Below are 57,671 nucleotides of genomic sequence, written 5' to 3' on the forward strand. Positions count from 1 at the left end.
GGTTACATTCCGAACCCGGAAGCTAAGCCTTACAGCGCCGATGGTACTGCAGGGGGGACCCTGTGGGAGAGTAGGACACCGCCGAACAATTTTTGATGGAAAGGCCCACACCTTATGATGTGGGCCTTTCTGCGTTTAATGCTTCTTTTTAAGGGGGCGCCGAGCGCCCCCTTTCTTTGTTTACAGGCGTCCCGCCGCCTTCAGTGCCAGATACGCGTCTGCCAGGGCCGGCGCCAGGTCGTCGGGCGTCGCGTCGACGACGGTCACCCCGTGCCGACGGAGCTGCTCCGCCGTGCGCTGACGTTCCGTCTGGGCCTGGGCTGCGGCTGCGGCTTCGTAGATCGCCTCGGTGTTTCCACGGGCTGTGGCCATGCGGGCGATATGAGGATCCGCGACTGAGGCCAGGAGGACTGTGTGGCGTTGCGTGAGCTGAGGGAGTACGGGCAGTAGGCCCTCCTCGATCGGCGCTGCGTCGAGGCTCGTGAGCAGCACGATCAGGGAGCGGCGAGGGGCCGTACGAAGAGCTGTGGCCGTGAGGCTTCGGGCGTTTGTTTCGACGAGTTCGGGTTCGAGTGGGGCCATTGCGTTGACCAGGGAGGGGAGCAGGTCTTTTGCCGTGCGGCCTTGGACGAGGGCCCGTACTCCGCGGTCGTATGCGAGGAGGTCCACGCGGTCGCCGGCGCGGGAGGCGAGGGCGGCCAGGAGGAGGGCCGCGTCCATGGAGGCGTCGAGGCGGGGGGCGTCGCCGACGCGGCCGGCCGAAGTGCGGCCGGTGTCGAGGACCAGGAGGATGTGGCGGTCGCGTTCGGGGCGCCAGGTGCGTACGGCGACGGCGCTCTGGCGGGCTGTGGCTCGCCAGTCGATGGAGCGGGTGTCGTCGCCGGGGACGTACTCGCGCAGGCTGTCGAATTCCGTGCCTTCGCCGCGGGTGAGGACGCTGGTGCGGCCGTCGAGTTCGCGCAGGCGGGCGAGCTTGGAAGGCAGGTGCTTGCGGCTGGTGAACGGGGGCAGCACGCGGACCGTCCAGGGGACCTTGTGGGTGCCCTGGCGGGAGAAGAGCCGGAGGGGGCCGTAGGAGCGAATCGTCACGCGGTCGGCCTGGCGGTCGCCGCGGCGGGTGGGGCGTAGTCGAGTGGTGAGGCGTCGGCGTTCACCGGCGGGGACCGTGAGGTGGTGGCGGGAGGCGTCCACCTCGGTGCCGGGCTGCCAGCTGCTGGGGGGCCAGGCGTCGCGGATGTGGGCGCGGAGCGGGCGGCCTGAGGGGTTTGTGACGGTGAGGGTGACGTCGGCTGTTTCGCCCAGGCGGGCGGAGGTGTCGCCGGAGCGGGTCAGACCGAGTCGTCGTACGGGAGCGGCCAGGGCGAAGTCGCAGGCGCAGGCCACCGCCAGAGGGGCGTTGACCGCGAGGATGCCCGTCCAGCTGGGTTCCCAGATGCCGATGGGGAGGGAGCCCAGGGCTGCGACGAGGGCGGCTCGTCCGGTGAGGGCCATCAGCGGGGGACCGGGACGTGGGCGAGGATCGCGTTGATGACGGAGTCCGGGGTGACGCCTTCCATCTCGGCCTCCGGGCGCAGTTGTACGCGGTGGCGGAGGGTAGGGAGGGCCAGGGCCTTCACGTCGTCGGGGATGACGTAGTCGCGGCCGGTGAGCCACGCCCACGCGCGCGAGGTGGCCAGAAGGGCCGTGGCGCCGCGGGGGGAGACGCCCAGGGTGAGGGACGGGGACTCTCGGGTGGCGCGGCAGATGTCGACGACGTAGGCGGTGATCTCGGGGGAGACCGTGGTCTTGGCGACCGCTGCGCGTGCCGCTTCGAGGTCGGCCGGACCCGCTACGGGGCGTACGCCGGCGGCCTTGAGGTCGCGGGGGTTGAAGCCCTCGGCGTGGCGGGTGAGGACGTCGATCTCGTCCTGTCGGGAGGGGAGCGGGATCGTCAGCTTGAGGAGGAAACGGTCCAGCTGGGCTTCGGGGAGGGGGTAGGTGCCCTCGTACTCGACCGGGTTCTGGGTCGCTGCGACCAGGAAGGGGTCGGGGAGGAGGCGGGGGGTTCCGTCGACCGTGACCTGGCGCTCCTCCATGGCCTCCAAAAGGGACGACTGGGTCTTCGGCGGTGTGCGGTTGATCTCGTCGGCCAGGAGGAGGTTGGTGAAGACCGGGCCGGGCTGGAAGGAGAACTCGGCGCTGCGGGTGTCGTAGACCAGGGAGCCCGTCACATCGCTCGGCATGAGGTCGGGGGTGAACTGGACGCGCTTGGTGTCGAGTTCCAGTGCGGATGCGAGGGCGCGGACGAGCAACGTTTTGGCGACCCCAGGGACTCCTTCAAGTAGTACGTGTCCGCGGCAGAGGAGGGCGACGACGAGACCGGTCACGGCGGGGTCCTGGCCGACCACGGCTTTGGCGATCTCGGCGCGCAGGGCTTCCAGGGAGGCCCGGGCGTTGTCCGGGTTCCCGGTGGTCCCGGCGTTGTCAGTGGTCGGGTCCATCATGAACGGCGTACCTCTCTTTCGAGGGCGTCGAGTTGGTCGGCTAGGGAGATGAGGGCTGCGTCGTCACCAGGCGGCGGGCCGAAGAGCAGGGAGTGCAGGGGCTGTCCGTCGCCTTCGGTGCGGAGGTGGGCGGACAGGGCGGGGAGCAGTGCTTCGGGCGCGTGCGCCTGGGCGGCGGGGACGCCTACGAGGGGGGCGAGGCGGGTGCGGGTGGTGGAGCGAAGAGCGGTGGCCGCGCGGTCGCGGGCGCCCGCCTTGCGGTAGAGGCGGGCGCGGCCTTCGACGGTTTCGGAGGCGCGGATCGCCACGGGGAGTTTTTCGGGCACGAGGGGGCCGAGTCGGCGTGCCCTCCACAGGGCGGCGAGGGCTGCCGCGAAGAAGAGCTGCAGGGTGCCCCAGAGCCAGCCCGAGGGGAGCAGGTCGAGGAAGTCCTTCTCCTCGGCCGGGTCGGTGGCGGAGGCGTCGGAGAGCGAGGGGAGGTACCAGACCAGATGGGGGCGGGAGCCGAGGAGTTGGAGGGCGAGCGAGGCGTTGCCCTGCTTGTCGAGGGCGTCGTTGTAGAGGATGTCGGGCGCGCCGAGCACGATGGTGTCGCCGTCCCCGGAAGCCGCCGGGACGCGCACCAGGGTGGGCAGGCGGTCGCTGGGGTAGCACTCGTCGTTGCCGGGGTGGGTGACGGTGTAGCGGAAGCCGCCCGTGTCGGCGCTCCCCGCGCGCCGGGCTGCGGGGAAGGCGCAGTCGGGGGAGAGCGTCGAGTCGAGGCTGGTGGCAGGGTCGGCCACGACGCCGGGGGCCAGGCGCTGGACGGACCAGCTGGCGGGGGCGACGAGGACCGTGCGGCCGTCGGAGTCGGCGGTGGCGGAGTGCAATTGGCTCTGCTGGCGATGCGTCAGGAGGTCGGGTACGGCGATCAGGAGCGTGGTGTCCCGGCCGGCCGCGGAGCGTGCCTCGTCCAGGGTGGTGACCACGCGGGTGTCGACGCCCCGCTCCGCGAGGAGTTCGGCGACGGCCCGGCTGCCGTAGGGGTCGGCGGAGCGGGGGTCGAGGCTGCCGTGGCGCTCGGTGGAGCGGATCGCCGCGATCGCCACGGCCGCGACGAGAAGGAGCACGACAGCGAGGACGACGCCTCGCGCGCGGGTCCACACCTGGCGGGTGGTGGGCGAGGCCGAGGTGGACGGGAGCGTGGCCTCGGTGGTCATTCGGCGGCTCCCTGGCGGGCGGGGTGGTCCGCGCTGTGGCTGATGCTCGTGCCGCTCGTGCTGTTCGCGAGTACTGGCTTGGTGTTTTCCAGGTCGCGGTCGAGGTCGGCGATGCGGTGGTACGACTGCTCGGTCGCGGTGCGGCCGCCGTATGTGACGTCGTCGAAGTCCCGGGCCGCGGAGCGCAGTCGGTCGGTGTGGGAGGGCAGGGCGCGGCCCGCTTCCGCGGCTGCCTCGTCCGCGGTGCGGCCGGGGCGGACGTCGAGGAGGGTGCGTTCCTCCAGGGAGCGGACGATGGCGCGCATGCGCTCCTGGACGGCCTGGTTCCAGTGGCCCTGGGCGGCGTGGGCCGCGGCGGCCGCGCGGTGGTCGGCGGCGCTGCGGGGGCGATCGTCGAACAGGGCGGCGGAGGAGGTCGGACCGCGGCGGGGTGTGCCCAGGCGCCACCACAGGGCGCCGACGACCAGGAGAACGGCGGCGATGACGACGACCAGACCGAGCGGCCCTCCCGGGGTCGCGGACGAGGCGGCGTTGAACAGCTTGTCCACCCAGTCCCAGAAGGCATTGAGGGCGCGCTGGAACCAGCTGGGGTCGTTCTCGTGGTACATCCGCTTGGACAGCTCGCGGCGAGCCGCCTCCCGTGCGGGGTCGCGTGGGATGGTCAGCGGCGGTTCGTCGGCGGACCGTGCCGACAACAGCACGGAGGTGTCGGCGGCGCGCAGCAAGGTGAGCACTCCCCCCGGCAGGTTCACCGCAGCATCAGCTCCCGGGGGTGGGGCCGGTGGCGTAGCCCTGGACACCGGCCGCGCGGGCCAGTTCGAGGTCGAGGGCCTCGCGGCGGATGCGCTGGTCGATGTAGAGGAGCACGGTGACGCCCGCCGAGATCGGGAAGGTGATCATGGAGCCGATCACCGAGCCGATGCCGCTGACGATGAGGAAGGTCCAGCCGAGGTCGCCGCTGCCGTTGACGAAGCCGCTGACACCTTCGCCGCTCAGGGCGGCGGCGAGGAAGGTGAAGGGGATGACGACGATCGCCGCGACGATGTTCGCGATGATCGCGGCCAGCAGTTGGATGCCGAGGACCCGCCACCAGGAGCCGCGGACCAGTTTCGTGGAGCGGCTCATCGACTTCAGGATGGTCTGCTTCTCCAGCATCAGCGCGGGCGAGGCCAGGGAGAAGCGGATCATCAGCCATACGGCGACGACACCTGCGCCGAGGACGCCCAGGACGGCGAGGGCGATACCGCCGCCGTTCGAGGCCGTGGCGGCCACGAGGATGCCGGGCAGCGCACCCACGGTGAGCACACCGAAGGTGATGAGAAGCAGGAGGAAGATCAGGCCGAACAGCCTGGGCACCTGCGGGCGGGCGTCCCTCCAGGCCTCACCGGTGGTGACGGGGCGGCCGAGCACGGCCCGGCTCGTGACGGTCGTGAGCAGTGCGGTGGCGGCGATCGTGCCGATCAGCGAGATCAGGAAGACGACCGCGGTGCTGAGCAGGCTCTCGCCCAGGGCGCGGGTCACCTCGTCGGCGCTGGCGCTGGGGTCGTTGAGGGCCTCGGTGCTGGCGCTGTCGTTGAGGACGAAGCCCTGGAGCAGGATGACCAGGACCTCGGTCACGACCGCGACGGTCAGCGAGACGCCCAGGACCGTACGCCAGTAGGTGCGCATGGTGGAGACCGCGCCGTCGAGGATCTCGCCCACGCCGAGCGGGCGCAGGGGGATCACGCCGGGCTTGGCCGCGGGCGGGGGGCCGCCCCAGCCGCCGTACCCGGGGTGACCGGCGTAGCCACTCCAGCCCGGCTGAGGGCCCGGGCCGGCGGGGGGCGGGGAGCCCCAGCCTCCGGGGGCGGGAGGGGGCGGGGGAGGGGCCTGGCCGGGAGCGGCGGGACCGGTGGGCGCGGACCACTGGGCGGGTGGCGGCTGCTCCTGGGACCACTTCGAGCCGGTGTCCTGCGAGGCGTCGGCCGGCTGCTGCGTGGGCTGCGCCGCGCCGGAGGTGCTCGGCTTCGCCGCGTCGGGATCGACGGAGGGCTCGGCGGGCTGTGTCGCGTCGGAAGGGGCGGCGGCCGCGGCGGGCTTCGCGTCGGCGGGCTCGGCGGGGCCGGACGTGCCGGGCTCGTGCCCGTCGGACGGGGCGGATCCGGGCGAGGCCCAGCCCGGAGTGTCTTTCATCGTCGCTCCTTCACGGTGCCCGTCCGCGGTCGCGGCGGCAGGTTGGCAGCCATCGTGCCATGGGGTGGTGGGCGGAGGACCAGCCGCGGTAGGGGCTGCACACCTTCAATACTCCGCCGGACAAGGGGCAGACTGACGGCATGGCTGATCAGTACGCGCAAACCGGCGAGGACAGCAAGCCCACCGAGATACCGGCGATCCGCTGGGAGGAGCCACCCGAAGGCCCTGTACTGGTGCTTCTCGACCAGACGAGACTGCCGGCCGAGGAGGTCGAACTGGTCTGCACGGACGCGTCCGCGCTGGTGGAGGCTATCCGTTCGCTCGCTGTGCGCGGGGCGCCGTTGCTCGGCATCGCGGGGGCGTACGGGGTCGCGCTCGCCGCCGCGCGCGGGTTCGACGTGGACGAGGCGGCGACCGTGCTGGCCGGTGCGCGTCCCACCGCGGTGAACCTGGCGGTCGGGGTGCGCAGGGCGCAGGCCGCTTACCGGGCCGAGCTCGCCAGGAGCGGTGATCAGGAGCAGGCGGCCGGGGCGGTGCTGGTGGCGGCGCGCAGGCTGCATCAGGAGGACGCGGCGGCCAGCGCGGCGATGGCGGAGCGCGGGCTGACGCTGCTGGACGAGCTGCTGCCGGGTGGCGGGCACCGGATCCTCACGCACTGCAACACCGGTTCGCTGGTGTCGGGCGGTGAGGGGACGGCGTTCGCGGTGGCTCTCGCGGCGCACCGGGCGGGGCGGCTGCGGCGGCTGTGGGTGGACGAGACACGTCCCCTGCTTCAGGGCGCCCGGCTGACGGCGTACGAGGCGGCGCGCAGCGGGATGGCGTACACCCTGCTGACCGACAACGCGGCGGGCTCGCTGTTCGCGGCCGGGGAGGTGGACGCGGTGCTGATCGGGGCGGACCGGATCGCCGCGGACGGCTCGGTGGCGAACAAGGTGGGGAGCTATCCGCTCGCGGTGCTCGCGCGGTATCACCATGTGCCGTTCATCGTGGTGGCGCCGCTGACCACGGTGGATCCGGACACCCCGGACGGGGCGTCGATCGAGGTCGAGCAGCGGTCCGGGCATGAGGTCACCGAGATCGCAGCGCCCCAGGTGCCGGTGGTGGGAGGTGCGCTGGACGGCGGGATTCCGGTGGCGCCGCTGGGTACTCAGGCGTACAACCCGGCTTTCGATGTGACACCGCCGGAGCTGGTGACGGCGATCGTGACGGAGGAGGGCGTGGTGTCGCCGGTGACGGCTGAGGCCCTTGCTGAGCTGTGTGCCAGATCCCGGCAGGTGACGATCAGCTGATCGAACAACGGGGCCGACGCGGTCCGCCGAGGCCCGAACCGCAGACAGTAGCGACCCCATACGACTATCGTCACAGGTCAGTGACCTCCCTCACCAGCGCCCCGGTCACTGTTACGAGAATGGGATGATGTCGTTTATGAAGGGACGAGTCCTTGTCGTCGACGACGACACCGCACTTGCCGAGATGTTGGGCATCGTGCTGCGTGGTGAAGGTTTTGAGCCGTCTTTCGTAGCCGACGGTGACAAGGCGCTGGCCGCGTTCCGCGAGGCCAAGCCGGATCTGGTGCTGCTGGACCTGATGCTGCCCGGACGGGACGGTATCGAGGTGTGCCGCCTGATCAGGGCGGAGTCCGGGGTGCCGATCGTGATGCTGACGGCCAAGAGCGACACCGTCGATGTCGTCGTGGGACTGGAGTCCGGTGCCGACGACTACATCGTGAAGCCGTTCAAGCCGAAGGAGCTCGTGGCTCGGATCCGGGCGCGGCTTCGGAGGTCGGAGGAGCCGGCTCCCGAGCAGCTCGCCATCGGGGATCTGGTCATCGACGTGGCCGGGCACTCCGTGAAGCGGGACGGGCAGTCGATCGCGCTGACGCCGCTGGAGTTCGACCTGCTGGTCGCGCTCGCGCGCAAGCCGTGGCAGGTGTTCACGCGTGAGGTGCTGCTGGAGCAGGTGTGGGGCTATCGGCACGCCGCCGACACCCGGCTCGTGAATGTGCATGTACAGCGGCTGCGCTCCAAGGTCGAGAAGGACCCGGAGCGGCCGGAGATCGTGGTGACCGTCCGTGGTGTGGGTTACAAGGCAGGGCCCAGCTGACATGTCCGGAGACAGTGCCGCTTCGTCGCCCGGGCGGACCGGGCCGAGTGCGGGGCGGCCTGTCGGGCGGAAGTCGGCGGGTTCCCGCTGGGGACGTTTCCTCGAGGGCGGGCTGCTTCAGGGCGGAGTCCAGGGCAGCCCGGTCCTGAGGCTTTTCATGCGGTGGGTGCGCCGGCCGCTGCTGCCGGTGATGCGGCTGTGGCGGCGCAACATCCAGCTCAAGGTCGTCGCCACGACCCTGCTGATGTCGCTCGGTGTGGTCCTCCTGCTGGGCTTCGTCGTCATCGGTCAGGTGCGCAACGGCCTGCTCGACGCCAAGGTCAAGGCCTCGCAGAGCCAGGCCACCGGTGGGTTCGCGGTGGCCAAGCAGAAGGCGGACGAGGCGGGGGCCGGGACCGACGACGCGGGCACCCCGGCGGACGACCAGTCCGACCAGTTCGTCATCGAGTGGATGAGCAACCTCGTCTACTCGCTCTCCAGCGGCGGCCAGGGCGCCTTCGACGTCGTCACCCTGCCCGTCGGCGGCGACAGCGGCAGCGGGCGCGGACCGCGCGCCTCCGGCGACGTCGACCCGACGGCCAGTGTGCCCGAGGCCTTGCGCGCGAAGGTCGACTCCAACACGACCGCGGCCCAGAGCTACACCCGCATCAACTACGACACCGGCCAGGAGTCCCAGCCGGCCCTGGTCATCGGCAAGCAGGTCAACGACCCCAACGGGGACCCCTACCAGCTGTACTACCTCTTCCCGCTCACCCAGGAGGAGAAGTCGCTCAGCCTGGTCAAGGGCACCTTGGCGACCGCCGGGCTCTTCGTCGTCGTACTCCTCGGAGCCATCGCCTGGCTCGTGGTGCGGCAGGTCGTCACGCCGGTGCGGATGGCGGCCGGGATCGCGGAGCGGTTGTCCGCCGGGCGGCTCCAGGAGCGGATGAAGGTCACCGGTGAGGACGACATCGCGCGTCTTGGTGAGGCCTTCAACAAGATGGCGCAGAACCTCCAGCTGAAGATCCAGCAGCTGGAGGACCTGTCGCGGATGCAGCGGCGGTTCGTGTCGGACGTGTCGCACGAGCTGCGGACGCCGTTGACGACCGTACGGATGGCCGCGGACGTGATCCATGACGCGCGCGAGGACTTCGATCCGATGACCGCGCGGTCGGCGGAGCTGCTCGCGGACCAGCTGGACCGGTTCGAGACGCTGCTCGCGGACCTGCTGGAGATCAGCCGCTTCGACGCGGGCGCGGCGGCGCTGGAGGCCGAGCCGATAGACCTCAGGGAGGTCGTGCGGCGGGTGGTCGGCGGGGCCGAGCCGCTCGCCGAGCGCAAGGGCACGACGATCCGGGTGGTGGGCGATCAGCAGCCCGTCGTCGCGGAGGCCGACGCCCGGCGGGTCGAGCGGGTGCTGCGCAATCTCGTCGTCAACGCCGTCGAGCACGGCGAGGGCAAGGACGTCGTCGTCAAGCTGGCGGCGGCCGGCGGGGCGGTCGCGGTCGCGGTGCGCGACTACGGCGTCGGGCTCAAGCCCGGCGAGGCCACGCGCGTGTTCAGCCGCTTCTGGCGGGCCGACCCGGCACGCGCGCGTACCACCGGCGGTACCGGCCTCGGGCTGTCCATCGCGCTGGAGGACGCGCGGCTGCACGGCGGCTGGTTGCAGGCGTGGGGTGAGCCGGGCGGCGGTTCGCAGTTCCGGCTGACGCTGCCGAGGACGGCCGACGAGCCGCTGAGGGGCTCGCCGATACCGCTGGAGCCCAAGGACTCGCGGCGCAATCGTGGACTGGATGACGCCGGTCTGCCGCGCGGAGGTGCGGACAAGGCGGCCACCGTGCCGGTCCAGCCGACGAGCGGCTCGGTGACCTCGCGGGATCCGATAGCGCCGCGTTCGGGTGCCTCGACACCCACGGCGGATCCGACGGCGCTGCCCGGCAATGGCTCGCGCGTGGTGCCGCGGCCCGCGTCGAGTGCGCGGCGGCAGGACGGTACGTCCACCGGGGAGAGCGGTGAGGCCGTGAGCCGTTCGAACGACGGCTCGCAGGAGTCGTACGAACAGCAGGGGGAGGTCTTCCGTGGACGCTGACCGCGAAGGGAGCGGCCGGCGCACGCCGGGGCGCGCGGTGGTGTACGCCGCGTGCGGGGTCGTACTGCTGGCCGGGTGCGCCTCCATGCCGGACAGCGGCGATCTGCGCGGGGTGGATTCCACGCCGCGCCAGGACACGCCGGTGCGGGTCTTCGCGATGCCGCCGCAGGAGGACGCCGAGCCCACGGACATCGTGCAGGGCTTTCTGGAGGCGCTGACCAGCGACGATCCCAACTATGAGACGGCTCGCAGGTATCTGACCCCCGCCGCGCAGAAGAAGTGGCGGCCGGGGCTGTCCACCACGGTGCTCGACGACGGCCCCGGAGCCGACATAGTGCGGCCCGCCGACCGGGAGCAGGCCGACGGTACGTGGTTCACGCTGATCGGCACCAAGGTGGCCGTGGTGGACGCGCAGCAGTCGTACTCGCCGACCTCGGGTGAGTACCGGGAGACCGTGCACCTCGTGCAGGACAAGAAGACCAAGCAGTGGCGGATCGACCTCCCTCCGCAAGGGGTCGTCATGGGGAGGTCGGACTTCCAGCGCAACTACGTGTCCGTCAACAAGTACTACTTCGCTTCGGACGCCAAGGCGCCCACGGCTCCGCAGACCGTGGCGGTCGCCGACCCGGTGTATGTGCGTGAGCGGGTGGATCCCGTGACGCAGGTGGTGCGGTCCCTGCTCAGCGGGCCGACGAGCTGGCTCGACCCCGTTGTCAGGACGAGCTTCCCCACGGGTACCGCCCTCCAGAAGGGCGCGTCGGCCCTGACCCCCGACGACCGGGGCGCGCTGACGGTGCCGCTCAACGACAAGGCCGATCACGTCAGTTCGGACCGGTGCCAGGCCATGGCGGGGCAGCTGCTGTTCACCCTGCAGAACCTCACCCCGGCCGTGGACACGGTGGAACTGCAGTCGGGCCGCAAGTTGTTGTGCTCCGTCGGGATGAACGATGCCAACGGTGTCGCCACGCGCGGCTCGGTCGTGAAGCCGCAGTACCTGTACTTCGTGAACGGTGAGCACCGGCTGGTGCGGATGCCGGCCGTTCCGGAGGAGGGCGGTACGAAGGCCAAGCCGGTGCCGGTGCCGGGAGCGCTGGGCGACGGTGACAAGGACCTGCGGTCGGTGGCCGTCTCGCGGGACGAGCACATGGCCGCCGGAGTCGGTCTCGACGGCAAGTCGCTGTACGTCGGATCGCTGGTGTCGGGCGGCTCACTCGGGGACCCGGTGCTGGTCAGCGGCGGCAAGACGGCGGACGACCCGCTGACCACGCCGAGCTGGGACATCGAGGGCGACCTGTGGGTGGCCGACCGGAATCCCGCCGATCCGCGGCTCCTGGTGTTCAAGGAGGGCGCGGGCAAACCGCTGAAGGTGGAGACACCCGGGCTGGACGGGCGGATCAAGGATCTGCGGGTGGCCGCGGACGGGGTGCGGATCGCGCTCGTCGTGGAGAAGGGCGGCAAGCAGTCGCTGTTCGTCGGGCGGATCGAGCGGGAGGGCAGGATCGGGGACCCGCTAAGCGTCTCGGTGCGGGGACTGCGCTCCACGACGCCGGATCTGGAGGAGGTCACGACCATGTCCTGGGCCGGCGACAGCAGGCTCGTGGTGGTCGGGCGCGAGCAGGGCGGAGTGCAGCAGACGCGGTACGTCCAGGTCGACGGCTCCACGCCTGAGGGGCCGCCGCCGGCCGCGCTGACGGGCGTGAAGGAGGTCGCCGCGTCGGAGGACGACGAGATGCCGTTGGTGGCGTACTCGGAGGACGGGATCGTACGGCTGCCGTCCGGGGCGCAGTGGCAGAAGGTGGACGCGGACGGGACGGCGCCGGTGTATCCGGGGTAACGTTTGGTGTATCCGGGGTCACGTCCGGGGTGACGTGACGGGACCGCTGTTCGGGAGCGGCTGCTTTTGCCGGGGGAGTCCCCGGTGAGGGTGGCCGCTTTTTGTTGTGGGGTGGATTCGGGTACGGCGGCTCAGAATCGGCGCACTCGGCGTGCTCGGCGTTCAAGGGCTGAATGGCGGGGCTGTTTCGGGTGCCGGGTCGGTTGGTTGTTTGGTTGTATGGGGTCGGTATTGAGGTGGGAACTGCTGTTCGTATAGGGGGCGGGGTTTTCCACAGGGGGTTATCCACAGGGGTGGTCGGCCGGCGCTGGCGTTGGCACAGTGGTGGGCATGCGGGGGTGGTGGCAGGACCTCACCGATCTGGTGCTGCCGGCCGAGTGCGGAGGCTGTGGGCGGCCTCGCACGGCGCTCTGTCCGGAGTGCCGTGCCGCCCTGTACGGGGCCGCACCGCGCCGGGTGCGACCGGTGCCGGAGCCGCCCGGGCTGCCGGTCGTGCATGCGGCGGCTCGGTATGCGGATGCGGTGCGGGCGGTGCTGTTGGCACACAAGGAGCGGGGGGCGTTGGGGCTCGCGGGGGCACTCGGTTCGGCGCTTGCGGGGGCTGTGTGGGCTTGCGTGCGGGAGGTTTGCGAGACGGGGGGTGAGGGATCGGCGTCGGGGTGGTCACCTGGGTCGTGGGAGCGGGGCAGGGGTGTTCTGGTGCGGTCGGAGGCCGCCCTCGGTGGTGGGTGGCCCGGAGTGCCGGTGCTGCTCGTTCCGGTGCCGTCCGCCCGGCGGGCCGTTCGGGCCCGAGGGCATGATCCGGCCCGGCGGATCGCACTCGCGGCGGCCGGGGAGCTGCGGCGGGCGGGGATGCCGGCGCGGGTCGTGGCCGTCCTGCGGCAGCGGCGGGGTGTGGCCGACCAGTCGGGGCTCAACTCCCGGCAGCGGATGGACAACCTCGCCGGTGCGCTGACGGTGGTTCCCGGTGGCGGGCGGCTGCTCTCCGAAGGACTGGTCGTGCTGGTCGACGACCTGATGACGACGGGGGCGTCCCTGGCGGAGGCGGCGCGGGCCGTTGGGGAGGCGAGGGCGGGGGACGGTGGGGGGTACGGCGGTGCGGGGGCTGGGGCCGGGGTCGGGGTTCGTGGTGAACGGGGCGGGCTTGGTGGTGAACGGGGCGGGCTGCGCGGGGAGCAGGTGGGGCATCGCCGGGAACCGGTCGAGGCTCGCGGTGAACATGTCGAGCCTCGCGGTGAACAGATGGCGGCCCGGCGACGTGATCAACGGCAACAGGGGGTGGACGCAGGGCTTGATCGGCGGGGCGGGCGCGGTGGGCTTCGGCCGGCGGAGGTGAGTGCGCGGGCCGGGCATCGGCGACTGGAAGCGGACGCGCGGGCCGGGGGTCGGTGGCCCGAGCCGGAGGGGTGGAGTGCTGACGCGCAGGTGGCTATGGAGGGTTGGCGTGATCGAGCGCAGGCGGTGAGGGATGGGCGGGACGATCAAGGGCAGTCGGAGACGGGTGGCCAGTCTGGTCGACGTGCGGCGGTGCGGACAGCTGGGCGGCATGGCCCTCGGCGGCCGGATCCGGGCGGTCTCCGCGGTCGAGAGCTGCCGGACGCGGACGAGCCTCGTGGTGGACGGCAGCGGGAGCTGAGCGGGCCTCGCGGGGTGCGGGAAGCGGGTGGATGCGGGAGTGAGGGGATGCGCGTCGTGTACACGGCTGCAACTCGGGAAAGCATGGGGGAACGGACGGTCGCAGGGACGGAGGAGGACACGGCCCGGGAGCGCTGGCCGGCGGCTGCGGCGGGCGCCGGTGGCGTCCGTGACGTGATCTGCGCGGCGGTGGTCGCCGCCCCGCCTGATTCCTTCGAAATAAACCGGAACTGACTGCGAAGTTGCATCGTTGCAGGTTGCGAGAGGACCAATTCACCTGAACGGAGGTACCCCGCGGTAGAGGGTGACGACATCCGTCCGGGCGAGATATGTTCGGTTGTGAGAGAAAGGCGCAGGCCACACCTCGCAAATCCGAATGCCGTGTCGCGGGATTTCCACCATCACCCGCGCCGGTGGAATGGAGATCTTGCTCGCGGGGGAGGAGGTGGAAGTCACCGAGTCCGAGGTTCCGGGGCTCACCGGAGCCTGGTGCAAAAGGGAGATGCTCCGCATCGAGGCGGAGCGATCCGGGAACGGAGTTCTGCGTGGACATCGTCGTCAAGGGCCGCAAGACCGAGGTGCCCGAGCGGTTCCGCAAGCACGTGGCCGAGAAGCTGAAGCTGGAGAAGATCCAGAAGCTCGATGGCAAGGTGATCAGCCTCGACGTCGAGGTGTCCAAGGAGCCGAACCCCCGACAGTCCGACCGTTGTGACCGAGTGGAGATCACGCTCCGCTCCCGCGGTCCGGTGATCAGGGCGGAAGCGGCAGCCAGCGACCCGTACGCGGCACTCGACCTGGCGGCGGAGAAGCTGGACGCCAGGCTGCGCAAGCAGCACGACAAGCGCCACACGCGGCGCGGCGCACGACGGCTCACGGCGGCAGAGGTCGCCGACCACGTTCCGGACGCGGCGACCCTCAACGGCAATGGCCACCCCGTGCACGAGGACGAGCCGGAGGGCGTGCCCACCAAGAAGATCGGCTCGCTGGAGATCAAGGGTGAAGGCCCCCTCGTCGTCCGCGAGAAGACCCATGTCGCCTCTCCGATGACCCTCGACCAGGCGCTCTACGAGATGGAGCTGGTCGGGCACGACTTCTATCTGTTCGTCGACTCCGAGACCAAGGAACCGAGTGTCGTCTACCGGCGGCACGCCTACGACTACGGCGTCATCCACCTGAGCACGGACCCGATGGTCGCCCGGGCGCACTCTCCCGCGCCCGGCGGCACGACGGGGAGCTGACCCTCCCGGATGACAGCTGAGCCGGTGCCCCTGGAGCGCGTGTGCGCCCCCAGGGGCACCCGCGTGCGACCGTTTCGCGCCTCGCTCTGTCACATCACTGTCGTCCGGGCATGAAATCATGGCCGTACCGGCCCAACCGGTGGGCCGTTGCCTTGGGTTGGCGATGGCACAGAAACAGCCACAGCCTTCAGGGGGAGGAACGATGGCGGACAGCTTCGGACCGCTGCGCGGCGAGGACGCCGACGACGGTGTCGTCGACATGGGCACGGACGCCGGCTCACCACGCAAGGAACCCATCCGGGTTCTCGTCGTGGACGACCATGCGCTCTTCCGGCGTGGACTGGAGATCGTGCTCGCGGCCGAGGAGGACATCCAGGTCGTAGGCGAGGCGGGCGACGGCGCGGAGGCCGTCGACAAGGCCGCCGACCTGCTGCCGGACATCGTTCTGATGGACGTGCGGATGCCCAAGCGCGGCGGGATCGAGGCCTGCACCTCCATCAAGGAGGTGGCGCCCAGCGCCAAGATCATCATGCTGACGATCAGCGATGAGGAAGCCGACCTCTACGACGCGATCAAGGCCGGTGCGACCGGATACCTCCTCAAGGAGATCTCGACGGACGAGGTCGCCACCGCCATTCGCGCCGTGGCCGACGGGCAGTCCCAGATCAGCCCCTCCATGGCGTCGAAGCTGCTCACCGAGTTCAAGTCGATGATCCAGCGGACGGACGAGCGCCGCCTCGTGCCCGCGCCGCGGCTGACCGACAGGGAGCTGGAAGTCCTCAAGCTCGTCGCCACCGGGATGAACAACCGCGACATCGCCAAGGAGTTGTTCATCTCCGAGAACACCGTGAAGAACCACGTGCGCAACATCCTGGAGAAGCTCCAGCTGCACTCCAGGATGGAGGCCGTCGTCTACGCGATGCGCGAGAAGATCCTAGAGATCCGCTAGCGCCTTCACGAGGGCCTCGCGGAGTTCCGGAGCGTCCACCCGCTCCACGCGTACGTCCGTGCAGTCCACCCAGCTCGCCGCCTCGACCAGAGCCTGCGCCACCGCCGGGACCGCCTTCGGGCCGTCCAGGGTGACCTGCCTGGCCACCAGCGTGCCGCCCTCGCGGGCCGGGTCCACGCGGCCGACGAGACGGCCACCGGCCAGTACCGGCATCGCGAAGTAGCCGTGGATCCGCTTGGGCTTGGGGACGTAGGCCTCCAGGCGGTGGGTGAAGCCGAAGATCCGCTCCGTACGCGCGCGTTCCCAGATCAGGGAGTCGAACGGGGACAGCAGGGTGGTGCGGTGGCGGCCGCGCGGGACGGTCTCCAGGGCCGCGGGGTCGGCCCAGGCCGGCTTGCCCCAGCCCTCGACGGTGACCGGGACCAGCCCGGAATCGGCGATCACCGCGTCGACCTGCTCGCCCTTGAGGCGGTGGTAGTCGGCGATGTCCGCGCGGGTGCCGACGCCCAGGGACTGGCCGGCGAGACGGACCAGGCGCCGTACGCACTCGGTGTCGTCCAGCTCGTCATGGAGCAGGTCGGCGGGGACGGCGCGCTCGGCGAGGTCGTACACCCGCTTCCAGCCCCGGCGCTCCACGCAGACCACCTCGCCGTACATCAGGGCGCGTTCGACGGCGACCTTGGTGCCGGACCAGTCCCACCACTCGCTGGTCTTCTTCGCGCCGCCCAACTCCGTGGCGGTGAGGGGGCCTTCGACGCGGAGCTGCTTGACGACCTGGTCGTAGGTGCCCTCCGGGAGCTGGTGGTTCCAGTGCGGGCGGCTTCGGTAGGCGCGGCGGCGGAAGGCGAAGTGGGGCCATTCCTCGATGGGGAGGATGCAGGCCGCGTGCGACCAGTACTCGAAGGCGTGCGTGTCCGTCCAGTAGGCCTTCTCCACCGTCTTGCGGCCCACCGCGCCCAGGCGGGCGTACGGGATCAGCTCGTGGGAGCGGGCGAGGACCGAAATGGTGTCGAGCTGGACCGCGCCGAGGTGACGCAGGACGCCACGGACTCCGGCCCGCCGGTCGGGCGAGCCGAGGAAGCCCTGGGCGCGCAGCACGATACGACGGGCCTCGTCGGCCGAGAGGGCGGTGGTGGGACGCGGGGTCGTCATGGGTCCGAACGATAGAGGTCGGCACTGACAGTACGAGATGACCTGCGCTTCTACCGGGACGGGGGACTGTCGGGGCCGGGACTAGCGGGGCGTCGGCAGGTACTGCGCCGTCGACGGGAGGCCCAGGTCGGAGGGGAGCAGTGCGCCGATCCAGCAGTCCCGGCGGACGCCCTGGTGGGCGATCCCGGAGCGCATGACGCCCTCGACGACGAAACCGGCGCGCTCCGCGACCGCGCGCGAGGGTTCGTTGCCCACTTCCGCGCGCCACTCCACGCGGTCGATGGACAGCTCGGTGACGGCCCAGCGGGAGGCGGCGAGGACGGCCTCGGTGACGTAGCCGTGGCCGCGGTGCTCCTTGGTGGCCCAGTAGCCGATCTCGGCCACGGACGGCCCCCGCATGGTCAGACCCAGCATGCCCACCAGGTCCTCCCCTTCGGGGAGGAAGAGACCCCACGTGAACATCGTGTCGTTCGCCCAGCCCTGCGGGACCAGCTGCTCGATGAAGCCCTGGGCGTGCTCGGGCAGATACGGCGAGGGGATGGTCGTCCAGCGCAGGATGTCGGGGTCCTGGACGACGGCGAGCACGGTCGCGGTGTCCTGCGGGCCGGGCGTACGCAGCAGCAGGCGGTCCGTGGTGAGCGTGACGGGGTCCATCGGCCGATTCTGCGCAGGCGTTCGGGGCGGCGCCACCAATTTGCGGTGAGTGATCGGGTGATCACAATTCGCGCAATTCATGAGCGGGGCGCGGCACCATCGGCGTTCCCCGTCCGTTGTCACCTTTGAAGCAGATTTGAAGGAGCGGACGGTCGGCGTACCCGGCAGGCCTCCCGGCGTGGTGGGGTCCTCGCATACGATGGCCGTTGCTCAGTAAGTGAAATGGAAACCGACCGTCCCAGGCCCGACCGGCAAGGAGACCAACCCCCGTGTCCGTCCTCTCGAAGATCATGCGTGCAGGCGAAGGCAAGATCCTGCGCAAGCTGCACCGCATCGCGGACCAGGTCAACTCCATCGAAGAGGACTTCGTCGACCTCTCCGACGCCGAGCTGCGGGCCCTCACCGATGAGTACAAGCAGCGGTACGCCGACGGTGAGAGCCTGGACGACCTGATGCCCGAGGCCTTCGCCACCGTGCGCGAGGGTGCCAAGCGCGCCCTGGGCCAGCGTCACTACGACGTGCAGATCATGGGCGGCGCCGCCCTCCACCTCGGCTATGTGGCCGAGATGAAGACCGGTGAGGGCAAGACCCTCGTCGGCACGCTGCCCGCGTACCTGAACGCGCTGTCCGGTCAGGGCGTGCACCTGATCACGGTCAACGACTACCTGGCCGAGCGCGACTCCGAGATGATGGGCCGCGTCCACAAGTTCCTGGGCCTGAGCGTCGGTTGCATCCTCGCCAACATGACGCCCGCCCAGCGGCGCGAGCAGTACGCGTGCGACATCACCTACGGCACGAACAACGAGTTCGGCTTCGACTACCTGCGCGACAACATGGCGTGGTCCAAGGACGAACTCGTCCAGCGCGGCCACAACTTCGCCATCGTCGACGAGGTCGACTCCATCCTCGTCGACGAGGCCCGTACGCCGCTGATCATCTCCGGCCCGGCCGACCAGGCCACCAAGTGGTACGGCGACTTCGCCAAGCTGGTCCTGCGCCTGAAGAAGGGTGAGGCGGGCAACCCCCTCAAGGGCATCGAGGAGACCGGCGACTACGAGGTCGACGAGAAGAAGCGCACGGTCGCCATCCACGAGGCCGGCGTCAGCAAGGTCGAGGACTGGCTGGGCATCGACAACCTCTACGAGTCGGTGAACACCCCTCTGGTGGGCTACCTGAACAACGCCATCAAGGCGAAGGAGCTCTTCAAGAAGGACAAGGACTACGTCGTCATGGACGGCGAAGTCATGATCGTCGACGAGCACACCGGCCGTATCCTCGCCGGCCGCCGTTACAACGAGGGCATGCACCAGGCGATCGAGGCGAAGGAAGGGGTGGACATCAAGGACGAGAACCAGACCCTCGCCACGATCACCCTCCAGAACTTCTTCCGCCTCTACAAGCGCCACGACCACAGCGGCAAGGAGCTGCCCGGTCTGTCGGGCATGACCGGTACGGCGATGACCGAGGCCGCCGAGTTCCACCAGATCTACAAGCTCGGCGTGGTCCCGATCCCGACGAACCGGCCGATGATCCGCAAGGACCAGTCGGACCTGATCTACCGCACCGAGGTCGCGAAGTTCGAGGCGGTCGTCGACGACATCGTCGAGAAGCACGAGAAGGGCCAGCCGATCCTCGTCGGCACGACGTCGGTCGAGAAGTCCGAGTACCTCTCGCAGCAGCTGTCCAAGCGCGGCGTCCAGCACGAGGTGCTGAACGCGAAGCAGCACGACCGTGAGGCGACCATCGTCGCCCAGGCCGGCCGCAAGGGCGCCGTCACCGTGGCGACGAACATGGCCGGCCGTGGTACCGACATCAAGCTCGGCGGCAACCCCGAGGACCTCGCCGAGGCGGAGCTGCGTCAGCGCGGCCTCGACCCCGAGGAGCACATCGAGGAGTGGGCTCAGGCCCTGCCCGCCGCCCTGGAGAAGGCCGAGCAGGCCGTCAAGGCCGAGAAGGAAGAGGTCGAGGAGCTCGGCGGCCTCTACGTGCTCGGCACCGAGCGGCACGAGTCGCGCCGTATCGACAACCAGCTGCGCGGTCGTTCCGGCCGTCAGGGCGACCCCGGCGAGTCCCGCTTCTACCTCTCCCTCGGCGACGACCTGATGCGGCTGTTCAAGGCCCAGATGGTCGAGCGCGTGATGTCGATGGCGAACGTCCCGGACGACGTGCCGATCGAGAACAAGATGGTCACGCGCGCGATCGCGTCCGCCCAGTCGCAGGTCGAGCAGCAGAACTTCGAGACCCGTAAGAACGTCCTGAAGTACGACGAGGTCCTCAACCGGCAGCGCGAGGTCATCTACGGCGAGCGCCGCCGCGTCCTGGAGGGCGAGGACCTCCAGGAGCAGATCATCCACTTCATGGACGACACCATCGACGCGTACGTCGCCGCGGAGACCGCCGAGGGCTTCGCCGAGGACTGGGACCTCGACCGGCTGTGGGGCGCGTTCAAGCAGCTCTACCCGGTGAAGATCACCGTGGAGGAGCTGGAGGAGGCGGCGGGCGACCGCGCGGGTCTGACCGCCGAGTACATCTCCGAGTCCATCAAGGACGACATCCACGAGCAGTACGAGGCGCGTGAGGCGCAGCTCGGCTCCGAGATCATGCGTGAGCTGGAGCGCCGGGTCGTGCTGTCGGTCCTGGACCGCAAGTGGCGTGAGCACCTCTACGAGATGGACTACCTCCAGGAGGGCATCGGCCTGCGCGCGATGGCCCAGAAGGACCCGCTGGTCGAGTACCAGCGCGAGGGCTTCGACATGTTCACCGCCATGATGGAGGGCATCAAGGAGGAGTCCGTCGGCTACCTGTTCAACCTGGAGGTCCAGGTCGAGCAGCAGGTCGAGGAGGTCCCGGTCGAGGACACCGCGCCGACGCTGGACAAGAAGGACGCGGTTCCGGCGCAGGCCGGTGCGCGCCCCGAGATCCGGGCCAAGGGGCTCGACGCTCCGCAGCGCCGGGACCTGCACTTCTCCGCGCCGACCGTGGACGGCGAGGGCGGTGTCGTCGAGGGCGAGTTCGCCGACGACGACGAGCCGGTGCGGTCCGAGGCGGACGGCCTCACGCGCGCGGAGCGCAGGAAGCAGTCGCGTGGTCGGGGGCGGCGCAAGAAGTAGTTCCTACGGTGCGATGGGCGTCGTAGCGGGTTGATGCTGCGGGGCCTGGGGCGCTGTGGCTGTGAAGGGCCGGGTCACCTTGGGTGCCCGGCCCTTTGGCGTGCGGTGGGCGTGGGGGGTCGGCCTGTTAGGGCTCGTCGTGGCTCGTCGGGGGCTTTCGAGGGTCTCCCGGGGCTTCTCCGGGGCCGTCAGTCGTCGGCCGGGCGGGGAGCTCGGGGGCCGCCCAGTTCGACCGCTGTGCAGCGCCAGCGGAGGTCCTGGCCCTGTTCCAGACGGAAGGCCATGGCGCGCAGTTGGTCGCCGGCGCCGATGCGGGCGAAGGCCTCGACTGCGCCTGGGCGGGGGACGTAGTAGCCGATGTCGCGGACGACGGGGCGGGTGCCGCGGGTGCGCAGGGGGCCGCGTTCGGCGAGCCAGGCGAGTTCGTCGTAGGCGCGGCCCGCGGTGTGCCGGAGCATCGAGTGGACGGGGCGCTGGCCGCTCAGGACGGCGAGGAGGAGGTCGGCGAAGCGGTCGGTGGGGCGGGGTTGGGGGACGAGGGGGCGGCGGGGGGTCTGGGGCGGGACGAGCGAGGTGGCGTCCGGGGTGGGGTGCGCGTGCGGGGGTGTGCCGGGCTCCGTGGTGGCTGACGTTCGGGTGCGGGGGCTCGTGGTGGGAGCGTCGGTGAGCGCGGCTGTGGCCTGGGAAGCGGTGCGGCTGGTCGTGCGTGACGTGGCGCCTCGGCCGGGGCCGCTCTGTGGGCGGCTGTCCGCAGGGCCGGTGCGGGGGCGGGGGCCGTTGCCCGGGGAGCCCGGTGGGCGGCCGTCGCCCGGGGCCGTGCGGAGGGTGCTGCCGCCGGGTGTGCGGGGTGGGGTGCCGCCAGGGCGGCGGGAGTCGCGGCGGGCCGGCGGGCGGGTGCCGGAGTGGTGCTGGGCCCTGGTCATGACCTTGTTCATGGGATCCCCGTTCTGCGAGCCCGGAAAGTACCGAGCGGTAACTTCGTGCTTGGGGATCTTGTACGGGGCCGCGCACCACGACGGCAAGGAAGCCGAGGGCCGGGTCGGGCGGCCGGAATCTTCACCTATCAGGGTGATGGGAGGGGGTGGGAGCCCATGGTCTCGGGGGTGCGGCGGGTGAATTCCGGGACTGGGGTGGACGCCTCACGAAGGCTGGGCAGGGACTCGAAAGGGGACGCCCGCACGTATCCTGAAGGCCTTCGCGGAGCCCTTCCGATCACGTTCTCCGACCACGAAAGCGGCCAGCCATGCGCGTCTACGTCCCCCTGACCCTCCCCGGTCTCGCCGAGGCGTACAAGACGGGTGAGCTGGGGCCCGAGCCGTTCCTCGCCTACGCCGTCACACCTGCCCTGCGGGAGTGGTACCTCTCCGACGACATCGAGGAACTGGAGTACGCGGCGCTGAACCGGGCCGCGCTCGCCTCGCTGCGGCTGCTCGCGGCGGACGCCGGTGCCGTGCGGCGCCGGGTCGTGGTGGCCGTGGATGTGGCCGACGGGGCGGCGGTCTCCGACCCCGACCGGGCGCTGGACCCCGTGGCGCTCGGGGAGGTGCGGGTCGCCGGGACGGTGAAGCTGGCCAAGGCCGCCGCGGTCCATGTCGACTCGGACGACGCGGAAGAGGATGTCACCGCCGCCGTGGACGCGCTGGAGGCGGCGGACGGCGGGGACGACGACGCGCAGTTCGTCGTGGACGGGGCCGAGGACCACGAGCTGTTGTGGTACGCGACGCAGGAGATTCCGAACCTCGTGGGATGGGGCGGCTGAGCCCGTTCTCCGGTCGGTTCTGCCTGCTGTGAGCTGCTGGTCTCTTGATTGTCAGTGGGGGCGGGTACGTTTTTGGCATGGGGAAGCTGACAGGGGCGCACATCGTCTGGGACTGGAACGGCACGCTGTTCCACGACAACGACGCGATCATCGGGGCGACGAACGCGGCGTTCGGTGAGCTGGGGCTGGCGCCGATCACGATGGAGCAGTACCGGGCGCTGTACTGCGTGCCGGTGCCGAAGTTCTACGAGCGGCTGCTGGGGCGGCTGCCCACCGATGCCGAGTGGGAGGTCATGGATGAGACCTTCCATCGGTACTACGCCGAGCACCGGGTGGCGTGCCGGCTGACCGACGGGGCGGTGGAGCTGCTGACGGGGTGGGGAGCGGCCGGACGCAGCCAGTCGATTCTCAGCATGTATGTGCATGACGAACTGGTGCCGTTGGTGCGCGGGTTCGGCATCGAGGCGCACTTCCTGCGGGTGGACGGGCGGACCGGGCCTTCGGGGGGCAGCAAGGCGGAGCACATGGAGAGGCATCTCGCCGCGCTGGTGGGGGTGGATGCTGCTCGGACCGTGGTGATCGGGGACGCCGCGGATGACGCGGTGGCGGCGATGCGGGTGGGGGCGAGGGCCGTTCTGTACACCGGGGGATCGCACAGTCGGGCCAGCCTCGAGGGCGTCGGGGTGCCGGTAGTGGACACCCTGGCGGAGGCGGTGGCGGAGGCCGAGCGAATAGCAGCGTGACGGGTGGGTGCGGGGGCCGTGCCCGAGCTACGAGTGTCGAGTGCCGGGTGCCTGGGTTGTGCTCGGGGTGCCGTCGGTCGGGGGCGGGTTTCGCTCGCTGCCGCTGAGCGGGTGCCGGGTGGGCGGGGCGTGGGCCGGCGGCGCCGAGGGTTGGCAGGGGAATCGGGGATCGGCTGCGGATCGGCGAGGCGGACTGCGGCCCGGGGTAGGCGGCGGATCGGCAGGGTGGGGCCCGCGGGGCAGCGGTGCCCGAGGCGGGCAGGCGGATCGGTGAAGCGGACGGGGGACCGGGACCGGCAGGGAACGGGAGGGCGGGCGCGCGGGCCAGTGCCGCGGACGGTGGGCAGGTGAATCGGGCGGCGGCGGATCGGTGGGGACGAACTGGGGTGGCGCTCTCCGGACGGTCCTGCGGCCGGACGCGTGGTGCCGCCGTCGCGCAGCGCCACGTCGACCCCCGCGGACCGGCGGCGGACCGGCTGGGAATCGGTAGGGCAGGCGCGGCCCGGCGGCGCCGGCGGTGGCAGGTGGATCGGGGTCGGTGGCGGATCGGTGAGGTGGGCTGCCGGCCAGGGCAGGCAGGCGGCGTGACCCGCTGGACCCGTCGTCGGTCGAGGGTGGATCGCCGAGCCGTCGGCTGTGGCTCGGAGGTTTGCCGGGTGGGCGGGTGGCTGGACCGTGTGCGGTTCCTCGGACGGTGTGTCGTCTTACGGTGGGTTCGTCCCTTGCGCCCCTGTGCAGACTGTCAAACTTCCACCCCCGGTTTTGTACACATACGGCTCATGACGACCCCCCTGTAAGGAGCGATAGCCTTGGTGGCGTGATCAGCGCGATAGTTCGCGGGGGCGCTGTGGCTCCCGCCCTGCGCCCGGTTCGCACGGAACACCTCCGTGGCCGGGCGGCGGCCGCTGGTCCTCGCGGGCGGGACGGGGTCGTAAGGGCTCCCATGACGCCGTGTACACCCTCGTCAGCGACGCGGCAGAGAGCAGCGTCACACCTGTCGAGCGTGTCGAGAATGGCTGATATCCCCCCGCTCATCTCGCCCTGCGGCATAGCGTCGGAGCAGACCGGAGACCCCGGGCCGTGGCGTCGAGCCGCAGGAGAAGAGACCGTACTTCCTTCTACGTCACGCAACGGCGCGCGACAGGAGTCAGAGGACAATGCAGACCAAGCTGGACGAAGCAAAGGCCGAGCTGCTCGAGAGGGCCGCACGGGTAGCTGAGAACAGCCCGGTCGGGGGGCACCTACCGACTGGGACGACCGACGAGGACACCCCCCGCACCCCGGACACCCCGGACAGCGAGACCGTGCTCGCGTTCCTCCAGCGCTACTACCTGCACACCGCCCCGGAAGACCTCACGGACCGCGACCCGATCGACGTCTACGGCGCCGCGCTCTCCCACTTCCGGCTGGGCGAGACCCGCCCGCAGGGCACGGCCAATGTGCGGGTCCACACGCCGACGGTGGAGGAGAACGGGTGGACGTGCACCCACTCCGTCGTCGAGGTGGTCACCGACGACATGCCCTTCCTCGTCGACTCCGTCACCAATGAGCTGACCCGGCAGGGGCGCGGCATCCATGTCGTCATCCACCCCCAGGTCGTCGTCCGCCGTGACGTCACCGGCAAGCTGATCGAGGTCCTCACCGTCCCGCCGGCCGCCGCGGACCTCCCGCACGACGCGCACACCGAGTCCTGGATCCACGTCGAGATCGACCGTGAGACCGACCGCTCCGACCTGAAGCAGATCACCAACGACCTGCTGCGTGTCCTGTCCGACGTCCGCGAGGCCGTCGAGGACTGGGAGAAGATGCGGGACGCGGCCCTGCGGATGGCCGACGAACTGCCCGCCGAGCCCGTCGCCACCGATCTGCGGGACATGGAGATCGAGGAGGCCCGCGAGCTGCTGCGCTGGCTGGCCGACGACCACTTCACCTTCCTCGGCTACCGCGAGTACCAGCTCCGCGAGGACGACTCCCTCGCGGCCGTCCCCGGCACCGGCCTCGGCATCCTGCGCTCCGACCCGCACCACGCCGGCGAGGAGGGCCACCCGGTCAGCCCGTCCTTCGAGCGGCTGCCCGCCGACGCGCGTGCCAAGGCGCGCGAGCACAAGCTGCTGGTGCTGACCAAGGCCAACAGCAGGGCGACCGTGCACCGGCCGTCGTACCTCGACTACATCGGTGTCAAGAAGTTCGACGCGGCCGGCAATGTCATCGGTGAGCGGCGTTTCCTCGGTCTGTTCTCCTCCGCCGCGTACACCGAATCGGTGCGCCGGGTTCCGGTCATCCGGCGCAAGGTCGACGAGGTGCTGGAGAAGGCGGGCTTCTCGCCCAACAGCCACGACGGCCGTGACCTGCTCCAGATCCTGGAGACCTACCCGCGCGACGAGCTCTTCCAGACCCCCGCCGACGAGCTGGAGTCGATCGCCACCTCCGTCCTGTACCTCCAGGAGCGGCGCCGGCTGCGCCTGTACCTGCGCCAGGACGAGTACGGCCGCTACTACTCGGCCCTCGTCTACCTGCCCCGCGACCGCTACACCACCGGCGTCCGCCTGCGGATCATCGACATCCTCAAGGAGGAACTCGACGGCATCAGCGTCGACTTCACCGCCTGGAACACCGAGTCGATCCTGTCCCGGCTGCACTTCGTGGTCCGCGTCCCGCAGGGCACGGAGCTGCCGCAGCTCAGCGACAGCGACAAGGAGCGCATCGAGACCCGGCTGGTGGAGGCCGCCCGTTCCTGGGCCGACGGTTTCGCCGAGGCGCTCAACGCCGAGCTCGGCGAGGAGCGTGCCGCGGAGCTGTCGCGCCGCTACGGCAACGCCTTCCCGGAGGGCTACAAGGCCGACCACACCCCGCGCTCCGCGGTCGCCGACCTCGTCCACATCGAGAAGCTCACCGAGGCCGGGGACGGGGACCACGACTTCGCCCTGAGCCTGTACGAGCCGGTCGGCGCCGCCCCCGAGGAACGCCGCTTCAAGATCTACCGCAAGGGTGACGCGATCTCCCTGTCCGCGGTGCTGCCGGTCCTGAGCCGGCTCGGCGTCGAGGTCACGGACGAGCGGCCGTACGAACTGCGCTGCTCGGACCGCAGCGTGGCCTGGATCTACGACTTCGGCCTGCGCATGCCCAAGGCGCAGAACGGCGGCGCTTCCCTCGGCGACGACGGCCGCGAGCGCTTCCAGGAGGCCTTCGCCGCCACCTGGACCGGCAAGGCGGAGAACGACGGCTTCAACGCGCTGGTGCTGAGCGCCGGGCTCGGCTGGCGGCAGGCGATGGTGCTGCGGGCGTACGCCAAGTACCTGCGCCAGGCCGGTTCGACCTTCTCGCAGGACTACATGGAGGACACCCTCCGCCACAACGTCCACACCACCCGGCTGCTCGTCTCCCTGTTCGAGGCGCGGATGTCGCCGGACCGCCAGCGCGCCGGCCACGAACTGGTCGACGCCCTGCTGGAGGAACTCGACGCGGCGCTCGACCAGGTCGCGAGCCTGGACGAGGACCGGATCCTCAGGTCCTTCCTGACCGTCATCAAGGCGACCCTGCGCACCAACTTCTTCCAGGAGGCCGAGGGCGGCAAGCCGCACGACTACGTCTCCATGAAGTTCGACCCGCAGGCCATCCCGGACCTGCCGGCCCCGCGCCCGGCGTTCGAGATCTGGGTGTACTCGCCGCGTGTCGAGGGCGTGCACCTGCGCTTCGGCAAGGTCGCGCGCGGTGGTCTGCGCTGGTCCGACCGGCGTGAGGACTTCCGCACCGAGATCCTTGGCCTGGTCAAGGCGCAGATGGTGAAGAACACCGTCATCGTGCCGGTCGGCGCCAAGGGCGGCTTCGTCGCCAAGCAGCTGCCGGACCCGAGCGTGGACCGGGAGGCATGGCTGGCCGAGGGCATCGCCAGCTACAAGGTGTTCATCTCGGCGCTGCTCGACATCACCGACAACATGGTCGCCGGTGAGGTCGTCCCGCCCGCTGACGTCGTACGGCACGACGAGGACGACACCTACCTGGTCGTCGCCGCCGACAAGGGCACCGCCACCTTCTCCGACATCGCCAACGGGGTCGCGGAGTCGTACAACTTCTGGCTCGGTGACGCCTTCGCCTCCGGCGGCTCGGCCGGCTACGACCACAAGGGCATGGGCATCACCGCCCGCGGCGCCTGGGAGTCCGTCAAGCGGCACTTCCGTGAACTGGCCGTCGACACCCAGTCCGAGGACTTCACGGTGGTCGGCATCGGCGACATGTCCGGTGACGTGTTCGGCAACGGCATGCTGCTGAGCGAGCACATCCGTCTGGTCGCCGCCTTCGACCACCGGCACATCTTCATCGACCCGAAGCCCGACGCGGCCACCTCCTACGCCGAGCGCCGCCGCATCTTCGAGCTGCCGAGGTCCAGCTGGGCGGACTACGACACCGAGCTGATCTCGGCCGGCGGCGGCATCTTCCCCCGCACCGCCAAGTCCATCCCCGTCAACGCCCACATCCGCGAGGCCCTCGGCATCGAGGACAAGGTCACCAAGATGACCCCGGCCGACCTGATGAGGGCCATCCTCCAGGCGCCGGTGGACCTGCTGTGGAACGGCGGCATCGGCACCTATGTGAAGGCGTCCACCGAGACCCACGCGGACGTCGGCGACAAGGCCAACGACCCGATCCGCGTCGACGGCGCCGACCTGCGCGTCAAGGTCGTCGGAGAGGGCGGCAACCTGGGCCTGACCCAGCTCGGCCGGATCGAGTTCGCGCTGCACGGCGGCAAGATCAACACCGACGCCATCGACAACAGCGCCGGCGTGGACACCTCCGACCACGAGGTGAACATCAAGATCCTGCTCAACGGCCTGGTCACCGAGGGCGACATGACGGTCAAGCAGCGCAACAAGCTGCTCGCGGAGATGACGGACGAGGTCGGCCGCCTGGTCCTGCGCAACAACTACGCGCAGAACACCGCCATCGCCAACGCCCTCGCCCAGTCCAAGGACATGCTCCACGCCCAGCAGCGCTTCATGCGCCACCTGGTACGCGAGGGCCACCTCGACCGGGCCCTGGAGTTCCTGCCCACCGACCGCCAGATCCGCGAACGCCTCGCCCAGGGCCAGGGCCTGACCGGCCCGGAGACCGCGGTCCTGCTGGCGTACACGAAGATCACGGTGGCCGACGAGCTCCTGCAGACCGGTCTGCCGGACGACCCGTACCTGCGCGCCCTGCTGCACGCGTACTTCCCGACCGCGCTGCGCGAGCAGTTCCCCGAGCACATCGACAGCCACCCGCTGCACCGCGAGATCACCACGACCGTCCTGGTCAACGACACGGTCAACACCGGCGGTACGACCTATCTGCACCGCCTGCGCGAGGAGACCGGGGCCTCCCTCGAGGAGATCGTCCGGGCGCAGACCGTGGCCCGCGCGATCTTCCGGTCCGGCGTGGTGTGGGACGGCGTCGAGTCCCTCGACAACCGCGTCGAGGCCGCCGTGCAGACCCGGATCCGGCTGCACTCGCGGCGCCTGGTCGAGCGCGGCACGCGCTGGCTGCTCAACAACCGGCCGCAGCCGCTCCAGCTCGCCGAGACCGTCGAGTTCTTCGGCGACCGCGTCGAACAGGTGTGGTCGCAGCTGCCGAAGCTGCTGCGGGGCGCGGACCTGGAGTGGTACCAGAAGATCTACGACGAGCTGAGCGGCGCCGGCGTCCCGGACGAACTCGCCACGCGCGTGGCCGGTTTCTCCTCCGCCTTCCCGACGCTGGACATCGTCTCGGTGGCCGACCGCATGGGCCGGGACCCGATGGACGTCGCCGAGGTCTACTACGACCTCGCCGACCGCCTCCACATCACCCAGCTCATGGACCGCATCATCGAGCTCCCGCGCGCCGACCGCTGGCAGTCCATGGCCCGCGCCTCGATCCGCGAGGACCTGTACGCGGCCCACTCGGCCCTGACGGCCGATGTGCTCGCGGTGGGCAACGGCACCTCGACCCCCGAGCAGCGCTTCAAGGCCTGGGAGGAGAAGAACGCCGCCATCCTCGGCCGGGCCCGCGTCACCCTGGAGGAGATCCAGGGCTCGGAGGCCTTCGACCTCGCCAACCTCTCGGTGGCGATGCGCACCATGAGGACGCTGCTGCGCCAGCACTCGTAAGGCCTACGGCCCCTTCTTCGGGCCTACGACCATGAGGGCGCCCGGGACCGTGAAGTCCCGGGCGCCCTCGTCGTCGTAGCGCTGGAGCCGTGGTGTCAGGCGGCGACCTTCGGCTGCGGCTTGGCCCTGTCCTTGTCCGGGCCGCCGGTGAAGTCCTCGTAGGCCGCCAGGACCTCGTCGGTCGGGCCGTCCATGCGCAGTTCGCCGCGCTCCAGCCACAGGACGCGGTCGCAGGTGTCGCGGATGGACTTGTTGCTGTGGCTGACCAGGAACACCGTGCCCGCGTGCTTGCGCAGCTCGCGGATGCGTTCCTCGGAGCGCTTCTGGAAGGAGCGGTCGCCGGTGGCGAGGGCCTCGTCGATGAGCAGCACGTCATGGTCCTTGGCGGCCGCGATGGAGAAGCGCAGGCGGGCCGCCATGCCGGAGGAGTAGGTGCGCATCGGGAGGGTGATGAAGTCGCCCTTCTCGTTGATGCCGGAGAAGTCGACGATCTCCTGGTAGCGGTCCCTGACCTGCTCGCGGGACATGCCCATCGCGAGGCCGCCGAGGTGGACGTTGCGCTCGCCGGTGAGGTCGTTCATCAGGGCCGCGTTGACGCCGAGCAGGGAGGGCTGGCCGTCGGTGTAGATGCGGCCGTTCTCCACCGGGAGCAGGCCCGCGACCGCCTTCAGCAGGGTCGACTTGCCGGAGCCGTTGGTGCCGATCAGGCCGATCGCCTCGCCCTTGTAGGCGACGAAGGAGACGTTCTTGACCGCGTGCACCTTGCGTACGCCCGCCGCCTTCTCGGCCGCGCCCCGGCGCAGCATGCGGTTGAGGGCGGCGGTGGCGGAGCCCTTGCCGGCGCCCGTGCCGTTGACGCGGTAGACGATGTCGACGCCGTCGACGACGACGGTGGGGATCTGGTCGTTCGCGATGTCAGCCACGGCCGTACGTCTCCTCAGCCTTCCAGAAGTAGATGAAGCCGCCGACGCCCGCCAGCAGCGCCCAGCCCGCCGCGATCGCCCACACGTGGTGCGGCAGCTGGCTCGCGTGGAAGGTGTCGATCAGGGCGTAGCGCATCAGGTCGATGTAGACGGCCGCCGGGTTGGCCTGGAGGACCGGGACCACCCAGTGCGGCCAGTCGTGGTGGCCCTTGGCCAGCTTGTCGATGCTCCACATCACGCCGGAGACGTACATCCAGGTGCGCAGGATGAACGGCATCAGCTGCGCGATGTCCGGCGTCTTGGCGCCCATCCGGGCCATGATCATCGAGACGCCCGCGTTGAACGTGAACTGGAGCACCAGCGCCGGGACCGCCAGCAGCCAGGACGCCGAGACCGGCACACCGAAGCAGAGCAGGATCACGACGAGCGCGCCCATCGAGAACAGCAGCTGCTGGAGCTGCTGGAGGCAGAACGAGATCGGCAGCGCGGCCCGCGGGAAGTGCAGCGCCCGCACCAGGCCGAGGTTGCCGGAGATCGCGCGGGTGCCCGCCAGGATCGAGCTCTGCGTGAACGTCCAGATGAACACGCCCGTCACCAGGAACGGGATGTAGTCCGGCACGCCCTTCTTGGTGCCGAGCAGGACACCGAAGATGAAGAAGTAGACCGCCGCGTTCAGGAGCGGGTTCATCACCTGCCAGACCTGGCCCAGCTTCGCCTGGCTGTACTGCGCGGTGAGCTTGGCCGTGGCGAACGCGGTGATGAAGTGCCGGCGCGCCCACAACTGGCGGACGTACTCGGGCAGGGAGGGACGGGCACCGCTGACCGCGAGGCCGTGACGGGCGGCAAGGGCCGCGAGGTCGTCGTCGGCCGGGGCCGCTGTGGGGGGCGGTGTGTCGAGGACCTGGCTCACATCCGCTGCTTTCGCTCGGGGGGTGGGGTGGTGCGTGGTGCGGAGGTTCTTGGTGCGGTGGTGCGGTGGTGCGGTGGTGCGTGCGGCGGGTGGGGTCGTCACCCGATGTTTTCTTACGTGTCTCTTCACGTTTTCTTACGTCGGGACGGGACCGTATCGTCGCAACGTGAGCGTAGGACGAGTGAGCGTCGGAACGCAACCGTTTCGTCGTGACGTGGCGGTGCGCACACCCGACCGGATCGCGTCGGAACGGGACCGTTTCGTCGCTACGCCCTATGCTGGTCCGCATGACGACCAACGCCGACGCGCCGCAGACCCGTCCGCGCCGCCGTGCCCCGGCCGGAGCCGCCGTTCTCCGTGAGGACGTGACGGAAGCCATCCGGGCGGCCGTCTTCGAGGAGCTCGCGGCCGTCGGGTACGCGCGGATGTCGATCGAGGGCATCGCGCGCCGGGCGGGCGTCGGCAAGACCGCGGTCTACCGCCGCTGGCGTTCCAAGCTGCACCTGGTCCTCGACGTCGTCTCGGAGATCGCGGTGATGGGCCTGCCGGTGCCGGACACGGGCTCGCTCCAGGACGACCTGCGGATGCTGTACGAGGTGACGTCACGGGCGCTGCGGCACCCCGTGGCCTCGCAGATCCTCCCGGACCTCCAGGCCGAGGCGGCCCGCAACCCCGAGATCGCCGAGGCTCTCCAGAACGCCCTGCAGAAGGGCCAGGAGGGTGTCGCCAGCAAGATCATCGTGGCGGCGGAGCAGCGCGGTGAGATCAGGCCCGGCCTCAACGACGAACTGGCCCTCGACCTGATCTCGGGCCCCCTGTACTGGCGTTCCGTGGTGATCCGCAGCCCGAAGCTGCCGAAGGGGTACCTCGCGGCGCTGGCGCACGCGACGACGGAGGCGCTGAAGGCGCTCTGACGCGAGTCCTACGTGATCGGGAAGTCGAAGTACGTGTCCGGACACGGTTCGTCGTCCGGCAGGTGTGATGTCCGGGCGCCACGGTGGGAGACGGGGTCCATGACCGGGCCCTCCGGCGAAAACTGACCGACCGCCGGGCCCGCACGAACGCCAGATGATCGGCATCGCTGATCGGCCTGACGACCGGATTCCCGCCCGCTCACCCCCGCGCCGCCCCCGGATGCAACCGCACCCACCCCTCCCAGGCCGACGAGATCATGTCCTGGACGTCGTGCTTGGCCTTCCAGCCGAGTTCGGTGGCCGCCAGGTCGGACGAGGCGACGACCCGGGCCGGGTCGCCGGGGCGGCGGGGAGTGACCGTCGGGGGGCGGTCGTAGCCGGTGAGGGCGTTGATGTGGTCGATCATCTCGCGCACGGAGACGCCCTCGCCGCGGCCGATGTTGACGGTGAGGTCGCGGCCGGGGGAGGACTGGAGGGCGCGCGCGGCGGCCACATGGGCCTCGGCCAGGTCGGTGACGTGGATGTAGTCGCGGACGCAGGTGCCGTCGGGGGTGTCGTAGTCGTCGCCGAAGATGCGCGGGGCGGCGTTCTCGGTGAGCTTCTCGAAGACCATCGGGATCAGGTTGGAGACGCCGGTGTCGGCCAGCTCGGGGGCCGCCGCGCCCGCCACGTTGAAGTAGCGCAGGGACGCCGTGGACAGGCCCGTCGCGCGGCCCGTGGCGCGGACCAGCCACTCGCCGGCCAGCTTGGTCTCGCCGTACGGGGACATCGGCGCGCACGGGGTCCGCTCCGTGACCAGCCGGACGTCCGGCATGCCGTAGACCGCCGCCGAGGACGAGAAGACGAAGGAGGGGACCCGGGCCGTCGTCACCGCCTCCAGGAGGACGCGCAGGCCCTCGACGTTCTCCCGGTAGTAGTGCAGCGGACGGTCCACCGACTCGCCCACCTGCTTCTTCGCCGCCAGGTGGACCACTCCCGTGACCTCGTGGTCCGCGAGGGTGTGCGCGACCCGCTCGGCGTCCAGCGTGGAGCCCACCACCAGCGGCACGTCGGCCGGCACCCGCTCGGCGATGCCGGTGGACAGGTCGTCGTACACGACCGCCTGCTCGCCCGCCTCCGTCATCGCCCTCACGACGTGCGCCCCGATGTAGCCGGCGCCGCCGGTGATCAGCCAGGTCATGTACGGCCGTCCCCTCGTCGGTTGACCCGTGTTCGCGTATCAGTGAACCAGGCGGCCGGAGCCGGTGGGCGTCGCCTCGGTCACCGAGGGTGAACCGGGGAACACGCGTGGCGTCGGAGGGGGTGTCGTCGAGCGCCACACGCGTGTGCAGGACAGCACCGCCGCCGCGCCCAGCAGGCCGTTGCGTACGACCATCAGCGCGCAGCCCGTCCAGGTGGCGGCCGCGACCTCGTCGTACAGGACCGGGAACACCAGGGCGCTGACCGCGGTCGCCGCCAGGACCAGCGCCGCGACGGGGCGTTGGGTGGTGTGCCGCGAGGTCAGGCACACGGCGGCCAGGCCCAGCAGCCAGATCATGTACTGGGGGCTGATCACCCGGCTGGTGACGGTGAACAGCAGCACGGCGGCAAGGGCGGCGTCGTAGGGCGTCGCCCTTGCCCCAGCGCCGGGCCCTGGCCCGCCACAGCAGCACCAGAGCCAGTGCTACGGCGGTGAGGGCCAGGCAGACGTACGCGACCGTCGAGACGTACGGCCCCGTGTACTCCAGCGCCCCGTAGCGGTACCGCACCTTCCCGGGCCAGCCGGCGTGCCGTGCCAGGGCGAGCAGCGTGCCGCCGAAGGACTCGATCTGCACGCCCCGGCCGCCCTGTTGGCGCAGGAACGCGAAGGGGTGGTCGAAGAGGGTCACGAGGAGGGCGAGCACGGTCGTGCCGGTCACCACCGCCGCGGTCCCCGCCGACCGGGTCGCCCGGCCCTTCGGAAGGCCGGTCAGCAGCAGGACCGGCCACACCTTGACCAGGGCGCCCAGCGCCACGAGCGCTCCGCACGCGCGCGTGGAGCGCGTCGACGTCAGCAGGGCGAGGACCGCGAGGGCGGTGACCTGGACGTCGTAGCGGGCGAGCAGGGGGAGGCCACCGGTCCAGACGCCGGCGCCGAGCAGGCTGCGGCCGGGGCGGGTGCCCGCGCGGACGAGCGCCAGCGCGGTCACGGCGTCGGCGGCGAGGGTGAGGGCGACGAAGGCCTGGAAGTACGTCAGGCCCGGCAGCAGCCCGGGGGAGAGGAGGAGCGGTCCCGCGCCCGGCGGGTACTGCCAGAGCGGGTCGCGCACCGGGTAGGCGCCGTGCGCGAGGACGCCGTACCAGTGGTGGTAGAGCTGCCACACCTCGCGTCCTACGGCGTCCCACCCGCGCAGGGTGAGCAGCCAGACCATCAGGGCGCGGGTGGCGAGCCAGGCGGCGGCCAGGGCGGCACGGGGATGTCTCATCAGGGCGGATCGTAGGCGGGCATATGCCGCGCAAGCCCTAAAGCGCCCCTATTTTTCGGTAAGTGTCAGCACCCGCCGGCACTGTCCTGCGCAGAGTCACCGGCCGCCTCGCTCTGTGCCGCCCTGCGTAGGGTTACCGGCCGCCTCGGTCCGCGCCGCCCGGCGCAGGGTCACCCGCGGCCTCGGTCTGCGCCGCCGCGTCCAGCATCGAGGTGAGCTGATCCAGGCGGGAGCGCAGGTCGCGGATCTCGTCGACATCGCAGCCGGTCGCGGCGGCGATCCGGCGGGGCACCTGGAGCGCGTGCTCCCGCAGGGCCGTGCCCTCGTCGGTGAGGCGCACCTCGACCGAGCGTTCGTCGCGGGTGCTGCGCTCCCGGCGCACCAGACCGGCCGTCTCCAGCCGCTTGAGAAGGGGGGACAGGGTTCCGGAGTCGAGGCGCAGGTGTTCGCCGAGCGCCTTCACCGGCAGGTCGCCGTGCTCCCACAGGACGAGCATCACCAGGTACTGGGGATAGGTGAGCCCCAGGTCCTTGAGGATCACGCGGTAGACGCCGTTGAAGGCGCGGGAGGCGGCGTGCAGGGAGAAGCAGATCTGCTGGTCGAGCCGGAGCCAGTCGGCGGTGGGCGTGGTCATGTCCCCAGGGTAGCTCTTACTCGCCATTTAGTTGTGCACAACTGAATTGTGTGCTCTACTTGTGGCAACGACAGGACTCACCCAGAGGGACGGATTTCCATGGACGCGCTCTACACCGCAGTCGCCACCGCCACCCACGGCCGTGACGGTCGTGCCGTCTCCAACGACGGCAAGATCGACCTGAAGCTGGCCCCGCCGGTGGAGCTGGGCGGCAACGGAGAGGGCACCAACCCCGAGCAGCTGTTCGCCGCCGGTTACGCCGCCTGCTTCGGCAGCGCCCTCGGTCTCGTCGGCCGCCAGGCCAAGGTGGACGTCAGCGACGCCGCCGTCACCGCCGAGGTCGGCATAGGCAAGCAGGGCGAGGGCTTCGGCCTCAAGGTCGCGCTGCGCGTCGAGCTGCCCGACACCGTGGACGCGGAGACCGGCCGCAAGCTCGTCGAGACGGCCCACCAGGTCTGCCCGTACTCCAACGCCACCCGCGGCAACATCGAGGTCGAGCTCGTCATCGAGTAAGCACGCACCGCAGCACCGCAGCACCGCAGCACCGCAGCACCGCAGCACCGCAGCACCGCAGCACCGCAGCACCGCAGCACCGCAGCACCGCAGCAAGGCTCAGGCGCCCGGCCGACCGGCCGGGCGCCATGTCGTGGGTCGGCTCGGCGTGGGCCGGGACGGACTGGACGGCACAACCCCTCCTAGAGGGTCTCGGTGACGGTCGGCTCCGCCGCGGGACGCGGCACCGTGGTCAGCGGCGCGCGCTCCGACGCGGCCGCCGCCGACGGCACCGGGTGACGCTCCGCCGGCGGGATCACCGACGGCGACTCCGGCTCGCCCAGCACCACATGGCGTACGACCCGTTCGGCGGCGCGGCCGTCGTCGTACGGGCAGAAGCGCTCGCGGAACGCCGCGCGCAGCTGGGTGGAGCGGGAGCCGCGCCAGTGCCCGGTGGCGAAGATGTCGATCAGCTCGTCCTCGCTGCGCGCGATCGCGCCCGGTGCGAAGGACCGCAGGTCGAAGTAGGTGCCCCGGGCCGCCTCGTACGCCTCCCGGTCGTCCGCGTGGATCACGATCGGGCGGTCCAGGCCGGCGTAGTCGAACATCAGGGACGAGTAGTCGGTGACCAGGGCGTCCGAGGCCAGGCACAGCGACTCGACGCTCGGATGGCCGCTGACGTCGATGACGCGAGGCGTCGAGGCCGGGGCGAGCGGACCGCCGTGCCGGTGGTGGGCGCGGGCCAGGATCACGAAGCGGGGGCCCAGCCGGCGCAGCAGCCGGTCCAGGTCGAGCGTGGTGCGCTGGGTGCGCCGGTAGTCGCGGTGGGTGGGCGCGTACAGGATCGCGACCGTGCCCTCGGGGATGCCGAGCGACTCGCGCAGCCGCCGTACGTCCTCCGAAGTGGCCCGCTGGAACACGTCGTTGCGGGGCTGGCCGTAGGGAAGCACGGTGTAGTCGCCGGGGTGGACCCGCTGCCAGGTGAGGGTGGCGTGGCGGTTGGGGGACAGCAGGTAGTCCCACTGGTCGACGCCCCTGAGCATCGCGGCGAAGTCCAAGTCCCGTGCCGCCGCCGGCCGTTCCTGGAGGTCCAGGCCCATGTGCTTGAGGGGCGTGCCGTGTTGGGTCTGGACGAGGACCTGGCCGGGGCGCTTGACCAGGCGGGGGTCGAAGTCGGTGTTGTTCACGAGGTACTTGGAGCGGGCGAGCGCCGTCCAGTAGGCGGCCGTGTCCGGGGTGAGGCGGCGGGTCGCGGTCGGGATCGTGCGGTGGTGCTCGGGATCCGCGACCCAGGCGGTGCGGATGTGCGGGGCGAGGGCGCGGAACGCCTCCTCCAGCGCACCGGGGTTGCAGCCGTGACCGCGGCCGCCGTACGCGGCGAAGAGGGCGCGGTCGTCGCGGACCGGCAGGCGCAGCTGGACGCGGTAGTGCAGCCGCAGGGCCGCGGCGTGCAGCGCCTTGGCGAGCCGGACGGTGGGCCCGGAGATCCGCCGGCCGAGCAACTGGGCCAGTTCCAGGGTCCGTCGGGTGCGGTACAGGCCCAGGCGGATCGTGGTGTGCCGCAGCCGGTAACCCACCGGGGTCGGATGGCCCGGCGTGCGGTGGACGCGGTAGTGGTCGCGGGCCCGCCGCAGGAACTCGGCGCGGACATCGCCGGGAAGACGGTTCCGCCGCAGGAACTCGGCGCGGACGTCCTCGGAGACGAACGCCCCGTGGCCGTCACCCGCACCACGCTCCCGCCCGGCGAACACCGCCCACAGGTCGTCCACCATCCGGCGGAACAACACCGGCCGCCACTGGGCGAGTTCGGGCCGCGCGTCGACGTGGGCGAAGACCCTGTCGTACTGGTCGAAGAGGTCGAAGTCCGCGCGGTCGGCCGCCGCGGGGACGCTCCGGCGCCGCAGCCGGTGGTGGACGCAGACCCGGTCGAGGGTGGCGATCGACTCGGCGGACATCAGGACCGGACAGGCCCAGGCCAGGTCCGTGTGCCGGCCGGGCGGGAACGCGAAGCCACCGCGCTCGACGAACTCCCTGCGGCACACCTTGTTCCAGGCCGCCGCCGGTCCTCGCAGCAGCCCCGGCCGGTCCTCCAGGGGGAACTGGGCGGGCCCCTGCTCGGTGAGCAGGCCCGAGGAGGGATCGTGGACGATCTCGCCCGACCACGGCACGAGCGCGTGGCCGTGGACCAGGACGTCCGGCTCGCCCGTCTCCTTCAGCCGGTCGGCGATCGACCGCAGCGCGTGCGGGGCGAGGGTGTCGTCGCCGTCGAGGAACACCAGGTAGTCGCCCGTGGCCTCGCCGATCCCCGCGTTGCGGGCGGGCCCCAGACCCTCGTTGCGCGCCCGGCGGACGGCCCGCACACGCGGGTCGCGGGCCGTGAACTCGTCGGCGATCTCGCCGCACGCGTCCGGGGAGCGGTCGTCGACCACGATCAGCTCCAGATCGTCGTACGACTGCGACAGCACCGATTCCAGGCAGGCGGGCAGGTACGCCTGCACCTGGTACGCGGGGACGATGACACTGAACCTGGGCACGGCACATCCAAGGGTCGGCGCGGGAGTTCTGCCCGGGAACGCCCCATGAGTGCCCTTGGTTACGGTCCGTACGGCATTCGGGCGAACGCGAAGGGGCGGGCCGGAGTCGGCCCGCCCCCAATTGGGCTGTCGTACGCGCTACTTGACCGCGCCCGCCATCACGCCGGACACGAACTGCCGCTGGAACGCGAAGAACACGATCAGCGGGATCACCATCGAGATGAACGCGCCCGGCGCCAGGATGTCGACGTTGGCGGCGAAGGCCCGTACCTGGGTCTGGAGGGCGACCGTGATCGGCTGGCTGTCGGCGTCCGTGAACACCAGCGCGATCAGCATGTCGTTCCACACCCACAGGAACTGGAAGATGCCGAGGCTCGCGATCGCGGGCGCGCCGAGCGGCAGCACCACCCTTGCGAACAGGCGCAGTTCACCCGCTCCGTCGAGCCGGGCCGCCTCCAGGAGTTCGCGCGGGATCTCGGCGAAGAAGTTCCGCAGCAGGAACACCGCGAACGGCAGACCGAAGCCCGTGTGGAAGAGGACCACGCCGAAGATGTTGCCGAACAGGCCGATCTTGCCGAAGAGTTCGGCGATCGGGATCAGCGCCACCTGTACCGGCACCACCAGCAGACCGACCACGGCCATGAACCACCAGTCGCGGCCCGGGAAGTCCATCCACGCGAAGGCGTAGCCCGCGAGCGCGCCGATGACGATCACCAGAAGCGTCGCCGGCACCGTGATCAGGATGGTGTTGACGATGGAGTTGGTGATGTCGCTGTTGTGCAGGAGCTTGTCGTAGCTGTCCAGGGTCAGCTGGGACGGCTTGGTGAACACCGTCCACCAGCCGCTCGCGGCCATGTCCCCGGGGCTGCGCAGCGAGGAGATCAGCAGACCGATCGTCGGCACCAGCCAGAACAGGCCGACGAGCACGAGCAGGACGCTGATCACGCCCCCGCTGACCCGCTCGACCAGCCGTGAGCCGAGGGACCGCTGCGCCTCGGTGCCCTCGGCCGACGCCGTCTCGGGAAGCCTCTCGGCCTGGGTCGTCATCGCCGTACCTCCCGCCTGAGCCGCCGGATGTTGAACCAGATCACCGGGATGACGAGCAGCAGCAGGAACACCGAGATGGCGCTCGCGATGCCCGGCTGGTCCTCGGAGAAGCCCTTGCGGTACAGCTCCAGCGCGAGGACGTTCGCGTCGTCCTGCGAGGAGCCCGGGGCGATGATGAAGACCAGGTCGAAGATCTTCAGGACGTTGATCATGAGGGTGACGGTGACGACCGCGAGGACCGGGGCGAGCAGCGGCACGGTGACCCTGCGGAACACCTGCCACTCACTCGCGCCGTCCACCCGGGCCGCCTCCAGCAGTTCGCGGGGGATGCCCGCGAGCCCGGCCGCGATCAGCACCATCGCGAAACCGGCCCACATCCAGATGTACGACCCGATGATCGACGGCGTCACCAGCGAGGGGCCGAGCCAGTCGAGGCCGTTGTAGGCCTCCCTGAAGTTGCTCGCCGGAAGCCGCAGTTGGGCTCCGTCGGCCTTCTCCGAGAAGGAGAAGGTGCCGTCGTCGCCCGCCTTCGCCGTCTCGACGACCTTGCCGTCCTTGACCGCCTCGATCTTCATGCCGGGGTAGCCGAGTTCGCTCGGGTCGACCCCGCCCAGCGTGCCGACACCCTTGCCGCGGGTGAAGTCCTGCCAGGTGGTGCCGGTGATCCGGCCCGGGTCGGCCTGGGGCGGCACGGCCTTCTTCGCGTCGCTGGGCATCTGGTCCGGGGCCACGCCCACGAGGGGCAGCGTGACCGTGCCGCCGGTGTGGACCGTGGCCTTGGTGATGAAGCCGCCGCCCTGGGGCACCAGCGGTGAGTTCCGGCCCGGGTGGGCCTTCGGGAACGACGAGGACTGCGCGAACGTGTCGTGCACGCCCACCCACACCGCGTTCGCGAACCCCTTGTCCGGGTCCTGGTCGTAGACCAGCCGGAAGATGATGCCCGCCGCCAGCATCGAGATCGCCATCGGCATGAAGACGACCAGCTTGAACGCCGTGCCCCAGCGGATCCGTTCGGTCAGCACCGCGAAGATCAGACCGAGCGCGGTGGCGATCGTCGGCGCGAACACCACCCAGATGATGTTGTTCTTCAGGGCCGTGCGGATGCCGTCGTCGGTGAACAGGGCCTTGTAGTTGTCGATCCCGGCGAAGCTGTCGCCCGACTGGTCGTAGAAGCTGCGGACCAGCGAGTACCCGATCGGGTAGACCACGAGCGCGCCCAGCAGCACGAGGGCGGGCAGCAGGAACAGCGCCGCCACGGTCTTGCGTGTGCCGGTCACGCTCTTGCGCGACTTGGGAGAGGCAGGGGCCGGTGGGACCCCTGCCTCGGTGGCCGATGTCATCGCCTCAGTTCCCGTACGCTGCCGCCGCGTCGGCCTCCAGCTTGGCCTGGGTGCCCGCGATGTTCTTCGGGTTGCTCAGGAAGTCCTGGAGCGCCTTCCACTCGCCCTTGCCCGGCGTGCCGCCGAAGGCCTGCGGGGCCTGGTCGGACATGTCGAAGCGGAAGTCGTCACCCGACTCGATCAGCGCCTTCGCGATCTTCTGCTGCACCGGGTTCGGGTACGCCGAGATGTCCACGCTCTTGTTCGGCGAGAGGTAACCGCCGAGCTTGGCCTGGATCGTCGCCGCTTCCGGGGAGGCCAGGAAGGTCGCGAGGGCCTGCGAGGCCTTGGAGTCCTTCAGGATCACGGCAGCGTCACCGCCGGAGACCACGGGGGCGGTGTCGCCGACCTTCGGGAAGGGGAAGACCTTCGCGTCGGTGCCGACCTCGGCCTTGGCCGTCTGGATGTTGACCTGCGCGAAGTCACCCTCGTAGACCATGGCCGCCTTGGGCTGGTCGCCGCCGGTGAAGGTCTGGGTCACGGAGGCCGGGAAGTCCGTCTGGAGCGCGCCCTTGGCGCCGCCCGCGACATAGTCCTTCTTGCCCCAGACCTGGGCCAGCGTGGTCAGGGCGTCCTTCACGGACGGGTCCGTCCACTTGATCTCGTGCTTGGCCAACTGGTCGTACTTCTCCGGGCCCGCCTGGGAGAGGTAGACGTTCTCGAACCAGTCGGTGAGGGTCCAGCCCTCGGCGCCGCCGACGGAGAACGGGGTCACGCCCGAGTCGTAGACCGTCTGCGCGGTGGTCAGCAGCTCGTCCCAGGTCTTGGGTTCGGCGGCGCCCGCGTTCTCGAAGACCTTGGCGTTGTACCAGATCAGGGACTTGTTGGCGGCCTTGTAGTAGACGCCGTACTGGGTGCCGTCGATCTTGCCGATGTCCTGCCAGCCCTGCGAGTAGTTCTTCGCGAGCTCGGCCTTGGCCTCGGCGCCCAGCGGCTTGGCCCACTTCTTGTCGACGGCCTGCTTGATGGCGCCGGGCTGCGGCAGCATCGCGACGTCCGGCGGCTGCCCGCCCGCGACCTTCGAGCCCAGGAAGTTGACGATGGGGTCCTGCGCGGGCACGAAGGTCACCTTGGCGCCGGTGCGCTTCTCGAACTCCGCGAGGACCTTCTTGAAGTTCGCCTGCTCCTCGCCGCTCCACACGGCGGCCACCTGGAGGCTCTGGCCGTTCAGCTTGGGGAGGGTGACGCCGGTGCCGGTCTCCTTGCCGCCGGTCGCACCGCTGTCGCTGCTCTTGTCGTCGTCCCCGCCGCAGGCGCTGAGCGAGAGGGCGAGGGCTGCCGCGAGGGCGGCTGCCGCAGTCCTCGCTGCCCTGGGCTTTCGGTTTGTGCTGCTCATGCTGCGCATCACGTCCCCGTACCTCGTTCCTCGTTGAACGTTGAGGGTGTCCCGTGCGAACTGGTCTACGCCGGGAGAACGGGGTCGGCAAGGGCGCGTCCGCTGTCAAGCAGGCGATCGTTGCGGCCTCGTGACCAGTACGGCTGCGTGCGGGCACGCGGCGTAGAGGGGCAGCCTGGGTTCGGCTAAAGCAGTGACGGCACCTCTGCTGCTTCGACTTCCCTCGCTGCCCGTTCCAATGCGCTGGCGAGCAGAGCGAGATCCGTCGGACCATTGCCCAGCTCCCGGACCGGGCGGCGGGTCGGGGGATCGCCCATGCGCTCCCACTCCAGGGGCACGACCGTGGGGCGCAGCGTCGCGGTCCGCGGGATACGGCCCGTGACCCGGCCCGCCTGGAAGGCGGTCACCCGCCCGTCGGACCAGGTCAGCCGGCCACGGCCGGGAACCGGCTCCTCCGGCCCGGTGGCCGGGGCGTCCAGGGTGACGCGGAGGGTGGCCCGGCGGGCCGGCTCCGACTCCGCCGTACGGCCGCCCGGGCCGGCCGCGGCCACCAGGTGCACGCCCAGCCGCTCGCCGTCGCGGGCGACCGCCTCCAGCGCGCGTATGACCGATCCGGCGGCGGGCCTGCCGGGGGAGCCGAGGGGCGGGGAGACCAGGGCGTCCAGGTCGTCCACGACCACGACCAGACGGGGGAGCGGCGGCACCGCCTCCGCCTGGCGGCGGGCCGCGCCGGGGCGCAGCCGGATGGTGGAGCTGGGCGGGGAGTCGAGATCGGCGGTGGCGTCGGCGGCTGCGGTGCCGTGAGTGCCTGTGCTGCCGAGGGTGTTGGGGGTGCCGGGGGTGCCCGAGGTGCCGACGGCCGGTGCGGCGGACGGGCCGCGGCTGGTCGCCGTGCGCTGGGCGACCATACGGCCGGACAGCTCGCGTCCGGTGTGCCACTCGGCGAAGCCGGAGCGGCCCAGCAGCTCCGCGCGCCGCTTCAGCTCGGCACTCAGCGACTGGGCGAACTCCCGCATGCGGACGGGGTCGTTGGCGGTGAGGTGGGTGGTCACGTGCGGCACGTCCGTGCACACCCGCAGACCCTCGCCGTGGCCGCCCCCGGCGCCCACGCTGTCCCGGCCGTCCATCAGGACGACGCTGAGCCGGTCGGGGCGCTCGGCCGCGGCCAGCGAGGCGACGACGGCCCGCAGGAGTTCCGTACGGCCGCTGCCCGCGGGTCCCTCGATCAGCAGGTGCGGGCCCTCGGCCGCGAGGTCGGCGCAGACCGGGCCGCGCGGGCCCGCCCCGAGCACCGCCCAGGCGCGGCCGCCGAGCGACTCCGGGTCGTCGGCCGCGTCCGCCCAGCGCGTCATCAGCGACGGCGGGGTGGCCCGGGCCAGCCCCAACTCGTCCAATAGCCGCGCTGATTGGGGCAGCGGTGAGGACACGCGCGCGTGGCCCGCACCGGCGGACCCGTCCGTGCGCAACGGCGCCAGTGCCCGCGCGAACCGCTCGGCCCAGGCGGCGGAGACGGCGTCCACGGCGGCGACCGTGCCGTGGCCCACGGGGGTCGGGGCGGGGGTGAGGTGCAGGGTGTCGGGGTCGGTACGCGTGCCCGTGCCGCGGCCTGCGGCGGCCACGGCGGGCGCGGCTTCGGTGGGCCGGGGCACCGTGCGGGTGATGTCGGCGCCCGGGTGACGGGGTGCCGGGCGGGTGCGGGTGGATTCGGCGCCCGGCGCGGTGCCGTACGTCTCGGCATCGTCGCCCGGGACGGTCGGCGCGCCCTCACCGCCGCTCCTGGCCGTCGGACGGCTCGTGCCGGTCGGCATCCCCGCCCGCGCCACCCGCATCAGCCGCAGGGCCGTCGCCACGTCCCCGCTGAGCAGGCCGACCGCGCCGCACTCGCGGAACGTCGGGGCCACCGCGCAGGCCGCCTCGTAGGTGTCGGTCACCGGGGAGGCCGGGGAGGCGGGGGCCGTCTCGGCCAGGCAGACGACATGGATACCGGCCCGCGGGCCCTGTGCCGCCAGCCGTGCCACCGCCTTGCGCAGATCCGCGCCGCCGGGGTCGCCGTCCACGACGACCACGGTGTACGGCCCGGGGAAACCGCCGGTCTCAAGGCCCTCGGTGTCGTCGCGGGCCCAGGAGGGCCGTCGGCCGGCGCCCCGGAGGCGGTCCGGCGAGCCGGCGGAGCGGGCGGCCGGGATCATGCCGCGGGGCGGGGCGAGCTCCGCGTCGGCCAGGTGGTCGTCCAGGCGCCTGAGGAGTTCGTCGGTGCGGGCCGCGGCCTGCTCGCGGTCGTGGGCCAGCAGGAGCCGGCAGTCCTGGCCGTGTCCCGGGCGGACATGGGGGAGCCAGCCGAGCCAGGACCACTCGGCGGTGCGCTCCTGCGCGGGCCGGGAGCGGTCCGCGCTGATCAGGACGATCTCCAGGGTCTCGGGCGCGTGCAGGGCGGCGAGCTGGGCCACCACCGCGCGGGCCAGCCCGGCCAGCCGCGCGCGCGGACCGGCGAGGCCCAGTGCGCCTGCCTCGCGCAGATCCGCGGTCACCGGGACGGCGGGCAACAGCCCCGACCCGTCGGGCGCGGCCCGGTCGGCGGTGCCGAGCCGCACGGTGAGCGCCTCCGGGTGTCCCGGCCCGCGCTCCCAGAGGCGGGCACCCGGGCCCAGGGCCGTCAGCAGCAGCGCGGCGGGGTCCGGCCAGACCTCGGGCAGCTGGGTGGCGGTGGCCGACGGAACGGGGGTGACGGGGGCCGGTTCCTCGGCGTACGGCTCGCCCTGATCGGCCATCTCCGGCTCGCCCCGGCCCCCGGCCAGCCGCCGCGCCCACTTCCCGAGCCCGCCACGCCGACGCCCGCTCTGCGGGGCGTCCGTCCCGCGCAGGGGGGTGCCCTTGCGGCGTCCGGTGCCGGGTTCCGGGGCTTCATCAGCGGAGGGGTTGTCCGTGGCGGAGGGGTCGTCCGGGCGGTCTCCGGGGGGCGTGGAGGGCGTGGAGGGCTTCGGCGGCGCGGAGGGTGCAGGCGCAGTCGCCGCGGCCTCGCCGAAGGAACCGATACCGGCCCGGCCGCCATGGGTGTCACCGACGGAGCCGACGGAGCCGGCAGAGCCGGTGAAGCGCACGGAGCCTTCGGGCGCCCCCGCGGAGCCGTACGGGCGCTCCCCGGGAACCGTCCCGCCCGGACCGCCGCTCTCGATCCGCGGTGCCCCGCCCTGCCCGGGTACGACGACGGGCGGCTCCACGGGACCGTGGGCCTGGGCCTCCGCGACCCCGGGGTTCCCGCCGGACGCGCCCCAGCCGGCCGAACCGTAGGTGTGGTGGGTCTGGTCGGTGGGCTGCTGGGACGGGGTGCCCCCGCCGCTGTCACGGTCCTCACGCGCGTGCGGCGAATTCTCCGCGCCCCCCGAGGCCTCCGCCGGGATCGCGGAGCCGCCGGCACCGGCCGACACCCTGCGCCCCCGTCGCTCACCCGCCCGGTACCCGGCCTCATCCGCCCCGGACGGACTCCCGGGCGCCACCCGCCCAGGGCCCCGGCCCCGGGCCTGCGCGGCCGCCCCGCCCTCGCCGGAGCCGGAAGCGGCCCCGCCGTCCACCGGCACGCGCTCCCCGGTGTTCTCGGGCGCCACGCGCACATGCCCCTCCCCGTCCGGCTCGGTCTCCAGACGCCGGCCCCCGCTGGGGGACAGCCGGAGCACCGACTCGCCGATCCTCAGGAGCGCCCCCGGCGGGAAACGGACCGGGCGGGTGCCCACGCGGGCGCCGTCCAGCATGGTGCCGTTCGTGGAGTCGAGGTCGGCCACCGAGACCTGGCCGTCGGCGGCGACGGTGATCGCGCAGTGGAGACGGGAGACGTCGGGGTCGTCCAGCGGGACGTCGGCGTCGGCGGAGCGGCCGATGTGGATCTGGCCGCCGTGCAGCAGGTGGACACCGCCCGCGTCGGGGCCCGCGACCACATGGAGCTGGGTCGGCGCCTCGTCGAGCTCGGGGTGGGGCTCGGGGGCGGCGGGGGCGCCCAGGGACAGCACGGCGCCGTCGATCAGCGGGGGCTCGCCGAGGGTGGCGCGCTGGGGGTCCAGCCGCTCGCCGTCCGCGTACAGCACGACGGTGCCGCCGCCGCGCTCGGGCTCGCCCGCGCGGGAGGCGCCCGCCTCCCCGGGGACCGCCGAGGCGAGGGCACCGGCCACCGCGGCCAGGGCGGTGCCGACGGGAGCGGTGACCAGCACGTCGCAGCTCGCGGCGCGGCCGCGGGCCCGGTCGGGCGGGCCCAGCGGGTCTACGACGGTCAGCCGGATCTGCATCGCCGTCAGCGGTCCCTTCTGCTCGGACGCGGACATCCCCACCCCGCACGAGCACCATCGGCCAGTACTGCACGCATCCTCGCACCTGCCACTGACAACACGCCCGCCGCCCGAGGGCAAGTGATCTTGATTGGTCAGCTCTGCCCCCAAAAGTGCCTGACCAGTGCCGCGCCGACGATCACTTGAGATCGGTCACGTCAAGGTCCGGCAACCGGGAGACCCGGACGGAGCGTCTTCCTGTCGAACGTGCCGGGGAACGCATACGTAGTGCCGTGGGGAGCGGCACTACAGTGGGTCGGAAGTGGGTCGGAACGACAGCAAGCAGCAGGGAGTGCATGACGTGCGGCCGGTAGGCAGCAAGTACTTCCTCGAGGAGCCGCTCGGACGCGGTGCCACGGGGACCGTCTGGCGAGCCCGCCAGCGGGAGACCGCGGGCGCCGAGGCAGCCGTCGCGGGACAGCCGGGCGAGACCGTCGCGATCAAGGTCCTCAAGGAGGAGCTCGCGAGCGACCCGGACATCGTGATGCGGTTCCTGCGCGAGCGCTCCGTGCTGCTCAGGCTGACCCACCCGAACATCGTGCGGGTGCGCGACCTGGTCGTCGAGGGGGATCTGCTCGCGCTGGTCATGGACCTCGTCGAGGGTCCCGACCTGCATCGCTACCTGCGCGAGAACGGCCCGTTCAGCCCTGTCGGCGCCGCCCTGCTCACCGCCCAGATCGCCGACGCGCTCGCCGCGAGCCATGCCGACGGCGTGGTCCACCGCGACCTCAAGCCGGCCAACGTGCTGCTGCGGCAGTACGGCGGCCAGATGCACCCCCTGCTGACCGACTTCGGCATCGCGCGCCTCGCGGACTCCCCGGGCCTGACCCGGACCCAGGAATTCGTCGGCACGCCCGCGTACGTCGCTCCCGAGTCCGCCGAGGGCCGTCCGCAGACCTCCGCGGTCGACATCTACGGCGCCGGAATCCTGCTGTACGAGCTGGTCACCGGCCGTCCGCCGTTCGCCGGCGGCTCCGCCCTCGAAGTCCTGCACCAGCACCTGAGCGCCGAACCGCGCCGCCCCTCCACGGTCCCCGATCCGCTGTGGACCGTCATAGAGCGCTGTCTGAGCAAGAACCCGGACCGCCGTCCCAGCGCCGAGAACCTCGCGCGCGGGCTCCGGGTCGTCGCCGAGGGCATCGGGGTGCACGCCAACTCCGCGCAGATCGCCGCGGCCGAGAACGTCGGCGCCCTGCTGCTGCCCGACCCGGACCCGGCGGCCGTCCCGGACACGCCGGGCGCCGCCGACCCGACGCAGGTGCTGCCGAACGGCGCCGGTGCCGTCGACCCGAACGCCGCGACCAGCTTCCTGCCGCACACCGGCGCCGGGAACCCGGTCGGCGCCGCCGACCCCACCGCCGTACTCCCGACGAACCGGGGCGCGGCCGACCCGACCGCCGTCATGCCGCCGGTGCCGCCCGGACAGCCGGGGCAGTACGGCCAGCAGGGGCAGCAGTCCGGTGGGCCCGAGGATCCGCACCCCTGGCAGAACCAGCTGCGCGCGGCCCGGGACCGCAACGAACAGACGCAGGTCCAGTACCTCGACCCCAGCGAGGACCCGCTGCGCCGCCGCCCCCAGCGGCAGGTCGCCAGGCCGCAACAGCAGCAGCCGCCGCAGCGCCAGCAGCAGCGGCCCCAGCAGCGTCCGCCGCAGGGGGGCGGTTACGGCCGTCAGCAGCAGCCCCAGCCTCAGCAGTACGCCCCGCCGCAGCCCCAACCGCAGCGGTACGCGCCCCCGCCGCAGCCCGAGCGCCCCGCGCGTGAGCCCCGGCAGCCGCGGCAGCGCAGCGCCAACCCGATGAAGATCCCGGGTCTGGGCTGCCTCAAGGGCTGTCTGTTCACGATCGTCATCCTGTTCGTCGCCAGCTGGCTGATCTGGGAGCTGAGCCCGCTCCAGGAGTGGATCGGCACCGGCAAGAGCTACTGGCAGCAGCTCGGGGACATCGTCGACACCGTGAGCAACTGGATCGGAGATCTCGGCGGAAACTCCTCAGGTCAGCAGTAACTCTGGGGATTTGTCGACACCCAGCGGGTGATTTCCGTCTCCGCGGTGAAGGTTGGCTCCCACGACGCGTAGCTTTGGCGACAACACGCGTCTGTAGGAGCAGTCTTGGCACGGAAGATCGGCAGCCGGTACACCGCCAACCAGATCCTGGGGCGGGGCAGCGCCGGCACGGTGTGGCTGGGCGAGGGTCCCGAGGGGCCCGTCGCCGTCAAGATGCTGCGCGAGGACCTCGCGTCCGACCAGGAACTCGTCGGCCGGTTCGTGCAGGAGCGCACGGCGCTGCTCGGCCTGGAGCATCCGCACGTGGTCTCCGTACGGGACCTCGTGGTCGACGGCAATGACCTCGCGCTCGTCATGGACCTGGTCCGGGGCACCGATCTGCGCACCCGGCTGGACCGGGAGAAGCGGCTCGCGCCCGAGGCTGCGGTGGCGATCGTGGCGGACGTCGCCGACGGACTGGCCGCCGCCCACGCGGCCGGGGTCGTGCACCGGGACGTGAAGCCCGAGAACATCCTGCTGGACATGCAGGGCCCGCTCGGGCCCGGCGGCGCGCACCCGGCCCTGCTGACCGACTTCGGCGTGGCCAAGCTCATCGACTCGCCGCGCCGGACCCGGGCCACGAAGATCATCGGGACGCCGGACTACCTGGCGCCGGAGATCGTCGAAGGGCTGCCGCCCCGCGCCTCCGTGGACATCTACGCCCTCGCGACCGTTCTGTACGAGCTGCTCGCGGGCTTCACCCCGTTCGGCGGCGGGCACCCGGGGGCGGTGCTGCGGCGCCATGTGACCGAGACGGTGGTGCCGCTGCCCGGGATCCCCGACGAGCTGTGGCAGCTGATCGTGCAGTGCCTGGCGAAGGCCCCGGCGTCCCGGCTGCGCGCCTCCGAGATGGCCGTGCGGCTGCGGGAGCTGCTGCCGCTGCTGGCCGGGATGCCGCCGCTGGACGTCGACGAGCCGGACGCGGAGCTGGAGGACGAGCAGGACGGCGAGGGGGCCGCCCCCGCGACCGCCGAGCCGTCGGCCTCCGGGCGGCCGGCGCGGCGGGGTGCCGTACCCCTGGTGCCGGGCGCGAGGCCCGCCGACTCCAACCGGGACACGCACACGTCGATGAGGGTGCCGGCGCCCGACGAGCTGGCCGGGGGTGCGCTGGGCACCGCCCGGGTGCCGCGGGCCGCCGGGGCGCCGCGGCCGGGGTCCGCCCGGAACCGGGCGACCACGCGCCGGCGTCGGCTCGCCGTCGGGGCGGCGGCGGTGGTGCTGGTGGCCGCGGCGGGCGTCGGCGTGTGGGCGGCCACGTCGGGGGACGACGCCGGGGCGTCCCCCCAGGACACGAAGAACTCGGCACCGGCCTCGCCGTGAGCGGGCGGGGCCCCGGGGGGACGGCCTCGCCCTGAGCGGACCGGGGCTCCCGGGGCGACGGTCTCGCTGTGAGGCGGCCGGGGCTCCGGGGGACGACCGGGCGGCTTTGCGCTGAGGGGCGGGGGCTTGGGGGAGGTTCGAGCGGCCTTGCGCTGACGGGCGAGGGCTTCGGGGGTAGTCGACCGGTCTCGCGCTGAGCGGGCCGGGGCGGCTGAGCGGCCTTGCGCTGAGGGGCGGGGGTTCGGGGGGCGGCTGAGCGGCCTTGTGCTGAGGGGCGGGGGCTTCGGGGGAGGGCCGGGCCGGCTTTGCGCTGACGGGCGAGGGCTTCGGGGGGCGATCGAGCGGCCTCGTGCTGAGAGGCGGGTGCTCCCGGGGGACAGCCGACCGGCCTCGCCATGAGCGGGCCGGGGCTCCGGGGGACGGCCGACCGGCCTCGTGCTGAGAGGCGAGGGCTTCGGGGGACCGCCGACCGGCCTCGCCCTGAGGAGGCCGGGGCTGTCGGGGGCGACCGACGTCGGTTGCCACAGCCGTTAGGCTGGAGGGCGTGGCAGTCGTCGATGTATCCGAAGAGCTCAAGTCCCTCTCCTCGACCATGGAGTCGATCGAGGCCGTTCTGGACCTCGACAAGCTGAGGGCAGACATCGCCGTGCTCGAGGAGCAGGCGGCCGCGCCGTCCCTGTGGGACAACCCGGACGAGGCGCAGAAGATCACCAGCAAGCTCTCCCACCTCCAGGCGGAGGTGCGGAAGGCCGAGGCCCTGCGCGGTCGCATCGACGACCTCGGCGTCCTCTTCGAGATGGCCGAGGAGGAGGACGACCCGGACACCCGCGCCGAGGCCGAGTCCGAGCTCACCGCCGTCAAGAAGGCGCTGGACGAGATGGAGGTCCGCACCCTCCTGTCCGGCGAGTACGACTCCCGTGAGGCGCTCGTCAACATCCGCGCCGAGGCCGGTGGCGTCGACGCCGCCGACTTCGCGGAGAAGCTCCAGCGGATGTACCTGCGCTGGGCGGAGCAGAAGGGCTACAAGACCGAGCTCATCGAGACCTCGTACGCGGAGGAGGCCGGCATCAAGTCGACCACCTTCGCCGTGCAGGCCCCGTACGCCTACGGCACGCTCTCCGTCGAGCAGGGCACCCACCGGCTCGTGCGCATCTCGCCGTTCGACAACCAGGGGCGCCGGCAGACCTCCTTCGCGGGCGTCGAGATCCTGCCCGTGGTCGAGCAGACCGACCACATCGAGATCGACGAGTCCGAGTTGCGCGTGGACGTCTACCGGTCCTCCGGCCCGGGCGGACAGGGCGTCAACACCACCGACTCCGCAGTGCGGTTGACCCACCTCCCCACCGGCATCGTCGTCTCCTGTCAGAACGAACGGTCGCAGATCCAGAACAAGGCGACCGCGATGAATGTCCTCCAGGCAAAGCTGCTGGAGCGGCAGCGCCAGGAGGAGCGGGCCAAGATGGACGCCCTCAAGGACGGCGGCAGCTCCTGGGGCAACCAGATGCGCTCGTACGTCCTGCACCCGTACCAGATGGTCAAGGATCTGCGGACCGAGTTCGAGGTCGGCAATCCCGAGGCTGTGTTCAACGGCGAGATCGACGGCTTCATCGAGGCCGGAATTCGCTGGCGCAAGCAGCAGGAGAAGTAACTTTGTCGACTTGACCATCGCACTGCAACTGCCGCCCACCGGGCGGCAGTTTGCTTTATGTCTGGGTTTTACATCACACTCACAGACCGCTTTCCCCGGCAAAGAGCCCGTACTCGGACATCGCGCACGCAACGGCCTTGACGTTGCTTTGAAAAATGGGAAGGGTAAAGCGTGGCATGCGTATCTCTGGGGCGCATGTGAACCGGGGGACTTGAGTGCAGCTGCCTTCCTCCGTCGATCACGGCCCCGAGCGCCGCCTCATTGACGATGAGCTACTGGGGGTAGCAACCACATGACGAAGAAGACGCGGATCCGGATCGCGCGCATAGCCGCCGGTGCCGTGATCGCGGCCGGTGCCTCGCTGACCGCCGCCGGCGCCGCTTCCGCGCTGGAGATCAACGTGGGCGTGGGCGCCGATGGCGTCGGCGTGAACGTCGACACCGGTCTCGGCGACGACCCGACCGACCCCGGCACCGAGATCCCGACCGACCCGGGCACCGAGCTCCCCACGGACCCCGGCACCGAGGTGCCGACGGACCCGGGGACCACGCCGCCGGTCACCGAGGAGCCCACGGACCCGGAGGAGCCGCCCACCGAGGAGCCCACCGAGCCCGACGACCCCACCGAGGCCCCGTCCGACCCGGGCACCGGGAACGGGAACGGGAACGGCAACGGCAACGCCGGGGGCGGCGGCAACAACGCCGACCCCGACGGCGGTTCCGGTACCTCCACCCAGGAAGAGGGCTCCTCGGCCCTCACCGAGACCGGCACGGACACCACGTCCAACACCTCGGCCCAGGGCAACGGCAAGGAGCTCGCCGAGACCGGTGCCGGCCAGACCGCCTTCCTGCTCGTCGGTGCCGCCACGATGATCGCCGGTGGCATCGGCTTCCGCATCCTGCCGCGCCTCGCCGGCGGCCGCGGTGGCGCTGCCGCCTAGGAGTGACTCCCGGTAGTCGCACGCCTGCGTGACGTGCGGACGCCGTACGGCGAAGGGCCCGGAGCTGTCCGCTCCGGGCCCTTCGTCCGTCTATGGGGGAGACCGGCTAGGCGGTCTGGTGGGCCAGCAGGGCCACCGCCGCGATCAGGACCGCGAGCAGGGCGATGAGGGTCATGGGGTTCAGACCCGCGAAGTGGTTCTCCTGCTGCAGCCGCTCGCGGTTCGCCCGGCACACGGGGCACCGGCCCTCGCTCACGGGCGCCGCGCAGTTTGCGCACACCAGGCGGTCGTACGTCATGCGCGTCACCCTTCTTGCCGACTGTTCCGTACAGAAGAACGCTCCCGGATCGCAGAACGTTCCCTTCTCCACTGTGCCAGGTTCGCCCGGGGGCTGCCTGTGGGCTTCTGAAGAGTGGGATTCCAGGTCGGCACAAAACCGCCCAACCGATACGCAACCCGAACCGGCGCCTGCGCTCGCGCACCCGGTTCGCGTATGGTCACGCTCATCTACCCCCGGCCTACCGTGGTGCATCCGTGATCCGATTCGACAACGTATCCAAGGTCTACCCCAAGCAGACCCGCCCCGCACTCAGGGATGTCTCCCTCGAAGTGGAGAAGGGCGAGTTCGTGTTCCTCGTGGGGTCCTCCGGCTCCGGAAAGTCCACCTTCCTGCGGTTGGTGCTCCGTGAGGAGCGGACCAGCCAGGGGCAGGTGCACGTCCTGGGCAAGGACCTCGCGCGCCTCTCCAACTGGAAGGTGCCGCAGATGCGCCGCCAGCTGGGGACGGTGTTCCAGGACTTCCGCCTGCTGCCCAACAAGACGGTCGCGGAGAACGTGGCCTTCGCGCAGGAGGTCATCGGCAAGTCACGCGGTGAGATCCGCAAGTCCGTGCCCCAGGTGCTCGACCTCGTCGGGCTCGGCGGCAAGGAGGACCGGATGCCGGGTGAGCTCTCCGGTGGTGAGCAGCAGCGCGTGGCCATCGCGCGGGCCTTCGTGAACCGGCCCAAGCTGCTGATCGCCGACGAGCCCACCGGCAACCTCGACCCGCAGACCTCCGTCGGCATCATGAAGCTGCTCGACCGCATCAACCGGACGGGCACGACGGTCCTGATGGCCACGCACGACCAGAACATCGTGGACCAGATGCGCAAGCGCGTCATCGAGCTGGAGAAGGGCCGCCTCGTCCGCGACCAGGCACGCGGCGTCTACGGCTACCAGCACTGACCGCCGTTCGTAGAGTCCCCGGAAAGGCCTGAAGAACCCGCCATGCGCGCCCAGTTCGTACTCTCCGAGATCGGTGTCGGTCTCCGTCGCAATCTGACGATGACGTTCGCCGTCATCGTCTCCGTCGCCCTGTCGCTCGCCCTGTTCGGCGGGTCGCTCCTGATGAGCGACCAGGTCGGTGCCATGAAGGGCTACTGGTACGACAAGGTCAACGTCTCGATCTTCCTCTGCAACAAGAGCGACGCCGAGTCGGACCCCAACTGCGCCAAGGGCGCGGTCACCGAGGACCAGAAGAAGGACATCCTCTCGGACCTGAAGAAGATGTCGGTCGTCGAGACGGTCGTCCACGAGTCCCAGGACGAGGCGTACAAGCACTACAAGGAGCAGTTCGGCGACTCCCCGCTGGCCGCCTCCCTCACGCCGGACCAGATGCAGGAGTCGTACCGCATCAAGCTCAAGGACCCGGAGAAGTACCAGGTCATCGCGACCGCCTTCAACGGGCGTGACGGGGTGCAGTCCGTGCAGGACCAGAAGGGCATCCTGGACAACCTCTTCACCATGCTCAACCTGATGAACCGGGCCGCGCTCGGTGTGATGGCGCTCATGCTGATCGTCGCCCTGCTGCTGATCGTCAACACGGTGCGTGTCTCGGCGTTCAGCCGTCGGCGGGAGACCGGGATCATGCGGCTGGTGGGCGCGTCCGGCTTCTACATCCAGGCGCCGTTCATCATGGAGGCCGCCGTCGCCGGTGCGATCGGCGGTGGGCTCGCCTGTGTCTTCCTGGTCGTCGGCCGGTACTTCACCATCGACCACGGCATGGCCCTGTCCACCAAGCTCAACCTGATCAACTTCGTGGGCTGGGACGCCGTCCTGACCAAGCTGCCGCTGATCCTCGCCGCGAGTGTGCTGATGCCCGCGTTGGCCGCGTTCTTCGCGCTGCGCAAGTACCTGAAGGTGTGACGCATGCCAAGAGGGCCGTACGGTCAACCGGCCGTGCGGCCCTCTTGCGTTGTCCTAGACTCACCGGCATGTCAGGCCGTGACCTGTTCTGTCAGCCCCGCCGCATCCGCCGCGGGGCCGCCCTGACATTGGTGTTCGCGAGCGTCCTGGTGGCCGGCGCCGCCACCGGCGCGCTCCCCGACGCCGACCGGAGCGAGCGCAAGTCCTCGTCGGACGCGGCCCGTTCGGCGGCTCCCGCGGGCCACCACGAGGACGTGGCCGAGGCGGCCGCGCAGGCCATGGCCGACGGCAAGTCCCCCATGGAGGCCGCCGAGCGCGCCGTCAGCCGCAGCGGGGACCGCTGGGGTGCCGTGTACTCCCGGGGCGAGTACGAGGAGTTCGAGGAGGCCCTGGACGGCCAGTACACCGGCGTCGGGCTGTGGGCCCGGCGCGAGCAGGACGGCCGTATCGAAGTGACCAAGGTGAGCTCGGACTCGCCCGCGGCCGCCGCCGGGATCCGCCGCGGCGATCTGCTGCGCAGTGTCGACGGGGCCTCCGCCGACGGGCGGCCCGTCACCGAGGTCGTCTCCTTACTGCGCGGCGACGCCAAGGACGCGGCCGCCGGGACGACCGTACGACTGGGTCTTCAGCGCGGCACGCACGCGTGGAGCGAGACCCTGCGGCGGGCCCGGCTGTCCACGGACTCGGTCGGTGTGCGGGAGCTCGCCGGCTCGATCACCGTCATCAAGATCGACTCGTTCACCAAGGGCGTCGGGGACCAGGTGCGGGACGCCGTGCGGCAGGCTCCGGCCGACGGCGGGATCATCCTCGACCTGCGCGGGAACTCCGGCGGACTGGTCACCGAGGCGGTCGCCACGGCGTCCGTCTTCCTCGACGGCGGGCTGGTCGCGACCTACGACGTGGACGGGTCGCAGCAGGCGCTGCACGCCGTGGCCGGCGCCGCCACCGACAGGGCCTTGGTGGTCCTGGTGGACGGCGGGACGATGAGCGCCGCCGAGCTGCTGACCGGGGCGCTCCAGGACCGGGGGCGGGCCGTCGTCGTCGGGTCCCGGACCTTCGGCAAGGGGTCGGTGCAGATGCCGAGCCCGCTGCCGGACGGGGCCGTGGCCGAGCTGACCGTGGGGCATTACCGGACCCCGTCGGGGCGCGGGGTCGACGGCCGGGGGATCACACCGGATCTCGAGGCCGACGAGGGGGCCCTTCGCCAGGCCGAGACGGTGCTCGCCGGGTTGGGCGACTAGCGGCCGCTCTCCGCACCCCGTCGTTAAGGGCTGGCCCCGGACCCCCTTCCTGGTGCGAAAATGGCAGCACTATGAGCAAGGGAATGTACGTACCGAAGGAGTCCCAGCCCAAGCAGGGCGGGGCGGCCGCCAAGGCCAGGGACGGCGAGAAGGGCGGCAAGCGCAAGATCGTCGCCCAGAACAAGAAGGCCCGGCACGACTACGCGATCATCGACACCTACGAGGCCGGCCTGGTGCTCATGGGGACCGAGGTCAAGTCGCTGCGGGAGGGCCGCACCTCCCTGACCGACGGCTTCATCCAGATCGACCGGGGCGAGGCGTGGCTGCACAACGCCCACATCCCGGAGTATCACCAGGGCAGCTGGACCAACCACTCCGCGCGCCGCAAGCGGAAGCTGCTGCTGCACCGCGAGGAGATCGACAAGCTGGAGTCGAAGGCGCAGGAGACGGGTCACACCATCGTGCCCCTCGCCCTCTACTTCAAGGACGGCCGCGCAAAGGCCGAGATCGCGCTCGCGCGAGGAAAGAAGGAGTACGACAAGCGGCAGACGCTGCGCGAGAAGCAGGACCGGCGGGAGTCGGACCGGGCGATCGCGGCGGCGAAGCGGAGGCAGCGGGGCCAGTAGGGCGGCAGGTCGCCGGGAATACGGTGGCATCGGCGCGCGTTGGTCACGTACGATGGAGTCAACACCGGCCGCGGTCGGTGTGCTGATTGACAACACAACATGGGGATGATCGGTTTCGACAGCGGCTGTTGAAGCAGGGGAAGCGTGTCGAGGAAGCGGCAATGATCTCGTTAACCATATGTCGCAACCAATAATCGCCAATTCCAAGAGCGATTCCCGCGCCTTCGCCCTCGCTGCCTAATAAGCAGTGAGTGAAGGCCCTAACGGGTGTCAGCCCGGGGATGTTCCCGACCCGGACCCTGGCATAATCTAGGGGACTAAACCATCGAGCCCGGTCACGGGGTTCGATGGGAAATCAAACAGTGACTGGGCCCGTCGGCGACTTGTTCGCGTGATCGCCGGGGCCGAGAAAATCTCAGCGAACTGCACACGGAGAAGCCCTGATTCTGCACCGTTGGACGCGGGTTCGATTCCCGCCATCTCCACTCGTCCCTTCGGGGACAACCCCATGTTTTGCATACAGCGACGAAGGCCCCGCTGCTTCACGCCAGCGGGGCCTTCGTCATGTCCAGGGCTTCACACGCTGCTCACATTTTGCTCACATGTGACCTCGACGGCACTTGTCCTGCACGCGACAGATATGTCTATGGTGACCGTCGCGCCGCGCGGAGCAGACCACTCCGCCCCAGTGCGCCACGGGGAGGACACCACATGCCGAGAACTCGGCTCTTCACGCATGCCCGCAGACGGCCCGGGCTGCTCACACCACTGCTGACATCCGCGGTCGCCGCGGCGATGGTCGGCGCGATCGCCGTACAGCCGGACGTGCTCGGCCGGTACGCGGCCGACGACATGGCCACCGTGGCCGACTCCGGTGACAGCTACGACGGTTTCGACGCCAAGGCCGCCGAGCAACTCCGCCAGGACCAGTGCCTGCTGGGCGAGGCCTTGCGGATGGGCGGCCCCGCCATGTTCGGCGTCGCCCAGGACGGGCTGAACCAGACGCCGGACAAGCTGCACACCGCGGCCAACCGGTCGTACTGGGAGACCACTCCGCTGTCGACGGCGTTCAAGCAGGACAGGGATGCCGCGAACAAGGAGGGCTCCGCCCTCTACGACCACATCCGGGACTTCCAGATCTCCGGACTGCCCACGCCGTCCGGCTTCAAGTCGGTCGCCGACTTCGAGTGGCCGCCCGGCACGAGCGGCGACGACCGCCCCAACTTCTTCCAGCAGACCGGCATCTCCAAGTGGATCTGGGAGCAGTTCTGGAAGGACGAGGGCGACTTCTACCGCGACCTGACCCCGAAGGCCGACGACGCCGGCGTCAAGGCGGTCAAGGACCTGGGTGACCCGCTGTACGGCGGCGACCCCGACCCGCATGCGCCCAACTGGAATCAGGCGTACGAGGAGCACCAGGCCTACGACCACCTGGTGAACTGGTCGATGGAGCCGCCGTCCGCCGACAACGCCCGCCTCTTCCTGTCCTACGGCGGCTTCCCGCGCACCGCGCCCGAGCCCGGC

General features: G+C 71.1%; 40 protein-coding genes, 1 rRNA gene, 1 other RNA gene and 2 pseudogenes (1 of these 44 running past the window's edge). 25 read left to right on the plus strand and 19 right to left on the minus strand.

Going from position 1 to position 57,671, the window contains the following annotated elements; genetic code table 11:
- Nucleotides 1-87: ribosomal RNA gene (gene rrf / locus ACFULQ_RS26615) — 5S ribosomal RNA — on the plus strand; the annotation flags it as partial.
- Between the two features lie 93 nt (nt 88-180).
- On the opposite strand, the gene ACFULQ_RS26620 is transcribed toward rrf, so the two are convergent.
- From ACFULQ_RS26620 to ACFULQ_RS26640, 5 genes are read right to left on the minus strand one after another with little or no spacing between them, the layout of a single operon-like run.
- The gene (locus ACFULQ_RS26620) at nt 181-1,491 is read right to left on the minus strand and encodes a DUF58 domain-containing protein (RefSeq protein WP_383548097.1); all 1,311 of its coding nucleotides are present in this window, start codon (nt 1,489-1,491) and stop codon (nt 181-183) included.
- Entirely contained in the window at nt 1,491-2,480 is a 990-nt protein-coding gene (locus tag ACFULQ_RS26625) for an AAA family ATPase (protein ID WP_383548186.1), read from the minus strand. The genes ACFULQ_RS26620 and ACFULQ_RS26625 overlap by 1 nt, the downstream gene beginning before the upstream one ends.
- A complete protein-coding gene (locus ACFULQ_RS26630; protein ID WP_383548100.1) occupies nt 2,480-3,682 on the minus strand; it encodes a DUF4350 domain-containing protein in 1,203 nt (400 codons plus the stop codon). Before ACFULQ_RS26630 ends, ACFULQ_RS26625 begins: the two co-directional genes overlap by 1 nt.
- Nucleotides 3,679-4,434, minus strand: coding sequence for a DUF4129 domain-containing protein (locus ACFULQ_RS26635; RefSeq protein ID WP_383548102.1), 756 nt, complete (start codon nt 4,432-4,434; stop codon nt 3,679-3,681). The genes ACFULQ_RS26630 and ACFULQ_RS26635 overlap by 4 nt, the downstream gene beginning before the upstream one ends.
- A 7-nt stretch (nt 4,435-4,441) precedes the next feature.
- Nucleotides 4,442-5,854, minus strand: a complete 1,413-nt coding sequence (locus ACFULQ_RS26640) for a hypothetical protein (RefSeq protein ID WP_383548105.1) — start codon at nt 5,852-5,854, stop codon at nt 4,442-4,444.
- Between the two features lie 140 nt (nt 5,855-5,994).
- Between ACFULQ_RS26640 and mtnA the strand changes: the two genes are divergently transcribed.
- The 8 genes and pseudogenes from mtnA (at nt 5,995) to ACFULQ_RS26680 (ending at nt 15,681) form a co-directional block, all read left to right on the plus strand.
- Nucleotides 5,995-7,143 (plus strand): S-methyl-5-thioribose-1-phosphate isomerase, encoded by a 1,149-nt coding sequence (gene mtnA, locus ACFULQ_RS26645; RefSeq protein ID WP_383548108.1) that lies wholly within the window; start codon nt 5,995-5,997, stop codon nt 7,141-7,143.
- A 124-nt stretch (nt 7,144-7,267) separates the two neighbouring features.
- Nucleotides 7,268-7,957 (plus strand): two-component system response regulator MtrA, encoded by a 690-nt coding sequence (gene mtrA / locus ACFULQ_RS26650; protein ID WP_187283109.1) that lies wholly within the window; start codon nt 7,268-7,270, stop codon nt 7,955-7,957.
- Nucleotide 7,958: 1 nt separating this feature from the next.
- Nucleotides 7,959-10,025 carry an MtrAB system histidine kinase MtrB gene (gene mtrB / locus ACFULQ_RS26655; RefSeq protein WP_383548112.1) on the plus strand — a complete coding sequence of 689 codons (2,067 nt, stop codon included), beginning with the start codon at nt 7,959-7,961 and terminating at the stop codon, nt 10,023-10,025.
- The gene (locus ACFULQ_RS26660) at nt 10,015-11,859 is read left to right on the plus strand and encodes an LpqB family beta-propeller domain-containing protein (RefSeq protein ID WP_383548115.1); all 1,845 of its coding nucleotides are present in this window, start codon (nt 10,015-10,017) and stop codon (nt 11,857-11,859) included. Before mtrB ends, ACFULQ_RS26660 begins: the two co-directional genes overlap by 11 nt.
- Before the next feature lie 330 nt (nt 11,860-12,189).
- Nucleotides 12,190-12,936, plus strand: a pseudogene (locus ACFULQ_RS26665) (ComF family protein); the annotation flags it as partial.
- A 424-nt stretch (nt 12,937-13,360) separates the two neighbouring features.
- Complete coding sequence (locus tag ACFULQ_RS26670; protein WP_383548199.1) at nt 13,361-13,495, plus strand: hypothetical protein; 135 nt, start codon at nt 13,361-13,363, stop codon at nt 13,493-13,495.
- 544 nt (nt 13,496-14,039) lie between these two features.
- Nucleotides 14,040-14,732: a ribosome hibernation-promoting factor, HPF/YfiA family gene (gene hpf, locus ACFULQ_RS26675; protein WP_383548117.1), complete on the plus strand. Its 693-nt coding sequence runs from the start codon at nt 14,040-14,042 to the stop codon at nt 14,730-14,732.
- 202 nt (nt 14,733-14,934) lie between these two features.
- The gene (locus ACFULQ_RS26680; RefSeq protein WP_383548120.1) at nt 14,935-15,681 is read left to right on the plus strand and encodes a response regulator; all 747 of its coding nucleotides are present in this window, start codon (nt 14,935-14,937) and stop codon (nt 15,679-15,681) included.
- Here the strand turns inward: ACFULQ_RS26680 and ACFULQ_RS26685 are convergent.
- Both ACFULQ_RS26685 and ACFULQ_RS26690 read right to left on the minus strand, forming a co-directional pair.
- Nucleotides 15,667-16,833: a winged helix-turn-helix domain-containing protein gene (locus ACFULQ_RS26685; protein ID WP_383548123.1), complete on the minus strand. Its 1,167-nt coding sequence runs from the start codon at nt 16,831-16,833 to the stop codon at nt 15,667-15,669. The genes ACFULQ_RS26680 and ACFULQ_RS26685 overlap by 15 nt on opposite strands.
- 81 nt (nt 16,834-16,914) lie before the next feature.
- Nucleotides 16,915-17,487: a GNAT family N-acetyltransferase gene (locus ACFULQ_RS26690; RefSeq protein ID WP_383548125.1), complete on the minus strand. Its 573-nt coding sequence runs from the start codon at nt 17,485-17,487 to the stop codon at nt 16,915-16,917.
- Nucleotides 17,488-17,756: 269 nt separating this feature from the next.
- Between ACFULQ_RS26690 and secA the strand changes: the two genes are divergently transcribed.
- Complete coding sequence (gene secA, locus ACFULQ_RS26695; RefSeq protein ID WP_383548128.1) at nt 17,757-20,597, plus strand: preprotein translocase subunit SecA; 2,841 nt, start codon at nt 17,757-17,759, stop codon at nt 20,595-20,597.
- A 188-nt stretch (nt 20,598-20,785) separates the two neighbouring features.
- Here secA and ACFULQ_RS26700 read toward each other — a convergent pair whose 3' ends face one another.
- A complete protein-coding gene (locus ACFULQ_RS26700) occupies nt 20,786-21,532 on the minus strand; it encodes an Rv3235 family protein (protein WP_383548131.1) in 747 nt (248 codons plus the stop codon).
- 308 nt (nt 21,533-21,840) lie between these two features.
- Between ACFULQ_RS26700 and ACFULQ_RS26705 the strand changes: the two genes are divergently transcribed.
- The 3 genes from ACFULQ_RS26705 to ACFULQ_RS26715 all read left to right on the plus strand — a co-directional run bounded on the left by ACFULQ_RS26705 (nt 21,841) and on the right by ACFULQ_RS26715 (nt 29,218).
- The gene (locus tag ACFULQ_RS26705; RefSeq protein ID WP_383548134.1) at nt 21,841-22,356 is read left to right on the plus strand and encodes a DUF6912 family protein; all 516 of its coding nucleotides are present in this window, start codon (nt 21,841-21,843) and stop codon (nt 22,354-22,356) included.
- Between the two features lie 77 nt (nt 22,357-22,433).
- Nucleotides 22,434-23,099 carry an HAD family hydrolase gene (locus ACFULQ_RS26710; RefSeq protein ID WP_383548137.1) on the plus strand — a complete coding sequence of 222 codons (666 nt, stop codon included), beginning with the start codon at nt 22,434-22,436 and terminating at the stop codon, nt 23,097-23,099.
- Nucleotides 23,100-24,256: 1,157 nt separating this feature from the next.
- A complete protein-coding gene (locus ACFULQ_RS26715) occupies nt 24,257-29,218 on the plus strand; it encodes an NAD-glutamate dehydrogenase (RefSeq protein ID WP_383548139.1) in 4,962 nt (1,653 codons plus the stop codon).
- Between the two features lie 95 nt (nt 29,219-29,313).
- Here the strand turns inward: ACFULQ_RS26715 and ACFULQ_RS26720 are convergent, their stop codons facing one another.
- Nucleotides 29,314-30,141: an ABC transporter ATP-binding protein gene (locus ACFULQ_RS26720; RefSeq protein ID WP_383548141.1), complete on the minus strand. Its 828-nt coding sequence runs from the start codon at nt 30,139-30,141 to the stop codon at nt 29,314-29,316.
- Entirely contained in the window at nt 30,134-31,051 is a 918-nt protein-coding gene (locus ACFULQ_RS26725; protein ID WP_383548189.1) for an ABC transporter permease, read from the minus strand. The genes ACFULQ_RS26720 and ACFULQ_RS26725 overlap by 8 nt, the downstream gene beginning before the upstream one ends.
- A gap of 275 nt (nt 31,052-31,326) precedes the next feature.
- Here ACFULQ_RS26725 and ACFULQ_RS26730 point away from each other — a divergent pair, with 275 nt between their 5' ends.
- Nucleotides 31,327-31,965 carry a TetR/AcrR family transcriptional regulator gene (locus ACFULQ_RS26730; RefSeq protein WP_020139067.1) on the plus strand — a complete coding sequence of 213 codons (639 nt, stop codon included), beginning with the start codon at nt 31,327-31,329 and terminating at the stop codon, nt 31,963-31,965.
- A 199-nt stretch (nt 31,966-32,164) separates the two neighbouring features.
- Here ACFULQ_RS26730 and galE read toward each other — a convergent pair whose 3' ends face one another.
- The 3 genes and pseudogenes from galE to ACFULQ_RS26745 form a co-directional block, all read right to left on the minus strand.
- Nucleotides 32,165-33,145 (minus strand): UDP-glucose 4-epimerase GalE, encoded by a 981-nt coding sequence (gene galE / locus ACFULQ_RS26735; RefSeq protein ID WP_383548145.1) that lies wholly within the window; start codon nt 33,143-33,145, stop codon nt 32,165-32,167.
- A gap of 39 nt (nt 33,146-33,184) precedes the next feature.
- A pseudogene (locus ACFULQ_RS26740) lies at nt 33,185-34,409 on the minus strand (glycosyltransferase 87 family protein).
- A 133-nt stretch (nt 34,410-34,542) separates the two neighbouring features.
- Nucleotides 34,543-35,043 (minus strand): MarR family winged helix-turn-helix transcriptional regulator, encoded by a 501-nt coding sequence (locus ACFULQ_RS26745; protein WP_383548147.1) that lies wholly within the window; start codon nt 35,041-35,043, stop codon nt 34,543-34,545.
- Between the two features lie 99 nt (nt 35,044-35,142).
- On the opposite strand from ACFULQ_RS26745, the gene ACFULQ_RS26750 reads away from it, so the two are divergent.
- Nucleotides 35,143-35,556, plus strand: a complete 414-nt coding sequence (locus tag ACFULQ_RS26750) for an organic hydroperoxide resistance protein (RefSeq protein WP_383548150.1) — start codon at nt 35,143-35,145, stop codon at nt 35,554-35,556.
- Between the two features lie 182 nt (nt 35,557-35,738).
- Here the strand turns inward: ACFULQ_RS26750 and ACFULQ_RS26755 are convergent, their stop codons facing one another.
- The 5 genes from ACFULQ_RS26755 to ACFULQ_RS26775 form a co-directional block, all read right to left on the minus strand.
- Nucleotides 35,739-38,069: a CDP-glycerol glycerophosphotransferase family protein gene (locus ACFULQ_RS26755; protein ID WP_383548153.1), complete on the minus strand. Its 2,331-nt coding sequence runs from the start codon at nt 38,067-38,069 to the stop codon at nt 35,739-35,741.
- Between the two features lie 138 nt (nt 38,070-38,207).
- Nucleotides 38,208-39,116, minus strand: a complete 909-nt coding sequence (locus ACFULQ_RS26760) for a carbohydrate ABC transporter permease (RefSeq protein ID WP_383548155.1) — start codon at nt 39,114-39,116, stop codon at nt 38,208-38,210.
- The gene (locus ACFULQ_RS26765; protein ID WP_383548158.1) at nt 39,113-40,456 is read right to left on the minus strand and encodes a carbohydrate ABC transporter permease; all 1,344 of its coding nucleotides are present in this window, start codon (nt 40,454-40,456) and stop codon (nt 39,113-39,115) included. Before ACFULQ_RS26765 ends, ACFULQ_RS26760 begins: the two co-directional genes overlap by 4 nt.
- Before the next feature lie 4 nt (nt 40,457-40,460).
- The gene (locus ACFULQ_RS26770) at nt 40,461-41,840 is read right to left on the minus strand and encodes an ABC transporter substrate-binding protein (RefSeq protein WP_383548161.1); all 1,380 of its coding nucleotides are present in this window, start codon (nt 41,838-41,840) and stop codon (nt 40,461-40,463) included.
- A gap of 176 nt (nt 41,841-42,016) precedes the next feature.
- On the minus strand, nt 42,017-46,105 hold the full coding sequence (locus ACFULQ_RS26775; protein ID WP_383548193.1) for an FHA domain-containing protein: 4,089 nt from the start codon (nt 46,103-46,105) through the stop codon (nt 42,017-42,019).
- Between the two features lie 340 nt (nt 46,106-46,445).
- On the opposite strand from ACFULQ_RS26775, the gene ACFULQ_RS26780 reads away from it, so the two are divergent.
- From ACFULQ_RS26780 to ACFULQ_RS26795, 4 genes are all read left to right on the plus strand, one after another.
- A complete protein-coding gene (locus ACFULQ_RS26780) occupies nt 46,446-48,149 on the plus strand; it encodes a serine/threonine-protein kinase (protein WP_383548196.1) in 1,704 nt (567 codons plus the stop codon).
- 105 nt (nt 48,150-48,254) lie between these two features.
- Nucleotides 48,255-49,508 (plus strand): serine/threonine-protein kinase, encoded by a 1,254-nt coding sequence (locus tag ACFULQ_RS26785; RefSeq protein ID WP_383548164.1) that lies wholly within the window; start codon nt 48,255-48,257, stop codon nt 49,506-49,508.
- A gap of 544 nt (nt 49,509-50,052) precedes the next feature.
- A complete protein-coding gene (prfB, locus tag ACFULQ_RS26790; RefSeq protein WP_383548166.1) occupies nt 50,053-51,156 on the plus strand; it encodes a peptide chain release factor 2 in 1,104 nt (367 codons plus the stop codon).
- A gap of 292 nt (nt 51,157-51,448) precedes the next feature.
- The gene (locus ACFULQ_RS26795; RefSeq protein WP_383548168.1) at nt 51,449-52,096 is read left to right on the plus strand and encodes a hypothetical protein; all 648 of its coding nucleotides are present in this window, start codon (nt 51,449-51,451) and stop codon (nt 52,094-52,096) included.
- Between the two features lie 106 nt (nt 52,097-52,202).
- On the opposite strand, the gene ACFULQ_RS26800 is transcribed toward ACFULQ_RS26795, so the two are convergent.
- Nucleotides 52,203-52,394, minus strand: a complete 192-nt coding sequence (locus ACFULQ_RS26800; protein WP_383548171.1) for a hypothetical protein — start codon at nt 52,392-52,394, stop codon at nt 52,203-52,205.
- A 236-nt stretch (nt 52,395-52,630) separates the two neighbouring features.
- Here ACFULQ_RS26800 and ftsE point away from each other — a divergent pair, with 236 nt between their 5' ends.
- The 6 genes from ftsE to ACFULQ_RS26830 all read left to right on the plus strand — a co-directional run.
- Nucleotides 52,631-53,320: a cell division ATP-binding protein FtsE gene (ftsE, locus tag ACFULQ_RS26805; RefSeq protein WP_007382424.1), complete on the plus strand. Its 690-nt coding sequence runs from the start codon at nt 52,631-52,633 to the stop codon at nt 53,318-53,320.
- 42 nt (nt 53,321-53,362) lie between these two features.
- Complete coding sequence (ftsX, locus tag ACFULQ_RS26810) at nt 53,363-54,280, plus strand: permease-like cell division protein FtsX (RefSeq protein ID WP_383548174.1); 918 nt, start codon at nt 53,363-53,365, stop codon at nt 54,278-54,280.
- Nucleotides 54,281-54,348: 68 nt separating this feature from the next.
- A complete protein-coding gene (locus tag ACFULQ_RS26815) occupies nt 54,349-55,521 on the plus strand; it encodes a S41 family peptidase (RefSeq protein ID WP_383548177.1) in 1,173 nt (390 codons plus the stop codon).
- 83 nt (nt 55,522-55,604) lie between these two features.
- Complete coding sequence (gene smpB, locus ACFULQ_RS26820) at nt 55,605-56,147, plus strand: SsrA-binding protein SmpB (RefSeq protein WP_383548180.1); 543 nt, start codon at nt 55,605-55,607, stop codon at nt 56,145-56,147.
- Between the two features lie 101 nt (nt 56,148-56,248).
- Nucleotides 56,249-56,635, plus strand: a transfer-messenger RNA (tmRNA) gene (ssrA, locus tag ACFULQ_RS26825).
- A 223-nt stretch (nt 56,636-56,858) separates the two neighbouring features.
- On the plus strand, nt 56,859-57,671 hold part of the coding region annotated (locus ACFULQ_RS26830; protein ID WP_383548183.1) for a ricin-type beta-trefoil lectin domain protein (this coding region is incomplete at its 3' end). Its footprint extends 1,647 nt past the window's final position; 813 of 2,460 annotated nt are visible.

Origin of the sequence: Streptomyces sp. NPDC057253, assembly GCF_042669125.1 — a bacterium.
Classification (GTDB): Bacteria; Actinomycetota; Actinomycetes; order Streptomycetales; family Streptomycetaceae; genus Streptomyces.

Coding starts and splice junctions, on each gene's coding strand:
- ACFULQ_RS26760 (WP_383548155.1), bottom strand. CDS start 39,116: ATGACGACCCAGGCCGAGAGGCTTCCCGAGACGGCGTCGGCCGAGGGC.
- ACFULQ_RS26705 (WP_383548134.1), top strand. CDS start 21,841: ATGCGCGTCTACGTCCCCCTGACCCTCCCCGGTCTCGCCGAGGCGTAC.
- ACFULQ_RS26765 (WP_383548158.1), bottom strand. CDS start 40,456: ATGACATCGGCCACCGAGGCAGGGGTCCCACCGGCCCCTGCCTCTCCC.
- ACFULQ_RS26715 (WP_383548139.1), top strand. CDS start 24,257: ATGCAGACCAAGCTGGACGAAGCAAAGGCCGAGCTGCTCGAGAGGGCC.
- mtnA (WP_383548108.1), top strand. CDS start 5,995: ATGGCTGATCAGTACGCGCAAACCGGCGAGGACAGCAAGCCCACCGAG.
- ACFULQ_RS26620 (WP_383548097.1), bottom strand. CDS start 1,491: ATGGCCCTCACCGGACGAGCCGCCCTCGTCGCAGCCCTGGGCTCCCTC.
- ACFULQ_RS26685 (WP_383548123.1), bottom strand. CDS start 16,833: ATGACGACCCCGCGTCCCACCACCGCCCTCTCGGCCGACGAGGCCCGT.
- ACFULQ_RS26750 (WP_383548150.1), top strand. CDS start 35,143: ATGGACGCGCTCTACACCGCAGTCGCCACCGCCACCCACGGCCGTGAC.
- ftsX (WP_383548174.1), top strand. CDS start 53,363: ATGCGCGCCCAGTTCGTACTCTCCGAGATCGGTGTCGGTCTCCGTCGC.
- galE (WP_383548145.1), bottom strand. CDS start 33,145: ATGACCTGGCTGATCACCGGCGGCGCCGGCTACATCGGGGCGCACGTC.
- ACFULQ_RS26680 (WP_383548120.1), top strand. CDS start 14,935: ATGGCGGACAGCTTCGGACCGCTGCGCGGCGAGGACGCCGACGACGGT.
- mtrA (WP_187283109.1), top strand. CDS start 7,268: ATGATGTCGTTTATGAAGGGACGAGTCCTTGTCGTCGACGACGACACC.
- ACFULQ_RS26775 (WP_383548193.1), bottom strand. CDS start 46,105: ATGCAGATCCGGCTGACCGTCGTAGACCCGCTGGGCCCGCCCGACCGG.
- ACFULQ_RS26710 (WP_383548137.1), top strand. CDS start 22,434: ATGGGGAAGCTGACAGGGGCGCACATCGTCTGGGACTGGAACGGCACG.
- ACFULQ_RS26630 (WP_383548100.1), bottom strand. CDS start 3,682: ATGACCACCGAGGCCACGCTCCCGTCCACCTCGGCCTCGCCCACCACC.
- ACFULQ_RS26700 (WP_383548131.1), bottom strand. CDS start 21,532: ATGAACAAGGTCATGACCAGGGCCCAGCACCACTCCGGCACCCGCCCG.
- ACFULQ_RS26770 (WP_383548161.1), bottom strand. CDS start 41,840: ATGCGCAGCATGAGCAGCACAAACCGAAAGCCCAGGGCAGCGAGGACT.
- ACFULQ_RS26690 (WP_383548125.1), bottom strand. CDS start 17,487: ATGGACCCCGTCACGCTCACCACGGACCGCCTGCTGCTGCGTACGCCC.
- ACFULQ_RS26745 (WP_383548147.1), bottom strand. CDS start 35,043: ATGACCACGCCCACCGCCGACTGGCTCCGGCTCGACCAGCAGATCTGC.
- ACFULQ_RS26795 (WP_383548168.1), top strand. CDS start 51,449: ATGACGAAGAAGACGCGGATCCGGATCGCGCGCATAGCCGCCGGTGCC.
- ACFULQ_RS26800 (WP_383548171.1), bottom strand. CDS start 52,394: ATGACGTACGACCGCCTGGTGTGCGCAAACTGCGCGGCGCCCGTGAGC.
- ACFULQ_RS26640 (WP_383548105.1), bottom strand. CDS start 5,854: ATGAAAGACACTCCGGGCTGGGCCTCGCCCGGATCCGCCCCGTCCGAC.
- ACFULQ_RS26625 (WP_383548186.1), bottom strand. CDS start 2,480: ATGGACCCGACCACTGACAACGCCGGGACCACCGGGAACCCGGACAAC.
- ACFULQ_RS26815 (WP_383548177.1), top strand. CDS start 54,349: ATGTCAGGCCGTGACCTGTTCTGTCAGCCCCGCCGCATCCGCCGCGGG.
- ACFULQ_RS26730 (WP_020139067.1), top strand. CDS start 31,327: ATGCTGGTCCGCATGACGACCAACGCCGACGCGCCGCAGACCCGTCCG.
- mtrB (WP_383548112.1), top strand. CDS start 7,959: ATGTCCGGAGACAGTGCCGCTTCGTCGCCCGGGCGGACCGGGCCGAGT.
- smpB (WP_383548180.1), top strand. CDS start 55,605: ATGTACGTACCGAAGGAGTCCCAGCCCAAGCAGGGCGGGGCGGCCGCC.